Here is a 57,471-nt window from a genome sequence, read left to right on the forward strand (position 1 = left end):
CAAGACGAGGCGGTGGTTTCTTCTGATGGAAGTGGCTCGGCGGCATAGGCATGAGTGACGGGAGCGCGTTAGCTGGCAATTGGTTTGTCCACCAGCGTTTCGACTATTCGCCTGAGTTCCGACGGGGTCGTATGGCCGGCCACCACCTCGTGGTAGCCTATACCGGCGCGTCGCAGCGCCTCCTTCTTTACCGCATCGCGTGCGGCCGCGGTGCCTTGATGGTGTGCTCCGCCCTGATATTCGATTGCGTGCCGCGGTTGGCAATTGCTGTCTACGAGCAGTAAGTCGACCCGCTTGGAGTTGATGCACCTGTAGGCGTCCGCATCGGTGCTTCGGAGGATTTCGCCCAACGACACCTGCGCCATTACCTGCCAGGAAGAATTGCAGCCGATCACGATGCTGTCCAGCTCCCGAAATACCCGGGCTTCGCTTTTGTTCAGCAATGGTTGAACGGTGAAAGACGAGCGCATCACGATACGCAGTTGATCCGTGGCGTCCAATGGTCGCAATGGTTCCGCAGCTGGCGTCTGAAGCGGAGGTCCCGGGACGATGCGCTCGGTGCTGCGCTTTTCCTCCCAGCGCGACCTGTTTCTCTCCCGCCACGCCTGCTTTCTCGTCGTGCCTAAGATCTGCTCAATGGCCATACCGATGATGAGACCGACAAACAGGACGGCAATCAGCAGTTCTGGCTCATCGAAATCTGCAATCGTTAAAGCGCCCGAAGCGCCTAGTGCGGCAGCCCCGATAATAAGTCCAGGTGCTGCAAACAGCACCGACCTTTGGCGATAGTGCATGCCCCTCTCCAGATTTCCCGCTCAGATAGTAGAACGCGTGGAGCATGTGCGAAAGCCACTCAAAAGAATTAGGTCCCTCAGGACAGACGCATCATTTGCCTTATCCTCCCCACTCACACCGCCGCACTAAAATCCGCCGCCAGCACCGCGTCCTTGAGCGCCCGCGAATAGGGATGCTGCGGATCATCCAACACCGCCCGCGCCCGTCCTCGCTCGACGATTTCGCCTTTGCGCATGATGATGATGTTGTCGCTGATGTAATAGGCGGTGGCGAGGTCGTGGGTGATGTAGACGATCGAAAGCCCGAGCTCAGCTTTCAGCCGGCCGAAGAGGTTGACGATGGCCATGCGCAACGATGCGTCGACCATTGAGACCGGTTCATCGGCCACCAGCAGGCGGGGTTGCGGGATCAGCGCGCGGGCGATGGCGACGCGCTGCAGCTGGCCACCGGACAATTCGTGGGGAAACCGGCCTTTCACTTCTTCAAGAGTCAGGCCGACATGGACGAGTGCTGCATCCGCCATCTTCTCCGCCTGCTGGCGGTCCGGCCGGTTTCCCGAGAAGGAAAAATTGCGGGCGGTCTCGAAGAGATAACGATCGACACGTTTCAGCGGATTGAAGGCTTCGAAGGGGTTCTGCAGAACCGGCTGCACCTCTTTCATGAAAGCCTTGCGTTCGGATCGGCTATGGATGGCGACGGTCTTGCCGCTGAATTGAAGCTCGCCTTCCGTTGGTTCGGTCTGGCCGAGGATCATCGCCGCGATCGTCGATTTTCCCGATCCGGATTCGCCGACGATCGAGAGGATCTCCGGCTCCGCTCCGAGTTCAAAGCTGACGTCCTTGACCGCCGTGATCAGCCGCCGGCCGAGCATGCCGCCCTGTCGGTAGACTTTGGTGACATGCGAGAGGCTAAGAAGGGCGCTCAAACCTGATCTCCCGTAACGGCAAAACACGCCACCCGCCGCCCCGGCTCGACGGTGACGAGCGGCGGAACCTTCTGCGAGCAGATGTCCATGCGCTTCGGACAGCGCGGGTGAAACCGGCAGCCTTCCGGCGGCATGGCGAGGTTCGGCGGACGTCCCTCTAGCGAAGGGCGGGCCGTCGCATCGCCGATGCGCGGCAGGCTGCCGACGAGATGCTGCGTATAGGGGTGGAGCGGTTTGCTGAAGAGCTTGGGGGTCGGCGCTTCCTCGACAAGACGCCCGGCATAGACGATGCCGATGCGGTCGGAGACGGTCGCATGCACCCCCATGTCATGGGTGACGAACAGGAAGGACGAGCCCATCTCGCGCTGGATTTCGCGGATCATCGACAGCACGTCGCGCTGAACGATGACGTCAAGCGCGGTCGTCGGTTCGTCGGCGATGATGAATTCCGGCGTCAGGATCGTCGCCAGCGCAATGGTCATGCGCTGCCGCATGCCGCCGGAGAGTTCGTGGGGATAGGCGTCGAGCAGCTGCGGATCGAGCTTCAGCCGCTGCAGGTGGGTGGCGACCTTCTCGAAAAAAATCGCCCTGCTGACGTTCATGTGGCGAAAGGCGAAATCGGTGAAGGAATGCCGGATCCGGCGCACCGGATTGAGCACATTCATCGAGCCCTGCATGATATAGGAAAGGTGGCGCCAGCGCAGCGCCATGCGCTCTTCCGGGCTCATCGCATAGATGTCCTGGGTGCCGCCGGCGAAATGGAATGTTACTTTTCCCGACACCACCCGTAGCGGCGGCCGGATCGCGCCGGCGATGGTCTTGATCAGGGTCGTCTTGCCGCTGCTCGATTCGCCGGCGACGCCATAGACCTCGCCGCGGGCGATGGTCAGGCTGATATCGTCGACGGCGCGCACCTCGCGATCGACGCCAAAGAGAAAGGCACGGTAATAGGCTTTCAGATTCTGGATTTCGACCAAAGGGTCCATACTAACTTCCCATCCGGTTCAGCCGGCTGCGCGGATCATTGTATTCGTTCATCGACATGGACAGCAGGAACAGCGCCAGGAAGAGGACGACGATGACGGCGACGGGTGCGGCCACCCACCACCATATGCCCGATATCAGTGCCGAATGCGCATTGGCCCAATAGATCATCATGCCCATGGTCGGCGTCTCGATATCGGTGAAGCCGAGCACCGACAGGGTGATCTCCATGCCGATCGACCAGATCATGTTGTTCATCGTGGTGGCGAAGACGATCGGCAGAACATAGGGCAGGTGCTCCTCGACGAGGATCTTGCGCATGCTCATGCCGGAATAGACGCTCTGGGTGGTGAAGGATCTCGTCTTTAGGCTGATTGCGACCGAACGGATGAGGCGTGCATCGTAGGACCAGCCGAGCGAGGCCATGATGAGGATCAGCGCCGTCCAAGTCATGCTGTCCTTCAGCACGAAGTAGAAAAGGATCAGCAGCGGAAATTGCGGGATGACCATGACGCTGTCGTTGATGGCCATCAGCACCCGGTCGACCGCGCCGCCGGCATAGCCGGCGACGAGGCCGACGACCAACGAGATGATGCGTGAAATGAAGGCGACGCCGATGCCGAAAAACAAGGTGTTGCGAAGCGCGGTCGTCAGTTGCCAGAAAACGTCCTGGCCGCGTGAGGTCGTGCCGAGCCAGTATTCGCCGTCGGGCGGCATGTCCGGCGGCAGCAGATAGATGTCGGTCGCGCCGTAGGGCGAGAAATAGGACAAGATGACGAAGCCGACGATAACGGCAAAGAGCAGCAGGCCGCAGAGGAATTCCATATTCTGGCGCGCGAGGTCGCGGACGATCGTAAACATGCTCTATTCCACCTTGATGCGCGGATCGATCAGCGGGCTCAGAATGTCGATGATGAACACGGCGGCGGCGACGCCGACGATCGACAATGCGCTGAGGCCGAGCACCAGGCTGTAATCGCCGGCATGCACCGCTTCGATCAGCAGGTTGCCGATGCCCGGATAGCCGAAGACGATTTCGGTGATGACCGTGCCGTTGAAGATCGCGCCGAGCGACATGGCAAGTCCGGTGAACTGCGGCACCATGGCATTGCGGGCGATATAGGAGCGCAGGATCTTTCGCTTCGGAACGCCGCCAAGCTCGGCGAAGACGACGTAATCCTCGGTGATGATGTTGGAAACGAGCGCGCGCATCCCGATCAGCCAGCTGCCGGCTCCAACCATGATCAGCGACAAGGCCGGCAGGATCGAGTGTTTCAGGATATCGAAGACCAGGGCAAAGGAGAGGTCCAGATTGGCGTTCATCTCGTAGCCACCGTTGATCGGCAGCACCGGCCAGAGATAACCGAAGACAATCAGCAGCACGAAGGCCAGAATATAATAGGGAATGGGAAGCAGGGCGATGAAGACGAGGCTGACGGCCTTCAGTACCATGTCCTTGCGGTAATAGCCGGCGAGCGCGCCGATGGCATTGCCGAGCACGAAGGTGATGAGGGTCGACACGGTCATCAGCCCGATGGTCCAGGGCAGGGATCGCAGGATGATGGTGGAAACGGGTGTGGGAAAAGCCGACAGCGAGGGACCGAGATCACCGGTCGCAAGCCGAAGCCAGAAATGCAGGTATTGCTGCCAGATCGAGCCCTCCATGCCGTAAAGCTCGCGAAGCGACTGGCGCATCAGCTCGATCGCGTTGGGATCGGACTGACCCATCTGCGTTATCGCGCCTATGCTTTCTTCGACCGGATCGATCGGGGTCAGGTGGGTGACGAAGAATGTGATGGTCACGCCAAGAAATACGACAAGCAGAAACTGACCGAACCGCTTCAGCACAAAGATCAGATAGGACGTCATAGGGCAGTGGTTCCTCTCTGGTTCCCTTCATCGAGTGGAAAGGATCGACGGACATGCCACATGCCCGCCGATTAGGGGGCCGGCGCGCAACACTCGCGCCGGCGTTGGGAGGATTATTTCGGTTGTGCCGGCTTCAGCTTGACCATCATCAGCCTGGAGTTGGCCCAATTCGGCACCGGATCGGTATAGGGATCGGATATCGTCGGATAACCGGTCCAATAGGTCGTATCCATCGAGGTGAAGACGTTATACGACATCAGCGGGATCGTCGGCATTTCGCGGGCAACCAGCTTCAGATAATCCTTGCCGAGCTCGACGCCCTTGGGATCGTCGGCGCTGATGCCGCGGATGCTTTCGATGATCTTGTCGAGCTCCGGATTGCTCCAGCGCTGCCAGTTGCGCGGCGGCTGATTGTCACCCTTCTTGGCCACGAACTGCGAATGCCAGCTGTCGAGGAAGAACGACAGATCGGGATCGCCGCCCCAGGTTTCGACGCTCCAGGCGATCGCCACCTGGAAATCGCCGGGCTGTAGCGCCGTCTGCCAAAGTTTCGCGGCCGGCACGGCTTTGGCGTCGATGCCGAATGCCGCCCATTGCTGTGCGATCAGCGTCCCGGCGCGAGTGAAGACCGAGCGTGTGTCGCCTTCCACCGTCATCCGAATCTTGAAGGGCTGTCCATCAGGGGTCAGCCATTTGCCGCCGGATTTCTTGAAGCCTGCCTTCTCCAGCAGTTCGCCGGCCGCTTTCGGGTTCGGTTTCCACCAGCCATAGCCGAAGGCACCGCTGATTGCCTCAGGATCGGTCGGGATCTGGTCCTTGAACTTCGGCTGTTTGCGCAGGATATCGGCGATCTGTTGCCCGACTGTCGGATCATAGGGCTTGATCTTGCTCTTGCCGGTATCGACCTCGAAATTCTTCAGCCAATCCTGCATCGGCGCCTGATAGTCCTTCATCGTCGCCGCCGTCGGCGGCACGCCGAGCGCCGACAGCGTCGCAGCGCCGCGGTAGCTCGCCATGTCAACCGCCTTGACGTCGATCAGCAGGGCAAGCGCCCAGCGTACATCGGCGTTGTCGAAGGGCGGATTCTGGGTGTTGAAGATCACGGCCGGAAGCGTCGGGTCCGGATGGGCGAAGGGGAAGCCCGGGAACCAGGTTTCGATCGACTTGGATTTCTCCTTGAGGGTGAACATGCCCTCCGGCGTGTTGTCGTGGATGATATCGAGATTGTGCTCGAGCTGGGCGATCGTCCGCTTATCCGGCGGGCCGGGATCGGTATAGGTCACGTATTTCGGGGCCGGCTCGCCGAAGCGGGCAAGCGATGTCCGCTGCCAGTCGTCACGCTTCTCCCAGGTATACCACTTGCCCTGGGGGTCGAATGCCTTCAGCTTATAGGCGCCGAGCGAAACGGGATTGGCGAAATCATAGCGAAGCGGATCTTCGACTTTCTCGAAGACATGCTTGGGCATGATCCAGGCGCCGTTCCAGCGAACGGTGAAAATGGCGTGGAAGCGCGAATTGGGCTTCTTCAGCTTGAACACCACAGTCGAAGGGTCGGTCGCCTCGACGCTTGCCACCTGCACCGAGAAGGCAGCACTCCAGACCATGCCGGGATGATCCATCTGCGTCTTGACGGTATAGACCACGTCGTCTGCCGTGAACTCCACGCCGTCGCTCCAGAAGAGCCCCTTGCGCAGTTTCACGGTCATCTCGGTGAAGTCGGCATTATATTGCGGCTTGTCGGCAGCCAGCGAATTATCCCAGGTCGCGCCGCCAAGTCCTTGTTCGGGGTCGATATACCAGAGCGTATCCATGGTCAGTTGCTGCAGGCCGGTCGATACGCCGCCGCCGCCATTGACCCAGATGTTGAACCAGCCGGGATTTTTGATCGTCCCTTCCGGGTTTTCGACGATGAGCGTCTCCTTGCGCGGCAAGGAGGTGTAGTCATCGGCCTTGGCCGTCGCTGTCAGGCCGAGTGCGGCCAGTGCGACGCCAAATGCGAGCCTCTTCCACTGTTGCATGAACTCCTCCCTAGAAAGCGACGATACGGCGGCCGTAAAGGCACGCATGGGCACGTCGCGGTTGTCGGTTCGCAGAAGCCTCAGGACTTGAACAGTCAGGTCCAGGACCTCGGTGAACCATCTCTCCGGCTCCCTGCCTCCTCGCAGTGAGCCGAAATCTCAGCCGGGGCGGCCCAATGGGCTACCCGGCGGTGACTGTCACACCGACAGCCGAATGACGTTGTAGGAGAACGGTTTCAGCGCCGCGCGCAGCCGTCCATCCTCGATCTTTCCACTCTCGACATTGACGGGGGCGACCGTCTTCGGCCGCGCAGCCGTGTTGACGGCCTCGAGGTCCCCGTGGGTCATCTCCACCTGCTCGACCACCCGCGCATTTCCGAAACCTTCCAGCCGCACATCGAGATCGAGCGACGTGCTCGGATGGCGGTTGACGGCAAAGAAGGTCAGGGTCTTGCCGTCCTCTGAATGCACGGCCGATACGTCGAGATAGGGGACGTCGTTCTCCTCGTCGCTGTCATAGGTCGGGCCATCTAGGACCAGCTGCAGCGCCGTTCCACGGCCATACCTGGAGGCGTAATAGAAGGGGTAATAGATAGTCTGGCGCCACGCCGCGCCGCCGTCTTCGGTCATGATCGGGGCGATGACGTTGACGAGCTGTGCGATGCAGGCGATGCGCACCCGGTCGGAGCGACGGATGAAGGTGTTCAAGATGCCGCCGACCTGCAGCACGTCTTCGAAATTGTAGATGTCTTCCAAGAGATGCGGCGCATCCGGCCATTCATCGCGCGCCAGGATCTCCTTGTCCTGCTGGTTGGAATGATACCAGACATTCCATTCATCGAAGGAAATGCCGATCGTCTTCTTCGAGCGTTTTTTCTCCTTGATGTAGTCGATCACGCCGCCGATCGTGGTGATGTAGCGGTCGAGCTTCGTCGCGCGGGCAAGATAGTTGAGGGTATTTTTCTCGCGGTTGGCAAAATACATATGCAGCGAAATATGATCGGCGCTGTCATAGCACTGCTCGAGAACCTGCGCCTCCCACTCGGGATAGGTCTTCATGTCGGAATTGGACGAGCCGCAGACCACGAGTTCAAGCGACTTGTCAAAGCCGCGCATGGCCTTCGCCGTCTCGTCCGCCAGCCGGCCATATTCATAGGCCGATTTGTGGCCGACCTGCCAGGGACCATCCATCTCGTTGCCGAGGCACCACAGTTTCACATCGTGCGGATTGGACCAGCCGTGCTTGCGACGCAGATCCGACCAGTAGGTGCCGCCGGGATGATTGCAATATTCGAGGAAATTGCGGGCGGCATCCAGGCCGCGTGATCCAAGATTGACGGCAAGCATCGGCTTGGTATTCGCCTTCTTGCACCAGTCGACGAATTCATTCACGCCGATCTGGTTGGCTTCACGGGTGCGCCAGGCAAGGTCGAGGCGCACCGGGCGCTCCGAACGGGGGCCGACGCCGTCTTCCCAATTATAGGCCGAGACGAAGTTGCCGCCGGGATAACGGCAATATGGCGTGTCGAGCTCACGGACCAGATCGAGGACATCCTGGCGGAATCCGTCCTCATCGGCCGTGGGGTGTCCGGGCTCATAAATGCCGCCGTAGATCGCCCTGCCGAGGTGCTCGAGAAATGAGCTGTAGAGCCTGGAGTCAATGGTCGCGATGCGGAAATCGCGGTGGACAACGATGTTCGTCTTCAACGGATCCTCCCGTTTATATATCAGATTTTTTGTTTTCTTGCCCCTAACTTGATATCAGGAATGTTGTTCTGTCAACCGAGTTGCGTTTTTAATCATACTAATGTGGATTTCCGAGAAAATTGTTTTATTCCAGCCTGTTGTTGTAATTGATCGCTCATCAAAACCGGAAAAAAGCGCGATATTTAAATCAAGATTTCCGATTTTTAATTTTCAGACATGCAGCCGCATGATGATATCGCGTCCGTGGTTTCCGAAGCCGCGGCCGAAAATGTTGACGCCGCCGGTATGGCCGGCATTCTCCGCGATGCCGACCCGGAGCCGGATGGAAGAGTGCTGGGCAAGCGCGAGATCGCTGAGCGTGACATTCGATGCGGCGATACCGTCGATGAAGGTTCCGCGCGTCGAGATCCGCCAAGTCTTCATCATACCATATTGCGACCCCTCGAGCTTCCACCATGCCGGCGTGAAGGCGCCCCGCTTGTCGCCGTAGTCGCCGGGCGACGTCCAGGTGCCGATCGCCATGCCATTGACCCAGAGCGTTATATCAGAGGGCCAGTCCGGGTTGGTGCCGGGCACCTCAGACGACAGCTCCATCGAAAACTCGATGGCGCGGATATCCTTGTTCAACACCTTGGCGTTGTTGGGGAATTTATATTCCACATATCCCCTGCCGAACCAGACGAGTCCGGCCTGCATGCGCTGCGGATCGAGGAAATAGTCGGGAACATCGAGAGGGCCGATGACGCTCTCGGTGGAGCAAAGACCACATGGCGCATGGACGTCACAGCTGGTGTAGAGCCCGACCGGCATCTCGACTTCGATGATATTGTTGGCCCTTTGCGCGGCACTTTCCTCAAAGCTGATCAAAATTTCGCTGTAGATCGCAGAGCAGATCTTCTGGTTTCCCTTGCGCGCCTTCGTCAGCTGGGAATCGACAAGCCGGGCGTCTTCCAAAATCTGGATCCCGGTGGCGACAGTCGATTGAGGAAGAGAAAGAGCACGCGCGATGTCGTTGATATTCATCGGCCCCCTGGCGCAGAGCAGCCTGAGCATCTCAAGCCGCGCCGGCGCCGAAAGCGCGCGTATCGCATCATTATTCTCGCCGGCGGCAATCGTCAAAAACGAGCGTTCCATCATTCCCCCACTATTTCCGATGGAATGATGTATATCGTAAATTATGATACAGCAAGTGGGAATGCTTCGACGAGTGGCTACGGTAGCGGCACGGGTCAATGCCCGGTCGCCTCGGCCTGCAGATCGGCATCGGTCAGGGTTCTGAGGAAAGCGACGATGTCGTCGATCTCGGGATCGGTGAGGGCAGGCGCGTCGCCCGGCTTCCTGCCGAAGGGCGGATCCTGGTTGAGATTGTCCCAATAGGCCTGCGGCAGGTCGTCATAGCGGCGAACCGTGCCGTCGGAATTTTTCGGATACCAGCGGCCGGGTTCGCTGTCGCGCGTCGCATAGAAGGAGACGACGTCTCGCAACGAGTGGAAATAGCCGTTGTGGAAGAAGCTCTGCTTCAGCGCGACATTGCGCAGCGTCGGGGTGCGGAACAGGCCGCAATATTCGCTGCGTCCGGCAAAATCGGTGCGCTGAGGGCCGCAAAGACCGAGATCGTGATAGTTCGGATCACTGTTGGCGGGGATCGCCATGTTGCGCGGTACGGCAAGCCCGAGGAAGCCGAAATCGGAAAATTGCGGCGGCTCGCCGTCATTGGCGGGTTCGCTCAAGTGACAGCTCGAACAGTTGCCCTTGGCCGGATCCTCGAACAGTTGGCGCCCATGCAGTTCCTGCGCCGTCAGCGTCGCCTTGCCGGCGAGGAAGGCATCGTAGCGGCTGGAATAGGGATAGAAATCCGGGCCGCTCTGTTCGAAGGTGGCGAGCGCCTCGGCCGCGGCATCGAAGGCATCCTTAGGATGGTCGAACACGGCCTCGCCGAATGCCGCCTTGATGTCGTCAGCATAGGCTGCCGTCTGCAGCTTCGCCACCACCTCGGCCACATCCCTGTCGCCCATCTCGAAGGGTGAGAGCAGCGGGATCTTTGCCTGATCGGCGCCGTGATCGACCCGGCCGTCCCAGGTCAAACCGCCCGTCGGGCCGTTGTCGACGCTCTCGTCGCCTTCGTCCTCTGAATCGTAATAATGCTCGGTGAAAGCAGGCACCGATTGCAGATAGCGCAGGGTCGGAACGGCGCGCAGCCCCGGCTGGTCCCGATGCTCGCCGCCCATTTCAACCGGCATGGCCGATGCCGGGCCGAAGGCGTGAGCCGGATCATGGCAGGACGCGCAGGCTTGAAGCTCCGAGGCCGACAGCGAGGTATCTGAGAATATCTTGCGGCCGAGCGCTGTGAGCGTTTCGGCCCGGGCGAAGGCTTCCGTGCGCGACATCGGCCCCGGATGCACGCCGGCGGCAGCTGCCGCGCTGCTTTGCCGCAGGGGAAGAAGGGCAAGACCAAGCGCCACGGCACCCATGCTGACGGCCAGGCCGGACCGCACAAGCCAGATGATCTTCGTCGTCATCATAAGGATTCCAATAAGTTCGGGCCGGTTTCCGCTATGATCGAACCCCGCTGCAACAAATTGATGACGGCCATCCTCGTGCGGCATCACGGCAAGTCCTGATGTCACAAAGTTGATAGACGGCGGGAATAGCCTCAGCGCGCCCCCGAGCGTTCTCCGCTCCCTCTAGCCAACGCCCCCTAGCCATGAGGTACTTCCCGTGAAAAGACTGAAACTCCTCCATTCCATCCGTCTCGCCGGATCGGCCATGGTGCCGTTTGCCATGGCGACGGCAGCCCATGCGGCGCCCGCCGGCTACGACAAGATCGACAATGTCGTCGTCATCTATGCCGAAAACCGCAGCTTCGATAATCTCTACGGCAGCTTTCCCGGCGCCGACGGGCTCTCGAACGCGACAGCCGATCGCGCCCGCCAGCTCGACCGCGACGGCCAGCCGCTGCCCGAACTGCCGCCGGCCTGGGGCGGCCTGACTGCCAAGGGTGTCTCGCCTGCTGTCACTGAGGCGCAGTCGGCCCATCTTGCCAACGCCTCCTTCGCGATCGACGATCCGAAGGGCTTCGCGCAGGCGCCTTCGGTCATCACCCGCGACCTCTGGCATCGCTTCTATCAGGAGCAGATGCAGATCGACGGCGGCAAGAACGACAAGTTCGTCGCCTGGGCCGATTCCGGCAATCTGGTCATGGGTCACTACGACGGCTCCATCCTGCCGATGTGGCAGGTCGCCAAGAAATACGTCATTGCCGACAATTTCTTCCAGACCGCCTTCGGCGGTTCGTTCCTCAACCACTTCGCGTTGGTCTGCGCCTGCGCGCCCTATTATCCGGATGCCGACAAGAGCCCGGCCAAGCCGACCATCGCCAAGGTGGATGCGGATGGGACATCGCTGACGGTCGCGGAGAATGCCCCGAAGTCGGCGCTGGAGGGCGCACCGAAATTCGTCTCCGACGGCACGCTGACGCCCGACTTCTACGCCGTCAACACCATGCAGCCACCCTACCAGCCGAGCGCCAATCCGCCGGCCAAGGACGGCGATCCGGCCTTTGCCGATCCGGCGGCCGCAACGACGCTGCCGCCGCAGCATGAAATCACCATCGGCGACCTCATGTCGCTGAAGGGTGTCAGCTGGAGCTGGTATAGCGGCGCCTGGCAGGCAGCCCTGGACGGCAAGAACGCCACGCCGGTGCCGAACTTCCAGTTTCATCACCAGCCGTTCAACTATTTCGCCAATTTTGCGCCCGGTACGCCGGCGCGCGCCGAACACCTGAAAGACGGCGGCCTTGGCGGCGAAGCCTTCTTGAAGGATATCGACGATGGCAAGCTGCCGGCAGTTTCCTTCTACAAGCCGCAGGGCAACCTCAACGAACATGGCGGTTACGCCGATGTTTCGAGCGGCGACCAGCATCTTGCCGATATCGTTTCCCATCTCGAGAACAGCCCGCAATGGGCCCATATGCTCGTTATCGTCACCTATGACGAGAATGGCGGCTTCTGGGATCACGTCGCACCGCCGAAGGCTGACCGCTGGGGTCCGGGCAACCGTATTCCCGCCTTCATCATCTCGCCCTTCGCCAAGGGCGGCATGGTCGATCATACCCAGTACGACACGACCTCGATCATCCGCTTCATCACCGCGCGCTACGATCTGCCGGTTTTGCCCGGCATCCTCGCCCGCGACAAGGCGCTTGGCAATAACGACCGGCCGCCGATGGGCGACCTGACTGCCGCGCTCGACCTGACGCATTGACCGATCATGAGCGGCCCCGGCGCTGACCGGGGTCGCTCTGCAACGAAGTCTATCGTCATCGACGCAGCAGCGGCCGCAACGCGGCCTGTGTTTCCTTCAGCAGCGGCAGATAGCGTTCCTTCATCTCGGCGGCGGGGACGAGGGCGGCCGGCGCGCCGATGTTGATTGCTGCGACCGTTTCACCGCGGTCGTTGTCGATGGGCACGGCAATGGAGCAGAGGCCGATCTCCAGCTCCTGATCGATGATGGCGTAACCCTCGGCGCGGACCCGACGGAATTCGGCGATGAGCTCGTCCGGATCGGTCTTCGTATTCGCCGTGTTTTGCTTCAGCTCGCTGCGGGCGAGGATGGCACGTGCCTCGCTTTCGGCCAGGGCAGCAAGCAGCACGCGGCCCATCGAGGCGCAGTAGGCGGGCAGGCGGCTGCCGGGGGTCAAGTTGATCGACATGACGCGGCGCTGCGAGGCGCGGGCGATATAGACGATGTCGGTGCCGTCGAGCACCGAGGCCGAGGCGCTCTGGCCGGCTTTCTGCGAGAGTTGATCGAGATGCGGCTGCAGCAGCGCCGGCAGCGGCGTCGCTGCGAGATAGGCATGGCCAAGGCGCAGGATCTTCGGCGTCAGCGTGAAGAACTTGCCGTCGTAATCGGCATAGCCGAGCTCGGCGAGCGTCAGCAGCGAGCGGCGCACGGTGGCGCGGTCAAGCTCCGTCAGCTTGGCGGCCTCGGCGATGGAAAGCCGCTGCCGCGTTTCACCGAAAGCTTCGATGACTTTGAGGCCGCGGGCAAAGCCGCTGACAAAATCCGTTTCGCGCATGTAAGGCTCCTGTGTTGGGGCTGCCTGTCTACACATTCCATGACGCTTCGCCCTTCGCTTGCGCTTCGGGCATTGGTCGCTGCAATCGATTCACTGGATCGATTGCTCGGGCTGCGCCCGACCGCTCCTTATTGTGCGATATATGAACAAATATCAAATATCGCACAAATTCGTTGCCGGCTGGCTTGCCGCGCTTTATGTCTACGCCAGCGGACGGGATGGAGAGTTCCCGACCGCATCAGCCAAGGAGAGATCCCGCATGGACAAGACAGTCGGGAGCACGGCGGAAGCTGTCTCTGAGATCGGTGATGGCGCGACCGTCATGATCGGTGGTTTTGGTGGCTCAGGCGCACCGATCGAGCTCATTCATGCGTTGATCGACAAGGGCTCCAAAGGCCTCACCGTGATCAACAACAATGCCGGCAACGGGCGCATCGGTATCGCTGCGATGATCGATGCCGGCATGGTCAGAAAGATGATCTGTTCTTTCCCGCGTTCGTCGGATCCCCGCGCCTTTACCGATAAATATCTGGCCGGCGAAATCGAGCTCGAGCTGGTGCCGCAGGGAACGCTTGCCGAGCGCATCCGCGCCGGCGGGGCCGGCATCCCGGCTTTCTACACGCCGACGGCCTACGGCACCGAACTGGCCAACGGCAAGGTCATCGCCGAATTCGACGGCCGCCATTACGTGCAGGAGCGCTGGCTGAAGGCCGACTTCGCAATCGTCAAGGCTGCGATCGGCGACATCCAGGGCAATCTCACCTACAACAAGGCCGGCCGCAACTTCAATCCGCTGATGTGCATGGCGGCGGCGAAGACCATCGTCCAGGTCTCATCCATCGTGCCGGCCGGCGGCATCGATCCCGAGCAGGTGGTGACACCAGGCATCTTCGTCGACCGCGTCGTTGCCGTTCCCCATCCCCAGCAGGAAGAAGAGCTCATTCGAGCCGGAGTGGCCTACGTATGACGATCGATATCAGCCGCATCAACACCCGCGAAGACATCAAGCTTTCCAATGCGCAGATCGCCTGGCGCGCCGCGCAGGACATCGCCGACGGCGCCTATGTGAACCTCGGCATCGGCTTTCCGGAAATGGTCGCCCGTTATCAGCCGCCTGGCCGTCAGGCGATTTTCCACACCGAAAACGGCATCCTGAACTTTGGCGAGCCGCCGGCGGCAGGCGAAGAAGACTGGGATCTGATCAATGCCGGCAAGAAGGCGGTGACGCTGAAGCCGGGTGCTGCCTTCTTCCATCACGCCGACAGCTTCGCCATGGTGCGCGGCGGTCATCTCGACGTCGCGATCCTCGGCGCCTATCAGGTTGCCCAAAGCGGCGACCTTGCGAACTGGCGGGTGGGCAGCAAGGGCGTGCCGGCCGTCGGCGGTGCCATGGACCTGGTGCACGGCGCCAAGCAGGTCTGCGTCATCACCGAACACGTCACCAAGACAGGCGAGCCGAAGCTGGTGGAGAAATGCACCTTCCCGCTGACCGGCGTCGCCTGCATCACCAGGATCTATACCAGCCATGCCGTCATCGACATCGTCAAGGGACGCTTCGTCCTGCGCGAGAAGCTGGCCGCGATGTCGCAAGAGGAATTGCAGGCGATGACCGGCGCGCCGCTGCATGTCGACGGGCCGGTTGCGGACCTCGTCGTCCCCCAACTCTGAGGAAAAGCCATGACCGAAGCCTTTATCTGCGACTATGTCAGAACGCCGATCGGCCGCTTCGCCGGCTCGCTATCCCAGGTGCGGGCCGACGATCTCGGCGCAATCCCGCTGAAGGCGCTGATGCAACGAAATGCCGCCGTCGATTGGGAAGCCGTTGACGATGTGATCTTCGGCTGCGCCAACCAGGCGGGCGAGGACAACCGCAATGTCGCGCGCATGTCGGCCCTGCTGGCCGGCCTGCCGATCACGGTTCCCGGCACGACGATCAACCGGCTCTGCGGCTCCGGCATGGATGCGGTGATCACGGCGGCGCGCGCCATCCGCTCCGGCGAGGCCGAGCTGATGGTCGCCGGCGGCGTCGAGAGCATGTCACGCGCGCCCTTCGTCATGCCGAAGGCCGAGACGGCCTTTTCGCGCGCGGCCGAAATCCATGACACGACGATCGGCTGGCGCTTCGTCAACCCGTTGATGAAGAAGCAGTACGGCGTCGATTCCATGCCGGAGACCGGCGAGAACGTCGCCGAAGACTATCATGTCAGCCGCCAAGACCAGGATGCGTTTGCGGTGCGAAGCCAGGCGAAGGCGGCCGCTGCCCAGGCAAACGGACGGCTGGCGAAGGAGATCACCCCGGTGACGATCCCGCAGCGCAAAGGTGATGCTGTTGTCGTCGACAAGGACGAGAATCCGCGCGCGACGACGATCGAAACGCTGGCGAAACTCGCGACACCTTTCAAAAAGGAAGGCGGTACGGTGACGGCCGGCAATGCCTCCGGCGTCAATGACGGGGCGGCGGCACTGATCGTCGCGTCGGAAGCGGCGGCGCGAAAATACGGCCTGACGCCGATCGCCCGCATCCTCGGCGGCGCGGCTGCCGCCGTTCCGCCAAGGGTGATGGGTGTCGGGCCGATCCCGGCCTCGCGCAAGCTGATGGCACGGCTCGGCATGACCGCTGAGCAGTTCGACGTGATCGAACTCAACGAGGCCTTTGCCAGCCAGGGGCTGGCGGTGCTGCGCGCGCTGGGCATTGCCGATGATGACGCACGCGTGAACCGCAATGGCGGCGCGATCGCACTCGGCCATCCGCTTGGCATGTCGGGCGCACGAATCACCGGCACGGCGGCCCTCGAGCTTCTGGAGACCGGCGGAAAATACTCGCTATCGACCATGTGCATCGGCGTCGGGCAGGGGATCGCGATAGCACTTGAAAGGGTTTGAGGCCGGGACGCTTCCAGCTTTTGCCGGAGGCTGCCGACCGTTGCGCGGTGTGTCCGGTTTGGTTAGAGATCGGGCATGCTGATCCGACCCGCAGACAAGAAGGATCGAAGCGCGATCTGGAGGATCATCGGTCCGACGATCCGCGCCGGCGAAACCTATGCGCTCGATCGCGATCTCAGCGAAGCCGATGCGGTGGCCTACTGGATGGGACCGGACCGCGAGACCTTCGTCGCCGAAGAAAATGGCGTGATCCTCGGCACATATTACATCAAGGCCAATCAGGCAGGTGGCGGCCGGCATGTCTGCAATTGCGGCTACATGACCGATGCTGCCGCAAGCGGCCGCGGCGTCGCACGGCTGATGCATGAGCATTCCCTGGGCCATGCCCGCTTGCTTGGCTTTCGGGCGATGCAGTTCAATTTCGTCGTCAGCAGCAATGAACGCGCGGTTGGGCTGTGGCAATCTCTCGGCTTCGATATCGTCGGCCGGCTTCCTGGTGTCTTCCTTCATCCCAAGCAGGGCTATGTCGACGCATTGTGTGATGTTTCGCACGCTTTAGCGGCCAGATCGCTCGGCGAAAAAAGATGTGAATGCGCTGTCGAAATCGCGGCGGTTCAAACGTCTTGAGATCGCAGGCGCGAAATGCGGTAGGCTTGCCGCATGCCTCGCGATCACTCTGTCCGGCATGGAGGTTATGAAGCCATGAGTGTTTCTTATCGTTGGGTCATCGTCGCCGTCGGCGCTCTGATGTCATGCGTGGCAATCGGCGCGATGTTCTCGCTGGCGATTTTTCAGGAGCCGATCGCATCCGCGACCGGCTGGTCGCATGTCGGGATCGCCAGCGCGATGACGCTGAATTTCATCGTCATGGGCTTCGGCGGTTTCTTCTGGGGGGCGGCAAGCGACCGCTTCGGCCCGCGCGCGGTCGTGCTGATAGGCTCCGTGCTGCTCGGCCTGGCGCTGGTGCTGGCGAGCCGCGCCGAGACACTGCTGCAGTTCCAACTGACTTACGGCATCCTTGTCGGATTGGCCGCCAGCACGTTCTTCGCGCCGATGATCGCGGCGACGACCGCCTGGTTCGACGAAAATCGCGGACTTGCGGTGTCGCTCGTCTCCGCCGGCATGGGCGTCGCGCCGATGACCATCTCACCCTTCGCGCGCTGGCTGATCTCGGCCTATGAATGGCGCCCGGCCATGCTGATCATCGGCATTGCTGCCTGGATGCTGCTCGTGCCGGCCGCGCTTCTCGTCAGGCGCCGACCTGCCGAGACCACCGACACCGGAACCGCGTTCGCGGCCGACGGCGCCCGGCCGCAACTGTCGAAAGTATTTCGATCGCCGCAATTCATCGTGCTTGGCCTGACCTTCTTTGCCTGCTGCGCGGCGCATTCCGGGCCGATCTTCCACATGGTGAACTATGCGACGATCTGCGGCGTAGCACCTATGGCGGCCGTCAGCATCTACAGCGTTGAGGGTCTGGCGGGACTGGGCGGCCGGCTGCTCTATGGCAGCCTTGCCGACAGGATCGGGGTGAAGCCTGTGCTGGTCGCCGGCCTGCTGGTGCAGGCGGCAGCGCTGGCGACCTATCTCTTGGTCAGCCAGCTCGGCGAATTCTACGCGCTCGCCATCGTCTTCGGCAGCGCCTATGGCGGCGTAATGCCGCTCTATGCCGTGCTGGCGCGGGAATATTTCGGGCCGCGGATCATCGGCACCGTCTTCGGTGCGGCAACGATGCTCTCCAGTCTCGGCATGGCGTTTGGCCCTCTGATCGGCGGCTGGGTATTCGACACATTCGCCAATTATTCCTGGTTGTTCATCGGCTCCGCAATGGTCGGGCTGGGAGCTGCGGCGATAGCGCTCGCATTCCCGCCTCTTACCCGCCGGGAGCCGCAGCCGGTCTTTGGCGTAACTTCTTGATGAGATGGCGCTTGGCGCGGTCAGCCTTTCATTCTGCCGCTTACCCCTCCCCAACCTCTCCCCACAAGGGGGAGGGGCTAACGTGCAGCACCGCCTCACGCAGCCATCAATCGTATCAGTCTGCCGAACGGTAGCAGCGGGCAAGAGCTACCTTTTGGTCACCGTCGGTCATCGCAGCTTAGCCCCTCCCCCTTGTCTAGGGCATATACATATCTCGCAAAGCCCATCCATCGGCGACGGCTCGAAAGTATTTGAGGCCGTTGAAGAAGGTGATTGGGCCCGGCGGCTTGGCCGAGGCGTAGCCGTTCCAGCCGCCGAGCTTGGCGATGATCCAGGCGGCCCAAGCCAGCGAGGCCTTAGAGTGGGGATTGGACTGCAGCTTGGTTGTGCCCTTGAAACGGCTTTCGAGGGCGGCGAGGGTATCGATCTCGGCTGCCGTGAAGGTCAGGCTTGCCGGCTGGTGATCGCCGCCGCTGCGGGCTTGGACGAGCTGGAGGACGATTGCTGCGGCCTTGGCGGCGATGGCGACGAGCTTTTCCAGCCGTGCCGCCAGATGCAACTGGCTGTCCTCGATCTTGAAGCCTTGGTTCTTCATCACCCGAAAGAACTGCTCGATCATCCAGCGCTGCTTGTACCAGGCGACGATCTGCCAGGCATCGGCCGGGCTGCTGAGCCAATGGGTGGTCAGGAGCAGCCAGTGCAAGGGCTCGACACCGTCGGGGGCGGCCGGTTCAACGATCTCGACCCAGCTCAGCCTGACGCCATCGGGCAGGCCGGCCTCGCGCAGGTTTTGCGGCCGCCGGATCGTCGCTTCGCCGAAGCGCAGGCACACCGTCGCCTGCCGCGCCGGACGGTCGGCGCGCTCGCGCAGATCAATCGTCTGAGTATCGCAAAACGCCACCGTTTCGACCGCGCGGCGCAGTTTGGAACCGTCGATGAGCGCATGGTCATGCATGACGCGCGACAAAAGATCGAAGCGCCGATCGGGCAGGCGCGCCCACATGATGAAGAAGTCACCCTCCCGGTCGGCGATCGCCGTGACCCGGGCCGCACGCGAAAGCACCAGTTTGGCCGCCTCTGCCGTCTCCACCCAGCGCCGCGATTCCTTTTCGTTCAACGGCCGCTCGGCATGCGGCGTAAGCTCTTCGCTACCCCGCGTCCAGACCCGGCCGCCCACCAGGCCAAGGCAGCTGCCGGGTGTCGGCATCGAGCGCCAGCATCGGATGCAGCAAAAGGCCAAAGCAATTGCCTTTTTTGATCTTGCCCAATTCCCGCCGGCTGTCCGGCGTCGTCGCAAACTTGATCTCGCTGGTGTCCTGCAGCGCCAGCACGTGGCGACCCTCAACCGCAGACCGGGTCTCCTGGCTCCAGCCGGCAATGATCTCTTCCACGCTCACCGCACTGTTGTTGAGAAAACGCCCGAACCGGATCTCCTGCGAATGGTTGCCCTCGGCCAACTGGCGAAGGCAAACCGTCTCGCGCAGCACAATGCGACGGAGCAGCACCGCCCCCTTTATCGAGACGACGATCTCCAAACCGGCCCAACGAAAAATCATGCCCTACATCCATCGGCGACGCTCCCAAATCAAAACGTCGCCAAAACAATCATACGGCCCGCAGTAAAGGAATCCGACCCCCGCAAACCGAGTCAATCCGTCGCACCGACTTATGTATATGCCCTAGCACAGGTGGGGAGGGGTTGGGGAGGGGACTTTTCGATCCCTTGCATTCGCCCACAATGAAATCTCCCGCTTTCGTGGATTGCCCAACGTCGATTTCCACTGATAGACTTCCCCTATTCGTTTCATCACCTATGTCCTTGGTTTTTCGGGAGGCAATCGTCGCCATGGTCGAACTTGCGCAGTCGCTCGCATCCATCAAGCTGCCGGACCTGTCCGGCAAGGCCGTGCTGATCACCGGTGCCTCGACCGGCATCGGCGCGGCACTCGCCCGCGCCTTCGCGGCCCAAGGGGCCAAGGTCGGCGTCCATTATAATGCCAGCCGCGAACCGGCGGAGAAGCTTGCCGACGAGATCCGGGCTACCGGCGGCACGGTGCATCTGGTCCAGGGCGACGTGTCGAGGGAAGGCGAGACCGAGCGTGTCGTCGAGGAGACGGCGAAGACCTTCGGTCATCTCGACGGGCTCATCAACAATGCCGGCGGCATGCTGGGGCGCAAGCCGACCGCAGAATATACCGATGCGCATTATGCCGCGGTCATGGATCTCAACGCACGCTCTGTACTGGCGGCAACGCGTGCGGCCCATCCCTGGCTGAAGAAGCAGGGCGGCTTCATCATCAACACCACTTCGATCGCTGCGCGCAATGGCGGCGGCAATGGTGCGATCCTTTATGCGGCGTCCAAAGGCTTCGTCTCGACGATCACCCGCGGTCATGCCAAGGAATTCGTCGCCGACAGGATCCGCGTCAACGCGGTGGCGCCGGGTGTTATCGCCACGCCCTTCCACGAGCGTTATACCAATGACGAGCAGATGGAGCTGCAGCGCAAGTCGATCCCGATGGGTTTCGTCGGCACGTCGGAAGATTGCGTCGGCGCCTATCTCTTCCTCGCCTCGCCGACGCTGTCGGGCTACATCACCGGCCAGATCATCGAGGTCAATGGCGGCCAGCTGATGCCGTAGACGCTTCGATCGGCGAGCAAGATCCTTCGCTTTCCCTTTTAAAAGGGAACTTTCGAACCGCCGTGACGTTTCCTGCTTGGTCTTTTCAGCAAGCGGGGCACCATGAGCTTTTCATTTTCGGAACTCGACTTCCTCAAGCCGGAGCTGGGGGCGGAGTATACGGGTTCTGGCACCCATTTCGCGGTATTCTCCGCGCATGCGGAACAGATGGAGCTCTGTCTCTTCTCGCCTGATGGAAAGAATGAGATCGCCCGGCTGCCGTTGCCGAAACGCGAAGGCGATATCTGGTCGGGCTATATTGCCGGCATCGGCCCCGGCACCGTCTACGGTTATCGCGCTCATGGTCCCTACGAGCCTGCCGCCGGCCATCGCTTCAATCCGAACAAGCTGCTGCTCGATCCCTATGCCAAACAGGTGACGGGCGAGTTGACGTGGGACGATGCGCTGTTCGGCTACCAGATCGGCGAGGATGACCTTTCCTTCGACGAGCGCGACAGCGCGCCCTTCACGGTTAAGGGCGTGGTGCAGGATCCGGACTTCGACTGGGCGGGTGAAGAGGCGATCCGCCGCCCTTGGCCCGACACGATCATCTATGAGGCGCATGTGCGCGGCCTGACGATGACGCATCCGAAAGTGCCTGACCGGCTGCGCGGCACATTTCTCGGCATGTGCAGCGATCCGATCATCGACCATCTCGTCAAGCTCGGCATCTCAGCGATCGAGCTTCTGCCGATCCAATATTTCCTCGACGACCGTTATCTCCTGGAAAAGAACTTACGCAATTACTGGGGCTACCAGACGCTCGGCTTCTTTGCGCCGCAATCCCGCTACATGTCCGGCGACAAGATCACCGAGATCAAGACCATGGTGAAAAGGTTCCATGCCGCCGGCATCGAAGTCATCATGGACGTGGTCTATAACCACACCGCCGAAGGCAGCGAAAAAGGCCCGACACTGTCCTTCCGCGGGCTCGACAATGCGAGCTATTACATTCTCTCCCCCGATGATCCGCGCCATACCTTCGATACGACGGGTACCGGCAATACGCTGAACGTCGCCAACCCCATGGTGATGCGCATGGTGCTCGACAGCCTGCGTTACTGGGTGGGCGTCATGCATATCGACGGCTTCCGCTTCGATCTTGCCAGTACGCTCGGCCGGCAGGATCTGGAGTTCGACCGCCAGGGCGGCTTCTTCGGCGCCATCCGGCAGGATCCGATGCTATCGGGGGTCAAGCTGATCGCCGAACCCTGGGATATCGGTGAGGGCGGATATCAGGTCGGCGGCTTCCCGCATCCCTTCCGCGAATGGAACGACAAATTCCGCGACGACGTTCGCCGTTTCTGGAAGGGCGATGGCGGCATGGTGTCGGAGGTGGCGGCGCGTGTCACCGGCTCGGCGCCGCAGTTCAACCATTCGGACCGGGGAGCGACCTCCTCGATCAATCTTCTGTCGGCCCATGACGGCTTCACGCTGATGGACACGGTCTCCTTCAACGACAAGCACAACGAGGCGAACGGCGAGGATAACCGGGACGGCCATTCGGATAATCATTCCGACAATATGGGTGCCGAGGGTGCGACGGATAATGCCGATATCAACGCCGCGCGGTCACGGCGGCGGCGCAACATGATGGCGACGCTGATGCTCTCCCAGGGCGTGCCGATGATCCTTGCCGGCGACGAACTCGGCAACAGTCAGGGCGGCAACAACAACGCCTATTGCCAGGACAACGAAATCGGCTGGACGGATTGGACAGGGCTCGACGACCCCTTCCTCGATTTCTGCCGGCAGGCAGTCGCCTTCCGCAAGGCCCACCCCGTCCTGCGGCAGGAGCGGTTCCTGACCGGAGAGACAGCCGAGGACGGGCGCATCGAGATCGCCTGGTACAAGCCCGACGGCAGTTTCATGGATGACGGCGCCTGGAATGACGACGGATTGCAGGTCATTGGCGTCTATCTCTCGAGGAGCGTGCATGCTCCGGATACCGAGAGGATGGACGACCTCTTCCTCGTCTTCAATGCAGGCGGCGATTGCGAGGTCCATCTGCCTGTCGTGAACGGGCTGAAACAGTGGTCGAGGGTTCTCGACACGGGATCAGAGACGGAGGCTTTCGAGGTGCACGATGAGGACAATCCGGTGATGGTCTATGCCCAGAGCGTCGCAGTCTTCGCACCGAAGGGACAAACCGAACCGCCGCAAGGCGCGACAAAGGCCGAGCGTCGTCGCTGGTTCCAGTTCGGCCGCTGGAGCAAGTAGGTCTCAGAAAGCATGAATGCCGAAGCCATCACCGAACTTGGTCTCGTTTATGTCAGCGACACCGAACCTGGCATCCGAAGACGAAGGAAGGGCAAGGGCTTCAGCTACGTCATGCCCGACGGCACGACGCTCACTGATGAATCGCAGCGGGCGCGCATCAGGGCACTTGGATTGCCGCCGGCCTACGAGAATGTCTGGATCTGTCTCTACGAAAACGGTCATCTGCAGGCGACGGGCTTCGATGCGCGCGGCCGCAAGCAATACCGCTATCACAAGGACTGGCAATCCTTTCGAAGTGCGGGAAAATTCCATCAGTTGATCGAGTTCGGCCGGGCGCTGCCTCGGATCCGCCGGACCGTGCTGCGCCATCTCGACACCGGTGCGGAGGATGTCAATGGCGTACTTGCGGCTTTGACGACGCTGCTCGACGAGGCGCACTTACGCGTCGGCAACCAGGCCTATGTCAGGGAGAACGGCACCTATGGCGCAACGACGCTGCTGAAGCGCCACTTGAAGATCGTCGCCGGTCAGATAGAGCTGAAATTTCGCGCCAAGGGTGGCAAGCGCGTCCAGCGCAGCCTCAAGCATCCCAGGCTCCAGAAGATCCTGGAGGAGATAGCCGACCTGCCCGGCCGCCAGCTCTTCGTCTGGAAGGACGAAAGCGGGACGCTGAAGCCGATCGATTCCGGCCGGCTGAACGCCTATCTGGCCGAGATATCGGGGGTTCCGATTTCGGCGAAAACCTTCCGCACCTGGGCGGGCTCGCTGGCGGCCTTCGGTGTGGCGCGCGAGACAATTGCCGGCGGCGGCCGGCCGACGGTAAAGCAAATGTCGGAGGCCGCGGCCGAGACGCTGCACAACACACCGGCGATTTCGCGCTCGAGCTATATCCATCCCGCGATCATCGCGCTCGCCGGCAACGATCATCCGCTGACGGAGAGCGGCAACGAACCGCTGCGGGGCTTGCGGGCCGAGGAAAACAGGCTACTTGATTTCCTCACAAGCGAGATCGAAGAATGAGCCCCAGACATCCGCCGGCATCGGACGTATCTTTGACACATCCCGACCGGCTCTACTGGCCGGACGAGGGCGTGACCAAGCAGCAGCTCGCGGATTATTACGCGGCGGTCTGGCCGTTCATGGCGCCTTATGTCGTCAATCGGCCGTTGGCGCTGCTGCGTTTGCCGGACGGGATAAAAAGCCACCAACGGTTTTTCCAGAAACATGCCTGGAAGGGCATGAACCCGCATATCGAAGAGATTGCCGATCCGCAGGATGCGGACGGCGAAAAGCTGCTGCGCATCGTCGATTTCAACGGTCTCGTGGCGCTGGTGCAGTCGGCCGTGCTCGAAATCCATCCCTGGGGTGCGACGACCGACGATTGGGAACGACCCGATATGATCACCATGGACCTCGATCCCGGCGAGGACGTTGCCTGGGGCGCGGCGATAACGGCAGCGCTTGAGTTGAAGTCGCGGCTGGAAGCACGTGGGCTGGCCGCCTTCGTCAAGACGTCGGGCGGCAAGGGGCTGCATGTGGTGACGCCGCTTGCGCCGAAGGCCGGCTGGGCGGAGGTGAAGGATTTCGCCCATTCATTGGCCGAAAGCATGTCGGCCGACGCGCCGGACAAATATCTGGCAACCGCGACAAAGGCAAAACGCGGTGGACATATCTACATCGATTATCTCCGCAACGGCCGCGGCAACACGGCGGTCGCGGCCTATTCCACGCGGGCACGACTGGGTGCACCGGTTTCGATGCCGCTGGATTGGTCAGAATTGAACGAGGTGAGCGGTCCCGCCGCTTTCACGCTCGGCAACGTGCCGCGGCGATTGGAGACCCGGCCGAAGGACCCATGGGGAAACTTCTTCGATGCGGCCGTGCCACTGGAATGAACGGCTCTTAACTCAGCCCGCACTGTCGAGCTCAGGATAGTGCCTGAAAATCCCTTCCTCGTTGAAGGCGAGGCGGCGGGGGGAGGCGAGATAGCGGACGATGTTTGGACGCTTAGCCGCCGCATCATGCAGAGCTAGCAGAGCGGGATATTCCGCCTTGCAGTTTGTCATGGCTCTCGGGAAGGCGTAGCTCAGGCCCTCGATCACCTGGAAGAGCGAGAGGTCGACATAGGTGAGCGCTTCGCCGACCAGATGGTTGGGGCCTTTCGGATTTTGCCGCAGCACACGCTCGAAATAGCCGAGGAATTTCGGAATGCGTTCGCGGATGAAGGCAGCTGAGCGGGCTTTTGCCTCTGGCTTCTGGTCCTCGTAATAAAGCGACATGTCGATCGGATGGTGCGTATCGTGCACTTCGGCGACAAAATCGGTGACGGTCAGCTGCAGGCCATTGACGACATGGCGAAGGCCTTCATCCTCGGGCGCAAGGCCGAGCTTCGGACCGAGATAAAGCAGGATGTTGGCGACATGCGGGATAATGAGGTCACCGTCCTTCAGGAAGGGCGGGGCGAAAGGAATGTGCGGTTCGCTTTCGCTCTCCATGATGTCGAACATGGCGCCGGTGCCACGCCCGGGCTGGCGGGTGATGTCGATATAGTCGGCGCCGGCCTCTTCCAGCGCCAATCGCACGAATTCGCCGCGGCCTTGAATGCCGTCCCAATAATAAAGCTCATATGCCATGGCTGCTCAATCCTTCGGTTGGCGACCGAAGTCTTTTCGCAGTTCGTCCTTGGCTTTTTCAAGGGTACCGCGCCGCTTTTTCGTCAGCTGGTTGCCGGCGCGGTTGATGTAGAAGGTCAGCATCGACATGGCGGCACGAAAGGGACTCGACTTGCGGCGGTCGCTCTCTTCGGCTGAGTGCTTGACGGAGCGGGCAATCTTCTTCGGATCGTCCGATTTGAACACGCCTTCTTTTAGGTCCAACGCATCGCTGTGTTCGGTGACGTCCTGCGACCATTTCTTCCTCGATTTGGCCATGGGTCAAACTCCCTGTGCGGCTGGCGGAAAGCCTCCGCTTGCCGCATCCTCTTCAATGGTGGCTGTGGTGTTCGTTGCGCTTGCGCGTTGCAGCGGCCTTCTTCGCGGAAGCGGAACGTTCCTCCTTCGAGCGTGCGGCGGAGGCCGCGCCGCCGATGCGGCCGCCCTTTTCAGAAGATTCATGCGTATCCTTCTTGCCGCGGCCGGAACCGGATTTGTTGCCGCCTCCGCTTTCCTTGTTGACGGTCGCCCAGGCACGCCGTTCGGCTTCCTTCTCGGAGACGCCGCGATCCTCGTAGCCCTCCTCGATATGCTCGGCCTTGCGTTTCTGCTTGTCGGTATAGTCGGATTTGTCACCTCTCGGCATTTTTGCCTCCTCTGGCTTTCAAAGGGAGTGAACCGATACGGAGGCCAAAAGTTCCGGTCATACGATCATGGTCCGCAGGCCCAGGATTCGGAACAAAAGCCGATTTTATCAGGTATCCGATGGGAAAAGTCTGCATGAGCTGCACATAGGAAGGAGCCGAGAACATGGAAAAACACATCGTCAAAGCCGATGGAACGGCGCGATCGACGTGAACGGTCAGGCATGCCGGTCACCTATACCCCGATCCTGCCGACACGATCTCGATCGAACTGATGGCGCGTGACGACAGCTGCATCAGTGAGGTGGATCTGATGCGCAAATATCCCGAGTTCCACGGCGCCGACGCATAAAGCAGAAGTTACAGCATTTCCACGACTGGCAGAGAACAGAAATGCCTTAGCCGACAGGTCGCTGCTGGACGGCGTTCCTGACCGCCTGGTCGAGCGCCGAGCTGCTGAAAGGTTTTGACAGCAGTACCGAGCCGGGGAAACGGTTTGCATCCGGCAGGCTGCTGTTGCCGGTGGCAAAGACCAGGCCGACCGACGGAAAGGCCTCCCGCGCCTTGGCGGCAAAGGCCGGACCCGACATGCCGGGCAAGCCGACATCGGCGACGATGATGTCGATGATGGTGTGTCGGAGGATTTCCACGCCCCGCTCACCGCTATCAGCCTCGATGACGTCATAGCCGAGATCCTGCAGAATCTCGGCAGTATCCATGCGGATGAAGGCGTCATCTTCCACGAGCAGCAGCTTCAGCTTTTCACCGGCGATATCGGGCTGGGCAACCGGTGCTGCGGCATTGCTCGCCCCTTGGCGGCGTTGGCTCCGGTTGGCAAGCACGTGGCTGATCTTGCGGGCGAGTTCCTCGCGTGTATAGGGCTTGGAGAGCAGTTCGAGGCCGGGATCGAGCCTGCCGCCATGGACGATCGAATTTTCGGTATAGCCCGATGTGTAGAGCACGGCGATATCGGGCAGGCGCTCTCGCGCCATGCGCGCAAGCTCCGGGCTCCTCAACGGGCCGGGCATGATGACATCGGTAAAGAGCAGATCGATATGGGCGCCGCTTTCGATAACGGTGAGCGCGCTTTGCGCATCCTTGGACTTCAGCACGTAATAGCCGAGATCCGTCAGCATCTCAACGACAGTCGTGCGCACACCCTCGTCATCCTCGGCGACAAGGATGGTTTCCGTGCCCCCGGTTGCCGGCACGTTGTCGACTTTGGTGATGCCATCCTCGCTCTGGAACGAGCGGGGCAGGTAGAGCTTGACGGTCGTGCCTTCGCCGATCTCACTGTAGATCTTCACATGACCGCCGGACTGCTTGACGAAGCCATAGACCATCGACAGGCCAAGCCCGGTACCCTTGCCTTCCGGCTTGGTCGAGAAAAAGGGCTCGAATGCCTGTTCTATTACCTCCTGTATCATGCCGGAGCCGGTATCGGTGACCGCCAGCACGACATATTGGCCGGCGGTGACTTCAGGATGGGCGCGGCTGTAGGAATCGTCGAGGAAGGCGTTGCCGACCTCGATTGTCAACTTGCCGGCGCCATCCATCGCGTCCCGGGAGTTGATCGCAAGATTGAGCAGGGCGTTCTCGATCTGGGTCGGATCGGCAAAGCTGTTCCAGAGGCCACCGGAGACCATGGTCTCGACTTCGATCTCTTCGCCAAGCGCGCGGCGCAGCATGTCGTCCATGCCGGTGACGAGGCGGCCGATATTGACGACCTTCGGTTCCAGCGGTTGGCGGCGGCCGAAGGCGAGCAACTGGCTTGCCAGTCGCGAGCCGCGTCCGACGGCGGCAAGCGCGTTGGAAATGCGTTCCTTGCCCCGGCCGTTATCAGCCACGTCCTTGCCGAGAAGCTGCAGGTTACCGGAGATCACTTGCAGCAGATTGTTGAAATCATGGGCGACGCCGCCGGTAAGCTTGCCGATCGATTCCATCTTCTGCGATTGCTGGAGTGCTGCTTCGGCTTGCTGGCGCTCGGCAATCTCTGCCGCGACGCGGACCTCGAGCATTTCATTGAGTTTCCGCAGCTGATCTTCCATATCGCGGCGCTGGTCGATTTCGACTTTGGCGGCACGGAAGAGCCGGATATTGTCGATCGCGACGGCCGATTGGCCGGCGAGGCTGACGAGGCTCGCCTCGGCTGCTTGGGAAAAACGGCCGGGCTGGCCGTGGCCAAAGAACAAACCGCCGATGACACTGCCGTCGCGTGATTTCACCGGCACGGCAAGATAGCTCCTGACCGGCAGATGCCCCTTCGGCATGCCTGCATGCGGCGCATTCTGCCCGTAGCGCGGGTCGAGCAGGATGTCGTCGGAGCGCACGATGCCTTCGCCGTTGAAAGTCGGCGCGAAGACCTTGGTATTGCGTGGCATCGGGAATTTCTCGAAGTTCTTCCGATCGACGCCTGAGAGCGCGTAGAGCATGTAGCTGCCGCGCTCACCGTCATCGACATTGTAGAAGAAGGCGCCGAATTCCGCGCCGGTCAGCGTCACGCCGGCATCGACGACAATCTGGGTGAGGCGTTCGACATTGGGCTCAGCGGTGATCGCGGCGCCCGCCTGGTTGACGACTGCAAGCGCGTCCGATTTTGCACGCAGCTCTTCCAGCGCAATCTGTTCGCCGCGCTTGGCCGACACCTGGTCTGTGACATCAAGGGCCGCACAGAGGATGCCGGCGACCATGCCGTCATCGTCGCGCAGCGGGGTGTAGGAGAAGGTGAACCAGGTGTCCTCGGTGCGGCCGTCGCGGCGCATCGGGATGAGCAGTTCCTTGAAGAGCTGCGAACCGCCTTCCAGAGTGCTGGCGATGATTGGCGAGAACTGTTCCCAGATGTCTGCCCAGACCTCGCGGAAGGGTCTTCCGAGGGCATCGGGATGTCGCTCCGGGAAAACAGGCACATAGGCGTCATTGTAGAGAAAAGCGAGATCCGGACCCCAGGCGACGAATTTGGGCTGGCGGGAATTCAACACCATTTCGGCGATATGCTTGAGAGACGCAGGCCAGCTTTCGACCGGACCGAGACCGACGGCATGGAAAGCCGGATGCCGTAACAATTCGCCGATTTCGCCGCCGCCTGTCGGCCAGCCGTTCGCGACGCTTCCCATTCAAAATCGCTTTCTTGTCGTCAGCCACGCCGGGTGATTGGCCACCTCGGGATCAGCCCTTCCAAACCGTCAACATAGAGGCTTCCGATAGGAGGGAAAGGGCCCGGTCGAAATATCCTTAACCGCCGGGCGTTCAACACTTTTAGCAGTCTGCGGACGGCGCCTGCGGGCTGTTATTTTCGATAGAGTTTTTGCGATGCGGCGAAGGCGCGGCCGATGTCGAAGGAGGGCCGCTGCACCGGCGCGCGCGGATCGCGGAAAACCAGCCCGACGAGATTGTCGACGACAAGGATGAACCCAAGCGCGAGACCGAGATAGAGCAGCGCGGCGATGATGAGGAGCGACATCTCCATCCCTCACACGATCGTGGTCGAAGCGCAGCCGCTGGCTGCGAAGAGCGGGATGGAAAGGATTTCGATACGGCCGTCGTTCATGGCAACCTCCCCGGTTTCGCCATTAACAGCCATTGGATGTTCTTGTTCCCGGTTGTCGGGCGGGGGAACAGCTTTATTTTGAAGCCTCAAAGCTTGCAGCGTCATCCGGCCTCTGTTCACCCCCGCATGGAAGCCCACCTCTCAAATTCCATAAAGCACAACTAATTCAGGCATATGACAAAGAGGGATCAAAGGGCGTCGCGACGACGCCCTTTTAATCGACATGCTCGGTATTTCAGTGTTCAGGACGCCGTCTTGCGGCTCGCAGTCCGTTTCGCTGCCGGTGTCACGACGCCGTTCGTCTTGCTGCCCGTCACGCTGCGTTTCGCCTTGGACTTGACTTCCTTGCGGTTGGAAGACGCGGCAGAGCCATCGAGCGTGTCGCGCTCGTGTCGTGCCTGTTCCCAATGAATGGAATCTCGCCCTATCGGATATCCCTCTTCTTCCCAGAGAGTGTATGCACGTTTTTTGATCCACTCTTCCCGAGTTTCTGCCATCGCTGATCTCCAGTCACATGATGCCGTCGTTCGAACGCGATACTGCTGAGATGGTTCCAGAGGTGGGGAACTGTTTCAAGCGAAATCGCGCCGCAACCCGAAATAATTCGCATCGCAGCATATTAGGGTTGAGAATCGGCACTCAAGCGGGCCGAAACGCTGCCGCCTTGTGCAGATCTGACACGAACTCCCGGCGCTGCCGCTGTTGCTCTTCTTCGTCGCGAATGCGCAAGAGATAGGAGGGGTGGATGGTGACCAGAACAGGCGGACGATTTGTCGGATGCAGGATATGGCCGCGCTCTGGCGTCAGCTTTGCTTTCGGGCCGAGCAGCGCATAAAGAGCGGTTGCGCCGAGCGTCACGACGAGTTTCGGCTGCAGGATATTGATCTCTGCGCCGAGCCACCAGGCGCACCGCCTGATCTCGCCGGCATTCGGTTTCGAATGCAGCCGCCGTTTGCCGCGTGGCGTGAACTTGAAATGCTTGACCGCATTGGTGACATAACAGCGTTGACGATCGAGACCGGCCTCTTCGAGGCAGCGATCGAGCAGCCGGCCGGCGGGGCCGACAAAGGGCCTGCCGGTCAGATCCTCCTGATCGCCCGGCTGCTCGCCGACCAGGACGATCTCGGCTTTCCCCAGACCTTCGCCGAAGACGATCTGCGTGGCATTTTTGTAGAGATCACAGCGGGTGCAGTCTTCGGCCTGATGCCGGAGTTCGGCAATGCTGTCAGCATCCGCGACTTCGAGCGCCAAGGCGGGACCGACGTTTGCGGCTATGTTCATGATGGCGATCCTCATTTCCTTGGGGTCAATCGATCTGTGCCGGGATTGTTCCCGTTCGGGAATGAGCCGCGCGCTTTGCAATCTGCAGGCCCATTCCGGAACCTTTCACGATCGGTCCCCGGGCTGGCACAATGGTCACGGTGAAAAATTTCGCCTCATGGGAGAGCGGCAGTGTGATTGAACGTCGCGGTTTCGCGGCTATATTCGCCAGCGATGTTCTATCTCCTATCAACCTACTGGCCGCATATCCTCTTTGTCGTTTCGATCGCCATGGGGGCCGCGGCGGCGATCCATGCCGCCATGACCAAGGAGGAGGTGCGTGCCGCGATCGGCTGGGTCGGCGTCATCATTCTGTCTCCGATCATCGGCGCGGTGCTTTACGCGATTGCCGGCATCAACCGCATCCGCCGCAAATCGTTGAGCGTCCGCCGCGACGCGCTGCTGCTTGCGGCCGAATTCGACGAACTGGAGACATTCGATGCCGAGGCCGAGACGGTGATCAGCCAGTTCGGCCGCCGTTTTGCCGCGCTGCAGACGCTGGGCGACCGGGTGACTCGCAATCCGTTGACGACAGGCAATACGATCGACGTGCTGGAGACCGGCGACGAGGCCTATGCCGCGATGAAATCAGCCATCGACGAGGCGACGCGCAGCATCCTGCTCGAAACCTATATTTTCGACCGAGATGCGGTTGGCCTTCGCATCGCCGATGCGCTGATTGCCGCGGTCAGGCGTGGTGTGGAGGTCCGGGTCCTGATCGACGCGGTCGGGGCGCGTTATTCGGTGCCGAGCATTCTCGGCCATCTCAGGGAGAGCGGCGTCACTGTTGCCGTCTTCAACGGCAACGTCATCATGGGCTTGCGGCTGCCTTATGCCAATCTGCGCACCCACCGCAAGATCCTGATCGTCGACGGGAAAATTGCGCTGACAGGCGGGATGAACATCAGGGCGGGCTTCAGCGAGGAGGCGACAGGCGAAAACTTTGCCCACGACACGCATTTTAGCGTCACGGGCCCTGTCGTGGCCGACCTCTTCGACCTCGCCGCCGAAGACTGGCGCTTCTCGACGCAGGAGTTGTTGAACGACGAGCCGTGGCGCATCGAACCGCCAGAGCGCAGCGCCGGTGATCCCATACTGATGCGTGTCGTCGCCTCCGGCCCGGACCGCAGCGTCGAGACCAACCATAAGATGCTGATGGGCGCTTTTTCCGTGGCGCGCCAATCGATCCGCATCATGTCGCCCTATTTCCTGCCGGACCGCGAACTCATCAGCGCGCTGGTGACGGCGGCGCGGCGCGGCGTCGAAGTCGATATCGTCGTGCCTGCGGTCAACAACCTCGTCCTGGTCGACCGGGCGATGACGGCGCAATTCGACCAGATCCTCAAGAATTATTGCCGCATCTGGCGCTCCACCGGCAACTTCAGCCATTCGAAGCTGCTGACGATCGACGGCACCTGGGCCTATGTCGGCTCTTCCAATCTCGACCCGCGTTCGCTGCGGCTGAATTTCGAGGTCGATCTCGAAGTACTGAACGAGGGCTTCGCCGCCGAGATCGACGAGCACATCGAGGAAACCTTGAAAACGGCAGCGCCGGTGACGCTTAAGGGCCTGCAGGCGCGACCCTTCGCGGTGCGGCTGATCGAAAAGGTGCTATGGCTGGGGTCGCCCTATCTCTGACGGATTTTTTGTGATCGGACGTGGTAAGTTCGGCTTGCCTGCCTATACTGCTGAGACAAGCATTTTCGATCAACGGGACGAGTGCGCCTGCCGATGCACGCCAGAAAAGACAGCCTTCCCGCCAGCATTCTCGCCTCGATCAGGAGCAGGAAAAAGCGGCTCGACCCAGCCTATACCGAGGCAAGGCCGCGCAGTTCGGGAACGCTGATCGCCTCCTACAACGTACACAAGTGCATCGGCACCGACCGCCGCTTCGATCCGGAGCGCACCAGCCGGGTGATCCATGAAATCGGCGCCGACGTGATCGCGCTGCAGGAGGCCGATACGCGCTTTGGCGAACGCACGGGCATTCTCGATCTCGGCCGGCTGGAACGGGAGACGGGACTGATCCCGGTGCCGATTGCCGGCATGGCGAAGGCGCATGGCTGGCACGGTAATGTCGTGCTCTTCAAGAAGGGGCTGGTGCATGACGTGCATCAGGTCAAGCTGCCGGGGCTGGAGCCGCGCGGGGCGCTGGTTGCCGAAATCGAACTCGAGCAGGGCGGGGTGCTGCGCATCATCGCCGCGCATTTCGGATTGCTGCGCCATAGCAGAGCCCAGCAGGCCCGCACGTTGGTCGAACTGATCAACGACAGGCACGAGATGCCGACCATCCTGCTCGGCGACCTCAACGAATGGCGGCTCGGCGACCGGTCTTCGCTCAACACCTTCCAATCCGCCTTCGGCGAGCTGCCGGCCGCCGTACCGAGTTTCCCTGCCGGCCTGCCGCTTCTGGCCCTCGACCGGATCATCGCCAACCGCAAGGGGATTATTTCGGAGGTGGAAGCGCATGATACGCCACTGGCGCGCATCGCCTCCGACCACCTGCCGATCAAGGCACTTGTCGATCTGGAGCCGGTGCCGGTCTGATGTCATGGCGACAGTGGGTGCTGTCGCCATTCTCACTTCGCCCGGCGCTTTCACTCAGGCATGGCTGAAACGTCACCAGTCGGATGACGTTCAATATGATCTCGAATATCCGCCTGCGCATTGAAATCTCTCCTTCGCGATCATATGCCGCCTCTTGCCTGGCGCCTTTAAACGAGCTTATCGTCGCCCTCGAATGACTTGAGGTTATGGATGAAGCGTGGACGCCTGCCATTGACGGCTTTGCGGAGTTTCGAGGTCGCCGGCCGCCTCGAAAGCTTCACGCTGGCGGCGCAGGAGCTGTTCATCTCGCAGGCAGCGGTCAGCCGGCAGATCCGCGAGCTTGAGACGTCGCTGGGCGAAGCGCTCTTCGAGCGCCGCCATCGCAGGGTCCATCTCACCGCTTCCGGGGCCAGGCTGCTGGCGATCCTGACGTTATCCTTCGACCGGATCGATGAATGCTTGGAGGAGATTCGTGGCCGGTCGACGGCTGCCGCGATCACGATCAGCGCGGAACCTTCCTTCGCGGCATGCTGGCTCGTTCCCCGCCTGCCGGAGTTTCGCGAGCGGCATCCCGAGATCGAGGTGACGATCGACTCCGATCCTCACCTCGTCGAATTCCGCAGTGGCCAGGCCGACATCGCCATCCGCCATAGCGCGGTCGCCACCGCCTGGCCGAGAACCGAGAGCAGGCATCTCGCCGATGTCAGAATGACAGCGGTCGCAGCGCCTGCCTTTCTCAAGATGGGGCCGGCGATCAAACGGCCGGAGGACATTCTGCGCCACACGCTGCTGCATGAGGAAAACCGGGACGTGTGGTCGCGCTGGTTCGAAGCTGCTGGCATCGCCATGCCGGAGACGGCGCGGGGGCCGATCTATGCCGATGGTGGCCTGGTGATGCAGGCTGTCCTGCGCGGGCAGGGCGTAGCGCTGATGGACGAGATCTTCGCCGAGGAGGAGATCAAAGCAGGCCGGCTGCTTCGCCTCTTCGATCTTGCCATTCCTCACGGCGGCTACTGGCTCGTTGCGCGCAGTTTCGAACGGCTCAGCCCATTTGCCTCGCTCTTCGTGCGCTGGATCGGGTCCCGGATTGGGGGGGTCTGAACTGGGGGCGAGGGCGATCTATTGTCTGTGCCGCACGACCTCGGTCGGCACCGTGATGAAGGCCCCCAAACCCTGCGGCACGTGACTGTGACCGGGACACTCGAGACACAGGCCCGGAATGGCGGAACACCAGTCCAGCCGGGTGACGAGCCCGCCACTTTCGAGAAAGGGCCGGACCGTGCGATCCGAGGCATAGGCGATGCCGAGCCCTTTGCCACTCCGCGTGCTTCAAAACGAACACGATCTACGCTTCCAAAACCTCGGGGCTTCATGGAGTGGAAAATTCCAGTTCAAAATGGCCTAAGGTAAGGTGGGCACGTCACCTTCTTTTCGAAAAGGCCTCTGGCCTTCTTGAACGCTTCTCTCGCACCATCCTTGATCGCGTCCGCGTCGTCCTCGTTGGCGTTGTCGTTATACGCGTCATGGACGCAGGCGAGCATACGCGACAGAAGATCAAAGGTCGGCATGCCGTGCCATCCCGATCTCCGCACCGAGCCCGATGATCCGAAGTTTGTTGGCCCTTTGGGAAAGCCTGAGTGCTTTGTCCTTGAAGGTTTCGGGTGCCACCGCCAGTAGCCCAGAGGCGATGATGGCCATGTTCCGGTGACTGGCTCGAGGAATACTCAACTCGGGTCAATCGGCTGCGCATAATCGGTCCAGCTTTGCTGGCCGAATGGCCTTCGGCAGATTGCTAGACACGCGCATTAATACCGCCTTTTGGCGAGTGCCAAAGTCAAGCACACTAACTGCGGGTTTGACGTTTAATTAAACAGAAATCCCTAAAATTCATACAATACTTACCAAGAGCCAAGTTTGTGACCTGGCCTGACATCGTTCCAAGGAGTGAATACATGCGCAGGCCTACCGTCCGAACCTCCCTGATCGTCATCAATCTGACGTTTGCGTCCATTTTTCTCGGCTTCGCAATGTTCTCGCTGAGTAGCGTGCGAGCGGTAAATGAGGACACTACTGCCATTGCCAGGAATTGGCTGCCAAGCGTTTCCGTCGTCAGGAACATTCAACTCCAACTTCAGAAGATGAAGTTCGCATATGCCAATCACATCATGTCCCTCAGTGACGAAGCGATCGCGGCGGCTGAAAAGCAGGTTACCGCACAGAGGGAAGAACTGGCAAAAGCGATCGAAGCCTATAACGCGTTGATATCATCGCCTCACGAGAAAGAATTACTGGGACAGATCGCAAAAGGCGCAACCGACTACGCGAATGCAGCCGAGCCGATGCTCGAGAAATCTCGTAAGAACGACAACGATGCGGCGAAGGTCATTTTCTACAATGATATGGAGCCCATTATCCAAGAAGCCGACAAGGACGCTGGCGAGCTGCTTTACATCAACGTGAAGGGTTCGGATGCCTCATACGAGAGCAGCGAGCTAACCTATAGTGCGATCCTCTGGAGCACCTGGGGCCTTATTGCCTTAGTCTTGGCGATTGTCGCTGGCGCGATTGTCTACGTTGCCGCGCAGATCGCCCGTCCAATCAATGCGATTACGGGTTCGATGACCGGGCTTGCTGCAGGCAACACGGCGGCAATCATTCCTTATGCCAGCCGAACCGACGAAATCGGCTCGATGGCTGGGGCGGTCGAAGTTTTCAGGCAGACGGCATTGGCCAAGATCAAAGCCGATCAGGAAATTGAGGTAAGTCGCGCCCTTTCAGAAGGTGAACGCCAGAGACGTGAGGAGATTGACCGTGCGCGAGCGGCGGCGATGGCTCAGGCGACGAACGGATTGGCCGGAAACTTGAAGAAGCTGGCTGACGGCGATCTCACAATCCAGATCAGCGAGCCATTCGATGCTGATTTTGAGGCGCTAAGGAGCGACTTCAACAGTGCAGTGGCCCAGCTCTGTCGCACGCTGACCAAAGTGGCCGGCTCGACAGTGGGTATCGACAGCGGATCGAACGAGATCGCCAACAGTGCGAACGACCTCGCAAGACGCACCGAGCAGCAGGCGGCGGCTTTGGAACAAACGGCGGCCGCGCTGGACGAAATCACAGCAAACGTCGCCTCATCTTCCAAACGCGCCGAGGAAGCCCGGAAGGTTGCCGCTGAGGCCAACGCCAGCGCAATGACGTCCGGCCAGATTGTCACACAAGCAGTCGAAGCAATGAGCCGCATCGAGCAATCTTCCAACGAGATATCGACCATTATCGGTGTCATTGACGAAATCGCCTTTCAGACGAATCTCCTCGCGTTGAACGCAGGTGTTGAAGCTGCACGCGCGGGCGAAGCTGGCAAGGGCTTCGCGGTCGTTGCCCAGGAGGTACGCGAGCTGGCGCAGCGCTCGGCAAAGGCGGCAAAGGAAATCAAATCGCTCATTCAAACATCGAGTGGGGAGGTGGCAACAGGTGTCGAGCTGGTCTCGAAAACCGGCAGTGCCTTGAAGCAGATCGGTGAGCTCGTGGTAGCAATGAATCAACACGTCGAAGCGATCGCAGTATCGTCGCGCGAGCAGTCGACAGGTCTCGCTGAGATAAACACGGCAGTTAACAGCCTCGATCAGACGACCCAACAGAATGCTGCGATGGTCGAGGAGGCGAGTGCCGCCTCCACGTCGCTGGCGAACGAGACCGTTACGCTACGCGAGCTGATTGGACAATTCAAAGTGGGTGACGGAACGGGACACCAAGCCTATGCTTTCCGCAAGACTGCATAATTCACCTGTTATCGATCGGACTAAAAGTTCACGCGATGATTACGTCGCCGTGAACGCACCGTTGCGTCCGCCAAATCTCGGATTCGGACGCCGATTCTCGGTCAGCGGGCGTACAAATTGGCAATTGACAGGATGGTAGCGCTCTCCGCGTGATGTCCAGCTAAGCCGCTTTTTGGCCCGGCGCCCAACCCGCACATTGGCACGAATGCACTATGACACCCGCAACCTCCCAATAAGAACGGAGAACGGGCTTGCCACCATGCATGTTGGCTGAACCAACGCGAGTTCGTTCCCAACAAACACCCTTGACGCCTTCCCCTCTTTGAGAAATGCTAAGATGTCAGACCAATTTCAAGGCCTGACTGCCTGATAAGAAAATGGGGAACCATGAAGGCAAATCGTAGCGACAGGCCGGTCATCCGGCCGCTTCCGGTCATGGACCGCGCGCGTCAGGTGACCGATGCGCTGGCGGATTATGTCGAGGAAGCCAGGTTGAAGGCGGGCGATCGGCTGCCGGCCGAGCGCGAGTTGATGGCAGCCCTTGCCGTCGGCCGCTCGACCATTCGCGAAGCGATCCGCCACTTCCAGGCGCTCGGCGTCATCGAGACGCGCAAGGGCAGCGGCACTTATCTGCTGAAGCCGGTTTCCAGGGCGACGATCCACATGCCGCTGTCGTTTGATGCGGTGCATCTGCGCGACGCGCTGCTGCAGACGCTGGAGGTTCGCCGCGGCATCGAATGCGAGGCAGGCATGGTCGCGGCGCGGCGGCGCACGAACACGGATCTCGGCGTCATCGAGGAAAAGCTCAATGCGATGGAGCGGGTGCACTTGGAGAAAGGCACTTCCGGACCGGAGGACCTCGCCTTCCATCTCGCCGTCTACGACGCCACCCACAATCAGCTGTTTCGCCAGCTTCTCGAGCAGATGCGCGAGACCTTCGAGCGCTTCTGGGAACATCCGTTCGACCGGCAGGATTTCGCCCGCCGATCCTTTCCCTTTCACCGCACCCTTTTCAACGCGATCGCTGCCGGGGATCCCGAGGCGGCGCGCGCCGAAACACTGAAAATTCTCGATATCGTCGAGGAAGACATCAAGGAAATGTCCAAATGAGCAACGGCGCAGAACCGTTCGATCTTGCTTCCCTCATCACCGCGCACGACGAGAGCAACGTCGCTGACGCCGTCGTGCCGCCGATTTTCCAGACCTCGCTTTTCACCTTTTCCGATTACGAGGACATGATCGCCTCCTATCGCGGCGAGAAGGTGCGGCCGATCTATACGCGCGGCCTGAACCCGACGGTACGCGCCTTCGAGGAAATGCTCGCCAAGCTCGAAGGTGCCGAGGATGCGCTGGGTTTTGCCAGCGGCATGGCGGCAATCTCGTCCTCGGTGCTGAGCTTTGTCGAGCCGGGCGATCGCATCGTCGCCGTCAATCATGTCTATCCCGACGCCTTCCGCCTGTTCGGCACCATCCTGAAACGGATGAAGATCGAGGTGACCTATGTCGACGGGCGCGACGAGGAAGCGGTCGCCAGGGCGCTGCCCGGCGCCAAGCTTCTGTACCTGGAAAGCCCGACGAGCTGGGTGATGGAGGCCCATGACGTCGGTGCGCTCGCAGCCCTCGCCAAGCGGCACGGTGTTGTCTCGATGATCGACAACAGCTGGGCAAGCCCGTTCTTCCAGCGGCCGCTGACGCTCGGCGTCGATCTCGTCATCCATTCGGCCTCGAAATATCTCGGCGGCCACAGCGATGTGGTGGCGGGCGTCATCGCCGGCTCGAAGGCGATGATCGCACGCATCAAGGCGGAGGCCTATCCCTATCTCGGCGGCAAGCTTTCGCCGTTCGACGCCTGGCTGCTGATCCGCGGCCTGCGCACGCTGCCGCTGCGCATGAAAGCCCACGAGACATCGGCGCTTGAAATCGCCAGGCGCCTGCAGAAGCTCGACGTGGTGGAGACGGTCTGCCATCCGGGGCTCGCCAACCGCCTGCCCGCCGGCCTCATCGGCACCTCGGGCCTGTTTTCCTTCATCTTCCGCGAAGACGTCGATATCCGCACCTTCGCCGATCACCTCAAGCTCTTCAAACTGGGCGTAAGCTGGGGTGGACATGAAAGCCTGATCGTACCGGGCGAGGTGGTGCTTCAGCAGAAGGCACAGCCGAATTCCGCACATGCCTTCGGCATCCATGCGCGATCCGTACGTCTCCATGTCGGCCTCGAAGGAACCGAGGCTCTGTGGAGAGACATCGAGGAGGCGCTCGCCGCCGCCTCACAATCCTGAAACCCGAGAGAAACCTAATAAGGGGGAACTGAGCCATGAAAAAACTAATAGTCTCGACGCTCTTTGCTTCGATGATGGCGGGTACGGCCTTTGCCGATACGACGCTCAAGCTTGTCGAAGTCATCACCAGCCCGGAGCGCACCGAAACGCTGAAATCGATCGTCGGCAAATTCGAAGCCGCCAATCCCGGCACCAAGGTCGACATCATCTCGCTGCCCTGGAACGAAGCCTTCCAGAAGTTCGCGACCATGGTGTCGGCCGGCGACGTGCCCGATGTGATGGAAATGCCCGATACCTGGCTGTCGCTCTATGCCAATAACGGTATGCTCGAGAGCCTGGAGCCCTACCTCGAAAAGTGGGAACATACCAAGGAGCTGACGCCGCGCGCGCTCGAACTCGGCCGCGACATCAAGAACACAGCCTATATGCTGCCCTACGGCTTCTATCTGAGGGCGATGTTCTACAACAAGAAACTGCTTGCCGAAGCCGGCGTCGCCGCGCCGCCGAAGACGATGGAGGAATTCACCGCCGCTTCGGAGAAAGTTTCCAAACTGTCCGGCAAATACGGCTACTGCATGCGCGGCGGACCAGGCGGCCTCAACGGCTGGATGATCTTTGCCGCCTCGATGGCCGGCTCGAACAAGTACTTCAACGACGACGGCACCTCGACGATGAACAGCCCCGGCTGGGCCAAGGGCATCGAATGGATGGTCGATCTCTACAAGAAGGGCTATGCGCCGAAGGATAGCGTCAACTGGGGCTTCAACGAAGTCGTCGCCGGCTTCTACTCCGGCACCTGCGCTTTCCTCGACCAGGATCCGGATGCGCTGATCGCCATCGCCGAACGCATGAATAAGGATGATTTCGGCGTGATGCCGTTGCCGAAGGGTCCTGACGGAAAGTCCTTCCCGACGATCGGCTATGGCGGTTGGTCGATGTTCACGACCAGCGGCAACAAGGATCTCTCCTGGAAGCTGATCGCCACCCTCGAAGGGCCGGAAGGCAATATCGAGTGGAACAAGCGCATCGGCGCCCTCCCGGCCTATACGGCGGCCGAGAAGGATCCCTTCTATGCCGGTGACCAGTTCAAGGGCTGGTTCGAGGAACTGGCGGACCCGAACACGGTACCAACCGTGATGCCGACGTACCTCGAGGAATTCGCCTTCTTCAAGGATTCGCTGGCGATCAAGACCTCGCAGCAGGCATTGCTCGGCGATATCTCGGCAAAGGATCTGGCCGACCAGTGGGCTGACTACCTCACCAAGGCGCAGCAGAAGTTCCTTGCCAAGAAATAGCGGATAGCGGGCTTTGAGCCAAAAGCCCCCTCATCCGACCCTACGGGCCACCTTCTCCCCGAGGGAGGAGGGAACGGAAACGTTGCGGCATATTCCCTTCTCCCCAGCGGGGAGAAGGTGCCGGCAGGCGGATGAGGGGGCTCCGGTCTCTCCATTCAAAAGCACCACAAATTCCCAACCGGGTAAGACAATGGAAATTGCAGACCGATGACCATTTCCGCCGATACGCTCGACATGCGTCGCGACCGCAGGCCATGGCTGCGTCGGGTTGCCGATGCTTCGGAGCCCTATCTCTACAGCGCGCCGTCGCTGATCCTGATCATTGCGGTGATGCTGGTGCCGCTGACGGTCGGCATTTCCTATGCGTTCCGCGATATCCAGCTGCTCAATCCGTTTTCCGGCGGCTTCATCGGGCTCGATCATTTCCGCGAGCTTGCCGGCGATGCCGCCTTCTATGGCGCGCTGCGGAATACGCTCTGGTGGACCGGCGCTTCCGTCGTCCTGCAGTTCGTCTTCGGGCTGATCCTGGCGCTGCTGCTCGACAAGCCCTTTAAGGGCAGGGCGATCGCCCAGGCGCTGGTGTTCCTGCCCTGGGCCGTGCCGTCCTTTCTCGCCGGCCTCAACTGGGCCTGGCTGTTCAATCCCGTCATCGGGCCGATCCCGCACTGGCTCTTCGCCCTCGGGCTGATGCATGAGCCGGGCAACATCCTCTCCGATCCCAATTATGCGATGTGGGGGCCGATCGTCGCCAATGTCTGGTGGGGCATTCCGTTCTTCGCCATCACCCTGCTTGCGGCGCTGCAGGCGATCCCGCGCGATCTCTATGAGGCGGCATCGATCGACGGCGCCGGCTGGTTCCAGCGCTTCCGCTCGATCACCCTGCCGTTTCTGGCGCCGACGATCGCCATCACGGTGCTGCTGCGCACCGTATGGATTTCCAATTTCGCCGATCTCATCGTCGTCATGACCAGTGGCGGGCCGGCCGACCGGACGCAGATCGTCGCCAGCTACATCTTCACGACGGCCTTCAGGCGGCTCGATTTCGGCTATGCCTCGGCGATCGCGCTGGTGCTGCTCGTGCTGCTGCTTGCCTATTCGATGCTGATCATCCTGCTCCGGCAGACGCTGCTGAACAAGGATTGAGATCATGAGACGATCCGTCATTCCCACCATCGCACACCGTCTGGCGATCCTCTGCTACATCGCCTTCGCACTTTTTCCGCTGTTCTGGCTGCTCAAGGTCTCGGTGACGCCGAATGACCTGCTCTATAGCGAGGGCGTGCGCATGTGGCCATCGCGCATGACATGGGATCACTATGCCTTCGTGCTGCGCCACAGCGCCTTTCCGACCTTCTTCAAGAACAGCCTGATCGTCTCGGCCTCGACGGCGGTCACCGTGACCATCTGCGCCTCGCTCTCGGGATATGCGCTGTCGCGCTTCAATTTCCGGGCAAAATACTGGATCGTCGCCCTGATGCTGCTGACCCAGATGTTCCCGCTGGTCATGCTGGTGGCGCCGATCTTCAAGATCCTGTCGCCGCTGCACCTGACCAACAGCCTGACCGGGCTCGTCGTCGTCTACACCGCCTTCAACGTGCCTTTCGCCACCTTCCTGATGCAGTCCTTCTTCGACGGCATCCCGAGGGATCTCGAAGAGGCGGCGAAGATCGACGGGGCGACGCAGTTCACGGCGTTTCGCCAGATCATCCTGCCGCTGACGCTGCCGGGGATCGCCGCCACCCTCGGTTTCGTCTTCACCGCCGCCTGGAGCGAACTGCTCTTCGCGCTGATGCTGATCAACGGCAATGATGCGGCGACCTTCCCGGTCGGCCTTCTCACCTTCGTTTCGAAATTCTCGGTGGATTTCGGGCAGATGATGGCGGCGGGCGTCATGGCGCTCATTCCGGCCGGCCTCTTCTTCCTGCTTATCCAGCGCTATCTCGTCCAGGGGCTGACGGCCGGCGCGGTCAAGGGTTAAACAAAATGGCATCGATCGATATCCGGAATATTCACAAAGCCTATGGCCATGTGCGGGTGCTGCACGGCGTCGACCTCGAAATCCGGGACGGCGAGTTCGTCGTGCTCGTCGGCCCGTCCGGCTGTGGCAAGTCCACGCTGCTGCGGATGATCGCCGGGCTGGAGGAGGTCACATCAGGCGAGATCAGCATCGCCGGCAATAGGGTCAACGAGCTGCATCCCAAGGATCGCGACATCGCCATGGTGTTCCAGTCCTACGCGCTTTACCCGCATATGAACGTCGCCGGCAATATGAGCTACAGCCTCAGGCTCCGGAAGGTGGCGAAGGAGAAGATTGCAGGCGCGGTGGCCGCAGCCGCTGCCAAGCTCGGCCTCGACCCTTTGCTCGAACGAAGGCCGAAGGCGCTTTCCGGCGGCCAGCGCCAGCGCGTCGCCATGGGCCGCGCCATCGTGCGCCAGCCGAAGGCCTTTCTGTTCGACGAACCGCTGTCGAACCTCGATGCGCGCCTGCGCGAACAGATGCGCGCCGAAATCAAGAAACTGCATGGCGACCTGAAGGCGACCTCAATCTACGTGACCCACGACCAGATCGAGGCAATGACGCTGGCGGACCGGATCGTCGCCATGCATGGCGGGGTGGTCCAGCAGGTCGGCAGTCCCCTGGAACTCTACGACCGCCCCGCCAATCTCTTTGTCGCCGGCTTCATCGGCTCGCCGGGGATGAATTTCCTCGAGGCCACCTATGATGCCGGCGGCGTGAAGTTGAAGGACGGCACGATCGTGCCGCTTGCAAAGCCGCTGCCGCTTGTCGACGGCGCAAAGGTGACGCTCGGCATCCGGCCGGAGCATGTGCTGGTGAGCGACGGCGGGGCAGGGCTCGCCACCGATGTGGAACTCGTCGAGCCCACAGGCTTCGGCATCATCCTGCACCTTGCCCTGCATGGTCTGCCGTTCAAGATCTTCACGCTGAACCGCGAAGCGCTGAAGGCAGGTCCGAAAATCAATGTGGCCTTCCCGGCCCAGTATCTGCATGTGTTCGACGCCGAGGGAAAACGCGTCGACTGAGAGGGTTGAGGTGGGTTGCTTGCTGCCGCGGTGGTGGCTGAGAGACGTATTGGATGGTGGAACCCTCACGCGCTGCGAGCGGAAAAATCTTTTGCCGCATCGCCCATGAGGGCTATATCGTCCGTGTGATCTTGCTGGACTGGATGCTATGACCGACACTGTTCTCGACCGCTTTCTCCGTTATGTCGTTATCGACACGCAATCCGATCCTGCCTCGTCGATGCAGCCGACCACGGGAAAGCAGAAGGATCTCGGACGGGTTCTGGTCGATGAACTGCTGAAGATCGGTCTCGCCGACGCGCATCTCGATGAACACGGCTATGTCTACGCGACCATTCCGGCCAACAGCGACAAGACGGTGCCGGTCATCTGTTTCTGCTCGCATATGGATACCGCACCCGATTTCAGCGGCACCGATGTCAAGCCGCAGATCGTCAGGAACTATGCCGGCGGTGATATCAAGCTTGCCAATGATACGAGCCGGGTGATCCGCGCCAGCGATCATCCCGAACTGAAGAACCAGATCGGCAACGATATCGTCACGACCGACGGCACGACATTGCTCGGTGCCGACGACAAGGCCGGACTGGCCGAAATCACGACCGCGGCTGAGATGCTCGTCGGCAGTCCCGATATCAGGCACGGGACGATCAAGATCCTATTCACGCCCGACGAGGAAGTCGGGCGCGGCGTCAACAAAGTCGACCTGAAGAAACTCGGTGCCGACTTCGCCTATACGATGGACGGCGAGACGGCCGGCCATATCGAGGATGAGACCTTCTCGGCCGATGGCGTCGAGATTAGTATATCAGGTGTTGCAATCCATCCCGGCTTTGCCAAGGACCGCATGGAAAACGCCATCAAGATCGCAGGCGCCATCATCGACCGGCTGCCGAGGCATCTTGCCCCCGAGACCACCGAAGGAAAGCAGGGCTTCATCCATCCGACAGGCGTGACCGGCTCGATGGAGAAGGCGTCGCTGAGCCTCATCATCCGTGACTTCACCGACAAGGGGCTGACGGAAAAGGAAACGATGCTCGAAGCCATCGTTGAGGAGGTGTTGGCTGGCTATCCCGGCTCGACCTATCGTTTTGAGGTGAAGGAGCAATATCGCAACATGAAGGTGGTGCTCGATCGTCACCCGGAGATCGTCGAGAACGCCATCGAGGCGGTGCGCCGGGCCGGCATGACGCCGGTGCGCGGCAGCATCCGCGGCGGCACGGATGGCTCTCGCCTTTCCTTCATGGGACTGCCGTGCCCGAACATCTTCGCCGGCGGCCATGCTTTCCACTCGCCGCTAGAATGGGTGAGCCGTCAGGACATGGAAAAGGCCGTCAAAACGATCGTGGAATTGGCGAGGGTCTGGGAAGAGCGCGCCTAAAGCATGTCGCGCAAAAGTGTGCAGCGGTTTTGAGATCGCGACATGCGGAAATCAAAGACCTGAAGTGCGGTCAGCGGATCTGAAAGATTGCGACGCGCTTTAGGCGCGCTTCCATCTAACTCATACCGGAAGGACGGTTTAACCACCGTTCGTCGGAAGGCTTTCACGCAGCATCACGCTGTCATAGGCGGGCCGGGGAATAGGGATCGCGATGGGCATTCCCGGCTCCGGCTCGACCGATGTTACCGGTGATGTTTCCGGCGAAGTCACCGGCGCCGTTATCCGCATCTGCCCCGTGCTCGCCGTCGCCATGGGGTCCGGAGCCGGCAGAGGAACGGGAACTGCCGAGGGTATCAATGCCTCGAATTGCGGCGGCAGCATGCTTTCGCCGGGCACATAGTTCATCGCCACCTCGTAGGAGGGCAGCGGCGGCGGCGTTTCAAGCATGCCGTTGGAATCGCGCTTCTCGTAGAAGGCGTTACCGCCGGCAACCGTCACATAGTGCATGTTGTCGTAAGGGAATTTCAGGCCATCGGTGTGGAAGAACATCGCATCCTTCACCGCAGGATGGCGTGCGCCCTTGATAAGAATCGCATCGGCCGCGCTCGCAAGCTCAGTTTCCGCCTGCGGTTTGACTTCGCGCGTCATCACGCCGGGCGCGAACTGCCTTTTCTGGGCCACGACGCCGCAGATCGATGTGGAATAGGCGCCAGAGGTGAGCCTGTTCATGACGACGGTCCCGACAGCCATGTAGCCGTCCTCGTCCGAATGCTGCGATTCGAAATACATCGCGCGTTGCAGGCACTCGCGGTCTTTGGCCGTATAATTGAACGTGACTTTCGCCGCTTGGCCCTGCTTCGTCTTGGTGTTCGCCGCCGTTGCCGCCGGTTTCGATGTCGTCGTGCAGCTTGCCGCTGCCAGTCCTACAAACAAAATCCCGATCAGGGATTTTCCAAAGGAAATCTCCGCCCTCAACGCCAGGTGCCTCCTACGGAATTAGTTCAGCCCTTCATGATTAAGCGAAAACGTTTTACTCGTCATATGACTGAAATACAAACAACCTTAGATAACAAAAACCTTAAGGGCCTCTCGCCAAATACGATTCCGGCGATGAGCCATTCCATGATTCCCGAGATCGGAATCGATCCAAGGATAAAATTATGCAGCAATTCAAAGTGTTACAGCGTCTTTTGCAGCTCCCGAAAAGACGCGCGGCGCTGCCCCAATCTCCATCAACTGCGGAACAGTTTCCAGCGGGTTGGCTTGAAAGCTACCCGGTTGCGGTCAAGCCTGTCGGCCTCGCTCGGCGGCAATTCGATCTCGATATGCGGGCGGTCGTTGCCGATATCCAATTCGATATGGCGGGTGCCTGCCACGCGGCGGCTGGAGACCGGCTGGCCGGCTATGCAGTTTTCGGCTGATTCGCAGAGCCTGACGTCATGCGGGCGGAAATAGAGTTGCGCGGGTCCCTCGGGCTCACCATCGGCATTAAGACCGAGCGAACGGCCTTCGAAGAGGATGTCACCGCCTGATATCTCGACCTGCAGGCAGTTCGATTGGCCGATGAAGCCGAAGACGAAGGGCGAGTTCGGATAATCGTAGACCTGATCGGGCGTGCCGACCTGCTCGATCGCCCCCTGGCTCATAACGACGACACGGTCGGCGAGTTCTAGGGCCTCGTCTTGGTCGTGCGTGACGAAAACGGTGGTGTGGCCGGTGCGGTCGTGGATCTCGCGCAGCCATTTGCGCAGGTCCTTGCGAACCTGGGCGTCGAGCGCCCCGAAGGGTTCGTCGAGCAGCAGCACGTTCGGCTCGACGGCCATAGCGCGGGCGAGGGCCACGCGCTGGCGCTGACCGCCGGAAAGCTGGGCGGGATAGCGTTTTTCAAGACCGGAAAGCTGGACAAGGTCGAGCAGTTCCAGCGCCCGCCGGCGGATGTCGGCCTTCGCAGGCCGCCGCGCACCCTTTCTGACTCTCAGGCCGAAGGTGACGTTATCGAGCACCGTCATGTAGCGGAAGAGGGCATAATGCTGGAAGACGAAGCCGATATTGCGCTGCTGCACTGATTTCTTCGAGGCATCCTCGTCGCCGAAGAAGATCAGCCCCTCCGTCGGGCTTTCCAGCCCGGCGATCAGGCGCAGCAATGTCGTCTTGCCGGAACCCGAAGGGCCGAGCAGTGCGATCAGCTCGCCGGAGCGGATGTCGAGCGAGACATCGTGCAGCGCCGGAAAACGATCGAATTCCTTGCGAATGTTTTGAACGCGTACTTCCATTCCAATTCCTTCAGTGCCGCCGGCTGGCGGCGATTTCGGCGCTATAGCGCATTTCCAGCAGCGTCTTCAAAACAAGAGTCAGGAGCGCGAGCAAGGCCAAAAGCGTGGCGACGGCAAAAGCGCCGGTGAAATTATACTCGTTATAGAGGATTTCCACCTGCAGCGGCATGGTATTGGTCTGGCCGCGGATGTGGCCTGATACCACTGAGACGGCGCCGAATTCACCCATGGCGCGGGCGTTGCAGAGAAGCACGCCGTAGAGCAGGCCCCATTTGATATTCGGCAAGGTCACGTGCCAGAAGGTCTGCCAGCCGCTGGCGCCGAGCGAAAGGGCCGCCTCCTCGTCGGCCGTTCCCTGTTCCTGCATCAGCGGAATCAGTTCGCGGGCGACGAAGGGGAAGGTTACGAACATGGTGGCGAGGATCAGCCCCGGCACCGCAAACAGGATCTTGATGTCGTGAGCGCTGAACCACTGGCCGAGCCAGGTATTGGCGCCGAACAGCAGAACGAAGACCAGGCCCGATATCACGGGTGAGACCGAGAAGGGCAGGTCGATCAGCGTCGTCAGGAAGGCTTTGCCTTTGAACTCGAATTTGGCGATTGCCCAGGCGGCGGTGACCCCGAAGGCGAGGTTGAGCGGCACGCTGATCCCCGCGACGATCAATGTGAGGCGGATTGCCGAAAATGTCTCCGCATCGCCGAGCGCCTCGAGGAAGGGGCCGGTGCCCTTGCGGAAGGCCTCTACGAAAACGGCCGCGAGGGGCAGCAGCAGGATCAGCAGCAGGAAGACGAGTGAAAGGACAATCAGGCTGTAGCGTGCGATCCGATGTTCAGTCGTCACCGAACGCAGCTTTGCCGGTCGAACGGTCGCATCAAGCGCCATAGCCATACCTCCGCCTGCTCCAGCTCTGGATGAGGTTGATGACCAGCAGCAGGGCGAACGAGAGGACCAGCATGATCGCCGCTATGCCGGTGGCTGCCGCGTAATTATACTCTTCGAGTTTGATGATGATCAGCAGCGGCGCAATCTCCGATTTGAACGGCAGGTTGCCGGCGATGAAGATGACCGAGCCGTATTCGCCGACGCCGCGGGCAAAGGCGAGCGCGAAGCCGGTGAGCACGGCCGGCGCCAGCCCCGGCAGCAGCACGCGGAAAATCGTCTGGAAGCGGTTGGCGCCGAGCGTTGCCGCAGCCTCCTCCACTTCCTTGTCGATCTCCTCCATGACGGGCTGCACGGTGCGCACCACGAAGGGCAGGCCGACGAAGATCAGCGCCACGACGATGCCGGCTGGCGTAAAGGCGATCTTGATGCCGAGCGGCGTCAGGAACTGACCGATCCAGCCGTTCGGCGCATAGAGTGTCGCCAGTGCGATGCCGGCAACGGCGGTCGGCAGCGCGAAGGGCAGGTCGACCATGGCATCGATGATGCGTTTGCCGGGGAAGCGGTAACGCACCAGCACCCAGGCGAGGATGATGCCGAAGACGGCGTTGACGATCGCGGCGATGAAGGCGCTGCCGAAGCTGATACGCAGTGCGTTCAACGTGCGGGGATCGACCGCGATCGACCAGAATTTCTCCCAGCCGAGCGCGCTCGACCGGACGGCAAGGCCCGAAAGCGGGATGAGGATCAGAAGGGTGAGCCAGGTCAAGGTAAGGCCGAGCGCCATTCCGAAACCCGGAATGACGCTCGGCCGTTTGAACCGCCACCGCGTGGGGCTATGTGCTTTCATGAAGTCTATTATTGGGCCGGCTTGTAGATTTGGTCAAATACGCCGCCGTCGCCAAAGAATTTCGGCTGTGCGCTCTTCCAGCCGCCGAAGTCGTCGATGGTCGCCAGCGTCAGCTTCGGGAAGCGGGCGATGTCAGCCGGATCGGCGGCTTCCGGCTTGAACGGCCGGTAGTAATGCTTGGCAGCGATCTTCTGGCCTTCGTCCGAATAGAGGTAGTTGAGATAGGCTTCGGCGACCTTGCGTGTTCCCTTCTTGTCGACATTGCCGTCGACGATGGCGACCGGCGGGTCGGCGCGGATGGAGAAGGTCGGTGTCACGATCTCGAACTGGTCGGGACCGAGTTCCTCGAGCGAAAGATAGGCTTCGTTTTCCCAGGCAAGCAGCACATCGCCGAGGCCGCGCTGGACGAAGGTGGTCGTGGCGCCGCGGGCGCCGGTGTCGAGAACCGGAACGTGCTGCAGCAGTTTCGCAACGTAATCCTGCGCCTTGGCTTCGTCGCCGCCGTTGGCCTGCTTGGCCCATGCCCAGGCGGCAAGGAAGTTCCAGCGCGCGCCGCCCGATGTCTTTGGGTTCGGGGTGATGACCTGCACGTCGTCCTTGACCAGATCGCCCCAATCCTTGATGCCCTTCGGGTTGCCCTTGCGGACGAGGAAGACGATCGTCGACGTATAAGGCGTCGAATTGTTGGGGAACTTGGTCTTCCAGTCGGCCGGGATCTTGCCGGTCGCCTTGGCGATGGCGTCGATATCGCCTTCGAGGGCAAGTGTCACGACATCGGCGTCGAGGCCGTCGATGACGGAGCGGGCCTGGGCGCCGGAGCCGCCATGCGATGCCTGGATCGTCACGGTTTCACCGCTGTCCTTTTGCCACTTGGCGGCAAAGGCGGCATTGAAATCCTTGTACAATTCGCGAGTCGGATCGTAGGAAACGTTAAGAAGCGTCTGATCCGCGAATGCCGGAGCGATGCCCCCGATTGCGAAGCTGCCTGCCATGACCGCCGCCGCGAGGAGCCGGGTGAACCGTTGTGTCTGCATGGGAACCCTCCTGTTTTGTGTCTTAACTCTATCAATTCAGTCGTATAATGAAACGAAGTTTCTTCCCGTTCCAGTCGGACTGTTAGAACGTCATTCCATTTAAGAGGCGGTTTTGAAATGGACGTGCCGAAGTTGGCCGCGGCCAATCGATCGTCGCCCGCCGTCGTGTCGCGGGAGCGTGTTTTTTTGGCCACAGTTCCTCCACGAAAGCGACATGATGGTGCTGATTTTTGCCAAGATTTTGCCGCGATGGCACTTGCGGATTCCTATATGGCCTCCGTTGCGGTCGTATTCGCCGACCGCAACGCGGGGGCAACCCTTGAAGTGCGCCTCGCATTCCAAACCTGTTAAGGGCCATTCAAAATGAATATCAGGACGATCCTTTTTGCCTCCGTTGCCGCCCTTGCCGCGGCCTCCGGAGCCCGTGCAGCCGACGCCATCGTGGCGGCGGAACCCGAGCCCGTGGAATATGTTCGCGTTTGCGACGCCTACGGTACCGGCTATTTTTATATTCCGGGGACGGAAACATGCCTTTCGATCGGCGGTTACATCCGTACTGAAGTGCGTTTCGGTGACCATATTTCCGGCGACTCCGACGTAGACTTCTGGACTCGCGGTCAGGTCACCTTCCAGGCCAAGAACGACACCGAGTACGGCACGCTCACCGGCGTCATCACGCTGCGTTACAATGTCGACAATGCCACCGACCAGGAAGCATTGCTCGATGAAGGCTATATCGACATTGCCGGTTTCCGCGTCGGTAAGCTGTACAGCTGGTGGGATGACGACATGAGCGGGGAGACCGATACGCTCGCCAGCAACGAGACGACCCACAACTCGATCCGTTATCAGTACGAGGCCGGCGCTTTCGCGGCCGGCATCTCGGTCGACGAACTGGAAGACGACTACGCCACCAAGCCGGGCGACGGCCCGAACAACTTTGGTGTCGCAGGCCAGGTCTCCTACAAGGCCGGCGCCATCAGCGCTTACCTGCTTGCCGGTTATGACACCGACACCAGCGAAGTCGCTGTCCGCGGCATCGTCTATGCCGATATCGGCCCGGGCACGCTCGGCATCGCCGGCGTATGGGCAAGCGGCGCCAACTACTACTACGAAGAGTCCGAATGGACGATCGCAGCTGAGTATGCCTTGAAGATCAACGACAAGTGGAAGGTCACTCCCGGCTTCCAGTACTTCGAAAACATCGCTCTCGAGGCTGACGGCAACGGCTTCACCGGCGGCAGCGCCTATACCACAGGTGTCACCATCGACTACCAGATCGTCGAAGACCTGCGTACGAAGCTCAGCGTGCAATATCACGATGAGGACGAAGGCGACGACGAAGTGTTCGGCTTCCTGCGCTTCCAGCGCGATTTCTAAGATAGTCTGATTGCAGATGAGCGGGCGCGACCTTCGGGCCGCGCCTTTTTATGATGCCGACAAGTGTGAGCGATCTTCGGACGACATCATGCTCTCGCTATTGAATTTGGACGTCACACCCGTGAATCGGCGATGAAATCGGAATAGAATTCGTCGACCGTTCTTGCCTTGCGCATGGCGGCAAGCACGCCGTCCGATTGCAGCCGCCTGGCGATGGCAGACAGCACGTTCAGATATTCGCCGCGATTGTTTTCTCCGAAGAGCAGCACGAAGGCGATGTCGGTCGGGATATCGTCGATCGCTTCGAAATTCAGTGGTTGGGCGAAGCGGATGAGAAGGCCGCGCGGGCTGGTCATGCCGTCGATCGCCGCATGTGGAATGGCGATACCGTTGCCGATGCCGGTGGAACCGAGCTTCTCACGCGCTTCGAGCGCCTTCAGGATGGTCTGGCCATCGACGGAGAATGCCTTGGCCGCCTTGTCCGCGATGGTCTGCAGCGCGCGCCATTTGGTCGGCGCCGACACGCCGATGAAGGTGTGTTCCGGCCGGATGATGTTCAGAAGGTTCATGTCATTCTCAATACTGTTCGGCTCAATACTGCTCGGGCAGCGGGAGGGAGGGGATGTCAATCCGGTTCCCTGAGCCGGTAGCCGACGCCGGTCTCGGTGGTGATATAGTGCGGCTGGTCCGGAAGCTGCTCGACCTTTTGCCGCAGCTGCCGGATATAGACGCGCAGATACTGCACATCCGCCGCCGGCCCCCATACCTGCTTTAAAAGAAACTGGTGTGTCAGCACCTTACCGGCGTGCTGGGCGAGCACGCGCAGGATGTCGTATTCCTTCGGCGACAGCTTTATTTCCTGGCCGTCGACCTTGACGATGCGCTTGACGAGATCGATCGACAGCCCGCCGGTCTGGAAGATTGCCTTTTCGCCCTGCTGCTGCAGGCGGTGGCGCAGCGCCACGCGGATGCGGGCGCCGAGCTCGTTGATGCCGAAGGGCTTGGTGACGTAATCGTCGGCGCCGCTTTCCAGCGCCTTGACGATACCGGCCTCGTCAGTGCGGCTGGAGAGAATGACGACCGGCATGGAAAGCCCTTCGTCGCGCCACGCCTGCAGCAAGTCGTGGCCTGATGTATCGGGCAGGCCGAGGTCGAGCACGATGAGGTCGGGCATGTCGGCGGCGACCGACTGACGGGCGGCGCTGGCGTTCGGCGCCTCCTGCACCTCGTAGCCTTGCGCGGTCAGGCCGACGCGGAGCAGCTTGCGGATCGGAGGCTCGTCGTCGACGACGAGGATTTTGACGGCTGAACCGGTCATTTGAGTTCATCCAGTTTTGGAATGTCGGTGGGTTTCGGCAGGCGGATGGTGAAGACAGCGCCCGGACGGCCCGTGCGGTTGCCGGCGGTGATCGTGCCCCCCATCGCTTCGATGAAGCCGCGACAGATGGAAAGGCCAAGCCCGGTGCCGGCGCGCACCTGATCGCCCTTGCGCACGCGGTAGAAGGTGTCGAAGACGCGGGTAAGATCCGCCGGCGGAATGCCTGGGCCTTCGTCCGAAATCTGCACGACGACGTTGTCGGCATCGGCCCAGCCGCCGATATGGATCACCGATCCCTCGGGCGCGTATTTCGCGGCATTGTCGAGCAGGTTGAAGATCACCTGCTCGAACAGGACAGGATCGACGCGCACCATCGGCAGCTCGGCAGGAATGCTCATCTCGGTCTTATGGCCGTCGAGGATCTTTGCCGCGCGGCGCAGCGCGCTGCCGACGATATCGCCGGCATAATGCAGCGCATGGTTCGGCTCCATCGCGCCGGATTCGATCTTGGTCATGTCGAGCAGGTTGGCGATGAAGCGGTTGAGGCGTTCGGATTCGTCGACGACGGTCGACAGCAGGTCGCTGCGGTCCTCCTCCGGCATCGAGGCGAAATAGTCGCGCAGCGTGCCGGCGGCGCCGAGGATGGCGGCCAGCGGTGTCTTCAGGTCGTGCGAGATCGACGTCAGCAGGGCCGAGCGCAGCCGGTCCGCTTCGGCCGCAAGCCGTGCCCGGTCGACATCGGCAACAAGCTGGATGCGTTCGATGGCAAGGGCCGCCTGATCGGCCAGCGCATCCAGCAGCCGCTGTTGCTCCGGCGTCAGCAGCGGCCCGTCGCGGCGGTCGCTGTCGAGGCCGATGACGCCGACGGCGGTGCGCCCGGTTCGGAGCGGCACATAGAGGCGCTTGGCGCCGGGCAGGGTGTCGGCGCCGCGGCCGGCGGCATGATTGTGCTCCCAGGCCCAGCGGGCCGCGGCGATATCGGCATCGTCGAGCGTGTCATCGGGGGGATAACCGGCCTTGACGGCGATACCGCCCTCTTCCGGCAGCAGCAGCACGACGCGGACCTTCAGCATCGAGGCGAGCTGGAAGGCCGTCGCCCAGAGCACGTCGTCGAGCGTGCCGGTGCCGGCGAGTTTTTTAGAGAAGAGATAGAGGTCCTCGGTCGTGCGCGCCCGCTGGCGGGCGGCGGCCGCCTGGCGCTGCACGGTCGCGGTCAGGTTGCTGGCGATGATGGCGACGCCCAGGAAGAAGAAGAGCGCAAGTACGCTTTCCGGATCGCTTATCGTCAACGTGTAGCGCGGCGGCAGGAAGAAGAAATTGAAGGAAAGCGCGCTGAGGATGCAGCTGTAAAGGGCCGGCCGCAGGCCGTGGAGGACGGCGGAGGTCAGCACCGCCATCAGGAAGACGAGGGCGAGGTTGCGCACGTCGAGCACCTGGTCGAGCACGATGCTGACGCCGAGCGCGATGGCGACATAGCTGGTCGCCAGCAGGTAAGCTCTGAAATCCAGTGGCGGCGGGGTGGCGGCCGCCCTGACGCCGCGCGCGGTGGTGCCGTCCTTCTCATTGCCTGAAATGACATGGACGCTGATCTCGCCGGTCTTGCGGATCAGCTCGTCGGTGATCGAGCGGCTCCACCAGTCGCGCCATGTCGGCTTCTTCGGGGCGCCGATGACGATATGGGTGACGTTATTGGCGGTGGCGTGGCGGACGAGCTCTTCGGCTACCTCGCGGCCGGGAATGGTGATCGCTTCGCCGCCGAGCTGCTCGGCAAGGCGCAGCGTGGCGGCGACGATATCGCGCTCGGCTTCCGTCAGATTGATCGAGCGGTTGGTCTCGATATAGACGGCCGCCCAGGGTGCGCGCAGCCGCGAGGCCATGCGGGCGGCATAACGCACCAGCGAGGCGGAGCGCGGATGGTGGTCGACCGAGACGAGAACGCGTTCGCCCGCCGCCCAGGGGCCCGATATGGCATGGGCCTGCATATGCGTGAGCAGCTGGTCGTCGACGCGCTGGGCAGTCTTGCGGAGCGCAAGCTCTCGCAGTGCCGTCAGGTTGCCGGGGGTGAAATAATTGCTCAGCGCACGTTCGGCGGTGCGCGGCATGTAGACCTTGCCGTCATGCAGACGCTTGATCAGATCATCCGGCGTCAGGTCGATGATCTCGACGTCGTCGGCAAGGTCGATAATCGAGTCCGGCACCGTCTCGCGCACGCGGATGCGGGTGATCTGCGAGACGACGTCGTTCAGGCTTTCGACATGCTGGATATTCAGCGTCGTATAAACGTCGATGCCGCGATCGAGCAATTCCTTGACATCGAGATAGCGCTTCGGATGGCGGCTGCCCTCGGCATTGGTGTGGGCGAGTTCGTCGACCAGCACAAGATCCGGCCGGCGGGCGAGGATGCCGTCGAGGTCCATTTCCTCGAGCGGCCGGCCCTTGTAGCTGATTTCAACGCGGGGGATGATCTCGAAGCCGGCGACGAGCGCCTCGGTCTCCTTCCGGCCATGAGTTTCGACAACGCCGATGACGACATCGAGACCGTCGGCCATCTTGGCGCGGCCGGAGACGAGCATCTCGTAGGTCTTGCCGACACCGGGGGCGGCACCGAGGAAGATCTTCAGACGGCCGCGCGACTCCGCCCGGGCTTTTTCAAGAAGCGCATCGGGCGAGGGCCTGCCGGCCTGGTCGCGATTGTCGTCTGGCATGCGTGTGGTCTTTCTGCAGATGGCTGCCGAGGAGGGGCGCTATGTCTTCCTATCCTTCGTCCCTGCGACGCGCGCAGCGATGGGAAGAAAAAGGGCGCCCAGCCTGCCAGGGTTACCGAGTCATAGAAGCATCAAGGCTCTGGTTCAACGCCAGAACATTGACTGTGGGTTCGCCGAGAATGCCGATTTCGCGGGCATAAACCACACCGTCGACCAGCGCCTTGACCTTGGCCTCATCAACACCACGTGCCTTGGCGACGCGCGCCACTTGAAAGTAGGCAGCCTCCGGCGAGATATCGGGATCAAGGCCACTGCCCGAAGCGGTGACGAGGTCGGCGGGCACCTCCGCGTTCGGGTTCGTCGCCTTGGCGGTCTCGTAGTCGCCCTTGACGCGGTCGATCAGCTTCTGGCTGGTCGGGCCGAGATTCGAACCGCTGGAGGCAGCCGCATTGTAGCCGTCGCCGGCGGCCGAAGGGCGGCCGTGGAAATACTTGTCGCTGGTGAAGGCCTGGCCGATCAGCGTCGAGCCGATCACCTGGCCGTTCTTCTCGATCAGGCTGCCGTTCGCCTGGGTCGGGAAGAGGGCCTGGGCAGCACCCGTCATGGCGAGGGGATAGAGAAGACCGGTGATGGCGGTGGTGGCGACGATCATGACGATTGCCGGACGAAGTTCTTTGAACATTGTCTTACTCCTTGGAGTGTTCAGGCGAGTCCGAGGGCTGCGACGGCCATGTCGATCGCCTTGATGCCGATGAAGGGGACGATGATGCCGCCGGCACCGTAGATCAGCAGGTTGCGCGACAGTAGCGCGCCGGCGCCGATCGGACGGTAGCGGACACCTTTCAGCGACAGCGGGATCAGCGCGATGATGATCAGGGCATTGAAGATGATCGCCGAGAGGATGGCGCTTTGCGGCGTCGACAATCCCATGACGTTGAGCACGCCGAGCTGCGGGTAGAAGGTCAGGAACATCGCCGGGATGATGGCGAAATACTTGGCAATGTCGTTGGCGATCGAAAACGTCGTCAGCGCGCCGCGCGTCATCAGGAGCTGCTTGCCGATCTCGACGATCTCGATGAGCTTCGTCGGATCGCTATCGAGATCGACCATGTTGCCGGCCTCGCGGGCGGCGACCGTGCCGGTGTTCATGGCGACGCCGACATCGGCCTGGGCGAGCGCCGGCGCATCGTTGGTGCCGTCGCCGCACATGGCGACGAGCTTGCCCTTCGACTGTTCCTCGCGCATCAGCGCCAGCTTCATTTCCGGCGTTGCCTGGGCGAGGAAGTCGTCGACGCCGGCCTCGGCGGCAATGGCGGCTGCCGTCAGCGGGTTATCGCCTGTGATCATCACGGTGCGAATGCCCATGCGGCGCAGCTCGGTGAAGCGCTCGCGGATACCGCCCTTGACGATATCCTTCAGCTGGATGACGCCGAGCAGCCTGCCGTCGCGGGCAACTGCCAGCGGTGTGCCGCCT

The 57,471-nt window shown here is 61.2% G+C and carries 53 protein-coding genes and 1 pseudogene (1 of these 54 cut by a window edge); 23 read left to right on the forward strand and 31 right to left on the reverse strand.

Annotated features, from left to right (window positions below):
• Positions 1–68: 68 nt before the first annotated feature.
• The 9 genes from N2A41_RS30480 to N2A41_RS30520 form a co-directional block, all read right to left on the reverse strand.
• A complete protein-coding gene (locus N2A41_RS30480) occupies positions 69–794 on the reverse strand; it encodes a DUF2726 domain-containing protein (protein ID WP_260111979.1) in 726 nt (241 codons plus the stop codon).
• Between the two features lie 113 nt (positions 795–907).
• Positions 908–1,720: an ABC transporter ATP-binding protein gene (locus N2A41_RS30485; protein WP_260111980.1), complete on the reverse strand. Its 813-nt coding sequence runs from the start codon at positions 1,718–1,720 to the stop codon at positions 908–910.
• Positions 1,717–2,706 (reverse strand): ABC transporter ATP-binding protein, encoded by a 990-nt coding sequence (locus tag N2A41_RS30490; protein ID WP_260111981.1) that lies wholly within the window; start codon positions 2,704–2,706, stop codon positions 1,717–1,719. The genes N2A41_RS30485 and N2A41_RS30490 overlap by 4 nt, the downstream gene beginning before the upstream one ends.
• A 1-nt stretch (position 2,707) precedes the next feature.
• Positions 2,708–3,565: an ABC transporter permease gene (locus N2A41_RS30495; RefSeq protein ID WP_017968309.1), complete on the reverse strand. Its 858-nt coding sequence runs from the start codon at positions 3,563–3,565 to the stop codon at positions 2,708–2,710.
• 3 nt (positions 3,566–3,568) lie between these two features.
• Positions 3,569–4,573 (reverse strand): ABC transporter permease, encoded by a 1,005-nt coding sequence (locus tag N2A41_RS30500; RefSeq protein WP_003554064.1) that lies wholly within the window; start codon positions 4,571–4,573, stop codon positions 3,569–3,571.
• A 113-nt stretch (positions 4,574–4,686) separates the two neighbouring features.
• Positions 4,687–6,591: an ABC transporter substrate-binding protein gene (locus tag N2A41_RS30505; protein WP_260111982.1), complete on the reverse strand. Its 1,905-nt coding sequence runs from the start codon at positions 6,589–6,591 to the stop codon at positions 4,687–4,689.
• Between the two features lie 198 nt (positions 6,592–6,789).
• Positions 6,790–8,298 carry an arabinosylfuranosidase ArfA gene (arfA, locus tag N2A41_RS30510; protein ID WP_260111983.1) on the reverse strand — a complete coding sequence of 503 codons (1,509 nt, stop codon included), beginning with the start codon at positions 8,296–8,298 and terminating at the stop codon, positions 6,790–6,792.
• Between the two features lie 210 nt (positions 8,299–8,508).
• Positions 8,509–9,435 carry an ArsR/SmtB family transcription factor gene (locus N2A41_RS30515; protein WP_170256523.1) on the reverse strand — a complete coding sequence of 309 codons (927 nt, stop codon included), beginning with the start codon at positions 9,433–9,435 and terminating at the stop codon, positions 8,509–8,511.
• A 92-nt stretch (positions 9,436–9,527) separates the two neighbouring features.
• Positions 9,528–10,817, reverse strand: coding sequence for a cytochrome-c peroxidase (locus N2A41_RS30520; RefSeq protein WP_260112009.1), 1,290 nt, complete (start codon positions 10,815–10,817; stop codon positions 9,528–9,530).
• A 199-nt stretch (positions 10,818–11,016) separates the two neighbouring features.
• Between N2A41_RS30520 and N2A41_RS30525 the strand changes: the two genes are divergently transcribed.
• Complete coding sequence (locus N2A41_RS30525; RefSeq protein WP_260111984.1) at positions 11,017–12,561, forward strand: acid phosphatase; 1,545 nt, start codon at positions 11,017–11,019, stop codon at positions 12,559–12,561.
• 55 nt (positions 12,562–12,616) lie between these two features.
• Here the strand turns inward: N2A41_RS30525 and N2A41_RS30530 are convergent, their stop codons facing one another.
• Positions 12,617–13,375: an IclR family transcriptional regulator gene (locus N2A41_RS30530; RefSeq protein WP_260111985.1), complete on the reverse strand. Its 759-nt coding sequence runs from the start codon at positions 13,373–13,375 to the stop codon at positions 12,617–12,619.
• A gap of 259 nt (positions 13,376–13,634) precedes the next feature.
• Here N2A41_RS30530 and N2A41_RS30535 point away from each other — a divergent pair, with 259 nt between their 5' ends.
• The 5 genes and pseudogenes from N2A41_RS30535 (at position 13,635) to N2A41_RS30555 (ending at position 18,175) form a co-directional block, all read left to right on the forward strand.
• A complete protein-coding gene (locus N2A41_RS30535) occupies positions 13,635–14,342 on the forward strand; it encodes a 3-oxoacid CoA-transferase subunit A (RefSeq protein WP_017968319.1) in 708 nt (235 codons plus the stop codon).
• Complete coding sequence (locus N2A41_RS30540; RefSeq protein ID WP_170256527.1) at positions 14,339–15,043, forward strand: CoA transferase subunit B; 705 nt, start codon at positions 14,339–14,341, stop codon at positions 15,041–15,043. Before N2A41_RS30535 ends, N2A41_RS30540 begins: the two co-directional genes overlap by 4 nt.
• A 9-nt stretch (positions 15,044–15,052) precedes the next feature.
• Positions 15,053–16,258 carry a 3-oxoadipyl-CoA thiolase gene (pcaF, locus tag N2A41_RS30545; RefSeq protein WP_260111986.1) on the forward strand — a complete coding sequence of 402 codons (1,206 nt, stop codon included), beginning with the start codon at positions 15,053–15,055 and terminating at the stop codon, positions 16,256–16,258.
• Between the two features lie 75 nt (positions 16,259–16,333).
• Positions 16,334–16,817, forward strand: a pseudogene (locus N2A41_RS30550) (N-acetyltransferase family protein).
• Positions 16,818–16,960: 143 nt separating this feature from the next.
• Positions 16,961–18,175 carry an MFS transporter gene (locus N2A41_RS30555; protein ID WP_260111987.1) on the forward strand — a complete coding sequence of 405 codons (1,215 nt, stop codon included), beginning with the start codon at positions 16,961–16,963 and terminating at the stop codon, positions 18,173–18,175.
• A 196-nt stretch (positions 18,176–18,371) separates the two neighbouring features.
• Here the strand turns inward: N2A41_RS30555 and N2A41_RS30560 are convergent, their stop codons facing one another.
• The gene (locus N2A41_RS30560; RefSeq protein ID WP_260111988.1) at positions 18,372–19,382 is read right to left on the reverse strand and encodes an IS4 family transposase; all 1,011 of its coding nucleotides are present in this window, start codon (positions 19,380–19,382) and stop codon (positions 18,372–18,374) included.
• Complete coding sequence (locus N2A41_RS30565; RefSeq protein WP_260111989.1) at positions 19,324–19,710, reverse strand: hypothetical protein; 387 nt, start codon at positions 19,708–19,710, stop codon at positions 19,324–19,326. Before N2A41_RS30565 ends, N2A41_RS30560 begins: the two co-directional genes overlap by 59 nt.
• Before the next feature lie 311 nt (positions 19,711–20,021).
• Here N2A41_RS30565 and N2A41_RS30570 point away from each other — a divergent pair, with 311 nt between their 5' ends.
• The 4 genes from N2A41_RS30570 to ligD all read left to right on the forward strand — a co-directional run bounded on the left by N2A41_RS30570 (position 20,022) and on the right by ligD (position 24,970).
• Positions 20,022–20,816: an SDR family NAD(P)-dependent oxidoreductase gene (locus tag N2A41_RS30570; RefSeq protein WP_170281970.1), complete on the forward strand. Its 795-nt coding sequence runs from the start codon at positions 20,022–20,024 to the stop codon at positions 20,814–20,816.
• A 102-nt stretch (positions 20,817–20,918) separates the two neighbouring features.
• Entirely contained in the window at positions 20,919–23,075 is a 2,157-nt protein-coding gene (gene glgX, locus N2A41_RS30575) for a glycogen debranching protein GlgX (RefSeq protein WP_260111990.1), read from the forward strand.
• 12 nt (positions 23,076–23,087) lie between these two features.
• Entirely contained in the window at positions 23,088–24,095 is a 1,008-nt protein-coding gene (locus tag N2A41_RS30580; RefSeq protein WP_170281968.1) for a DNA topoisomerase IB, read from the forward strand.
• Positions 24,092–24,970 (forward strand): non-homologous end-joining DNA ligase, encoded by an 879-nt coding sequence (gene ligD / locus N2A41_RS30585; protein ID WP_222295277.1) that lies wholly within the window; start codon positions 24,092–24,094, stop codon positions 24,968–24,970. Before N2A41_RS30580 ends, ligD begins: the two co-directional genes overlap by 4 nt.
• 12 nt (positions 24,971–24,982) lie before the next feature.
• Here the strand turns inward: ligD and N2A41_RS30590 are convergent, their stop codons facing one another.
• From N2A41_RS30590 to N2A41_RS30625, 8 genes are all read right to left on the reverse strand, one after another.
• Positions 24,983–25,708 carry a glutathione S-transferase gene (locus N2A41_RS30590; RefSeq protein WP_170281966.1) on the reverse strand — a complete coding sequence of 242 codons (726 nt, stop codon included), beginning with the start codon at positions 25,706–25,708 and terminating at the stop codon, positions 24,983–24,985.
• Positions 25,709–25,714: 6 nt separating this feature from the next.
• Positions 25,715–26,005: a DUF3175 domain-containing protein gene (locus tag N2A41_RS30595; protein WP_017968329.1), complete on the reverse strand. Its 291-nt coding sequence runs from the start codon at positions 26,003–26,005 to the stop codon at positions 25,715–25,717.
• A gap of 52 nt (positions 26,006–26,057) precedes the next feature.
• Positions 26,058–26,372: a hypothetical protein gene (locus tag N2A41_RS30600; RefSeq protein WP_011655053.1), complete on the reverse strand. Its 315-nt coding sequence runs from the start codon at positions 26,370–26,372 to the stop codon at positions 26,058–26,060.
• 396 nt (positions 26,373–26,768) lie between these two features.
• Positions 26,769–29,483: a hybrid sensor histidine kinase/response regulator gene (locus N2A41_RS30605; RefSeq protein ID WP_260111991.1), complete on the reverse strand. Its 2,715-nt coding sequence runs from the start codon at positions 29,481–29,483 to the stop codon at positions 26,769–26,771.
• Positions 29,484–29,656: 173 nt separating this feature from the next.
• A complete protein-coding gene (locus tag N2A41_RS30610; RefSeq protein ID WP_017968332.1) occupies positions 29,657–29,830 on the reverse strand; it encodes a hypothetical protein in 174 nt (57 codons plus the stop codon).
• A 9-nt stretch (positions 29,831–29,839) separates the two neighbouring features.
• Positions 29,840–30,022, reverse strand: a complete 183-nt coding sequence (locus tag N2A41_RS30615; RefSeq protein WP_260111992.1) for a hypothetical protein — start codon at positions 30,020–30,022, stop codon at positions 29,840–29,842.
• Between the two features lie 137 nt (positions 30,023–30,159).
• Complete coding sequence (locus tag N2A41_RS30620; protein WP_260111993.1) at positions 30,160–30,414, reverse strand: DUF2934 domain-containing protein; 255 nt, start codon at positions 30,412–30,414, stop codon at positions 30,160–30,162.
• A 142-nt stretch (positions 30,415–30,556) separates the two neighbouring features.
• Positions 30,557–31,198, reverse strand: a complete 642-nt coding sequence (locus tag N2A41_RS30625) for a UdgX family uracil-DNA binding protein (RefSeq protein ID WP_170260495.1) — start codon at positions 31,196–31,198, stop codon at positions 30,557–30,559.
• A 213-nt stretch (positions 31,199–31,411) separates the two neighbouring features.
• Here N2A41_RS30625 and N2A41_RS30630 point away from each other — a divergent pair, with 213 nt between their 5' ends.
• From N2A41_RS30630 to N2A41_RS30640, 3 genes are all read left to right on the forward strand, one after another.
• Complete coding sequence (locus N2A41_RS30630; RefSeq protein ID WP_260112010.1) at positions 31,412–32,875, forward strand: phospholipase D-like domain-containing protein; 1,464 nt, start codon at positions 31,412–31,414, stop codon at positions 32,873–32,875.
• Positions 32,876–32,968: 93 nt separating this feature from the next.
• Entirely contained in the window at positions 32,969–33,784 is an 816-nt protein-coding gene (locus N2A41_RS30635) for an endonuclease/exonuclease/phosphatase family protein (RefSeq protein WP_260111994.1), read from the forward strand.
• Between the two features lie 210 nt (positions 33,785–33,994).
• Positions 33,995–34,885: a LysR substrate-binding domain-containing protein gene (locus N2A41_RS30640; RefSeq protein ID WP_260111995.1), complete on the forward strand. Its 891-nt coding sequence runs from the start codon at positions 33,995–33,997 to the stop codon at positions 34,883–34,885.
• A gap of 453 nt (positions 34,886–35,338) precedes the next feature.
• Here N2A41_RS30640 and N2A41_RS30645 read toward each other — a convergent pair whose 3' ends face one another.
• Complete coding sequence (locus N2A41_RS30645) at positions 35,339–35,482, reverse strand: hypothetical protein (protein ID WP_222314014.1); 144 nt, start codon at positions 35,480–35,482, stop codon at positions 35,339–35,341.
• Positions 35,483–35,736: 254 nt separating this feature from the next.
• On the opposite strand from N2A41_RS30645, the gene N2A41_RS30650 reads away from it, so the two are divergent.
• From N2A41_RS30650 to pepT, 8 genes are all read left to right on the forward strand, one after another.
• On the forward strand, positions 35,737–37,560 hold the full coding sequence (locus N2A41_RS30650) for a HAMP domain-containing methyl-accepting chemotaxis protein (protein ID WP_260111996.1): 1,824 nt from the start codon (positions 35,737–35,739) through the stop codon (positions 37,558–37,560).
• Positions 37,561–37,947: 387 nt separating this feature from the next.
• A complete protein-coding gene (locus N2A41_RS30655) occupies positions 37,948–38,670 on the forward strand; it encodes a FadR/GntR family transcriptional regulator (RefSeq protein WP_260111997.1) in 723 nt (240 codons plus the stop codon).
• Positions 38,667–39,839, forward strand: coding sequence for a PLP-dependent transferase (locus N2A41_RS30660; protein WP_260111998.1), 1,173 nt, complete (start codon positions 38,667–38,669; stop codon positions 39,837–39,839). Before N2A41_RS30655 ends, N2A41_RS30660 begins: the two co-directional genes overlap by 4 nt.
• Positions 39,840–39,874: 35 nt before the next feature.
• Positions 39,875–41,134, forward strand: coding sequence for an ABC transporter substrate-binding protein (locus N2A41_RS30665; RefSeq protein ID WP_222295270.1), 1,260 nt, complete (start codon positions 39,875–39,877; stop codon positions 41,132–41,134).
• A 207-nt stretch (positions 41,135–41,341) separates the two neighbouring features.
• Entirely contained in the window at positions 41,342–42,277 is a 936-nt protein-coding gene (locus tag N2A41_RS30670) for a carbohydrate ABC transporter permease (protein WP_024319982.1), read from the forward strand.
• A gap of 4 nt (positions 42,278–42,281) precedes the next feature.
• Positions 42,282–43,112 carry a carbohydrate ABC transporter permease gene (locus N2A41_RS30675; protein ID WP_162115282.1) on the forward strand — a complete coding sequence of 277 codons (831 nt, stop codon included), beginning with the start codon at positions 42,282–42,284 and terminating at the stop codon, positions 43,110–43,112.
• A 5-nt stretch (positions 43,113–43,117) separates the two neighbouring features.
• Positions 43,118–44,176 carry an ABC transporter ATP-binding protein gene (locus tag N2A41_RS30680; protein ID WP_260111826.1) on the forward strand — a complete coding sequence of 353 codons (1,059 nt, stop codon included), beginning with the start codon at positions 43,118–43,120 and terminating at the stop codon, positions 44,174–44,176.
• 148 nt (positions 44,177–44,324) lie between these two features.
• Positions 44,325–45,557 carry a peptidase T gene (gene pepT / locus N2A41_RS30685; protein ID WP_260111827.1) on the forward strand — a complete coding sequence of 411 codons (1,233 nt, stop codon included), beginning with the start codon at positions 44,325–44,327 and terminating at the stop codon, positions 45,555–45,557.
• A gap of 138 nt (positions 45,558–45,695) precedes the next feature.
• Here pepT and N2A41_RS30690 read toward each other — a convergent pair whose 3' ends face one another.
• The 5 genes from N2A41_RS30690 to N2A41_RS30710 all read right to left on the reverse strand — a co-directional run bounded on the left by N2A41_RS30690 (position 45,696) and on the right by N2A41_RS30710 (position 50,594).
• Positions 45,696–46,532, reverse strand: a complete 837-nt coding sequence (locus tag N2A41_RS30690) for a cell wall hydrolase (RefSeq protein WP_162115286.1) — start codon at positions 46,530–46,532, stop codon at positions 45,696–45,698.
• Positions 46,533–46,789: 257 nt separating this feature from the next.
• A complete protein-coding gene (locus tag N2A41_RS30695; protein WP_170258371.1) occupies positions 46,790–47,830 on the reverse strand; it encodes a sulfate/molybdate ABC transporter ATP-binding protein in 1,041 nt (346 codons plus the stop codon).
• Positions 47,831–47,840: 10 nt separating this feature from the next.
• A complete protein-coding gene (cysW, locus tag N2A41_RS30700) occupies positions 47,841–48,713 on the reverse strand; it encodes a sulfate ABC transporter permease subunit CysW (protein WP_017968349.1) in 873 nt (290 codons plus the stop codon).
• Positions 48,703–49,560, reverse strand: a complete 858-nt coding sequence (cysT, locus tag N2A41_RS30705) for a sulfate ABC transporter permease subunit CysT (RefSeq protein WP_162115288.1) — start codon at positions 49,558–49,560, stop codon at positions 48,703–48,705. Before cysT ends, cysW begins: the two co-directional genes overlap by 11 nt.
• Positions 49,561–49,568: 8 nt before the next feature.
• Positions 49,569–50,594 (reverse strand): sulfate ABC transporter substrate-binding protein, encoded by a 1,026-nt coding sequence (locus N2A41_RS30710; RefSeq protein ID WP_017968351.1) that lies wholly within the window; start codon positions 50,592–50,594, stop codon positions 49,569–49,571.
• Positions 50,595–50,711: 117 nt separating this feature from the next.
• Here N2A41_RS30710 and N2A41_RS30715 point away from each other — a divergent pair, with 117 nt between their 5' ends.
• Together N2A41_RS30715 and N2A41_RS30720 are read left to right on the forward strand one after the other, a co-directional pair.
• Positions 50,712–50,945 (forward strand): hypothetical protein, encoded by a 234-nt coding sequence (locus N2A41_RS30715; protein WP_170258370.1) that lies wholly within the window; start codon positions 50,712–50,714, stop codon positions 50,943–50,945.
• Positions 50,946–50,957: 12 nt separating this feature from the next.
• Positions 50,958–51,974 carry a porin gene (locus N2A41_RS30720; protein WP_017968352.1) on the forward strand — a complete coding sequence of 339 codons (1,017 nt, stop codon included), beginning with the start codon at positions 50,958–50,960 and terminating at the stop codon, positions 51,972–51,974.
• Positions 51,975–52,087: 113 nt separating this feature from the next.
• On the opposite strand, the gene N2A41_RS30725 is transcribed toward N2A41_RS30720, so the two are convergent.
• The 5 genes from N2A41_RS30725 to kdpB all read right to left on the reverse strand — a co-directional run.
• On the reverse strand, positions 52,088–52,543 hold the full coding sequence (locus tag N2A41_RS30725) for a PTS sugar transporter subunit IIA (RefSeq protein ID WP_222280264.1): 456 nt from the start codon (positions 52,541–52,543) through the stop codon (positions 52,088–52,090).
• A gap of 56 nt (positions 52,544–52,599) precedes the next feature.
• Entirely contained in the window at positions 52,600–53,292 is a 693-nt protein-coding gene (locus N2A41_RS30730) for a response regulator transcription factor (RefSeq protein WP_162115290.1), read from the reverse strand.
• The gene (locus N2A41_RS30735; RefSeq protein ID WP_260111828.1) at positions 53,289–55,997 is read right to left on the reverse strand and encodes a sensor histidine kinase; all 2,709 of its coding nucleotides are present in this window, start codon (positions 55,995–55,997) and stop codon (positions 53,289–53,291) included. The genes N2A41_RS30730 and N2A41_RS30735 overlap by 4 nt, the downstream gene beginning before the upstream one ends.
• 112 nt (positions 55,998–56,109) lie before the next feature.
• The gene (gene kdpC, locus N2A41_RS30740; RefSeq protein ID WP_260111829.1) at positions 56,110–56,679 is read right to left on the reverse strand and encodes a potassium-transporting ATPase subunit KdpC; all 570 of its coding nucleotides are present in this window, start codon (positions 56,677–56,679) and stop codon (positions 56,110–56,112) included.
• Positions 56,680–56,699: 20 nt separating this feature from the next.
• Positions 56,700–57,471, reverse strand: the end of a protein-coding gene (gene kdpB, locus N2A41_RS30745) for a potassium-transporting ATPase subunit KdpB (protein WP_260111830.1). Its footprint extends 1,289 nt past the window's final position; the window shows 772 of its 2,061 coding nt (coding positions 1,290–2,061); its start codon lies beyond the right edge, outside the window — the gene reads right to left on this strand; the stop codon is at positions 56,700–56,702.

Source organism: Rhizobium sp. SRDI969, from assembly GCF_025152725.1.
Lineage (GTDB): Bacteria > Pseudomonadota > Alphaproteobacteria > Rhizobiales > Rhizobiaceae > Rhizobium > Rhizobium leguminosarum_I.

Coding starts and splice junctions, on each gene's coding strand:
- N2A41_RS30535 (WP_017968319.1), top strand. CDS start 13,635: ATGGACAAGACAGTCGGGAGCACGGCGGAAGCTGTCTCTGAGATCGGT.
- N2A41_RS30505 (WP_260111982.1), bottom strand. CDS start 6,591: ATGCAACAGTGGAAGAGGCTCGCATTTGGCGTCGCACTGGCCGCACTC.
- N2A41_RS30730 (WP_162115290.1), bottom strand. CDS start 53,292: ATGACCGGTTCAGCCGTCAAAATCCTCGTCGTCGACGACGAGCCTCCG.
- N2A41_RS30600 (WP_011655053.1), bottom strand. CDS start 26,372: ATGCCGAGAGGTGACAAATCCGACTATACCGACAAGCAGAAACGCAAG.
- N2A41_RS30615 (WP_260111992.1), bottom strand. CDS start 30,022: ATGACGCTGCAAGCTTTGAGGCTTCAAAATAAAGCTGTTCCCCCGCCC.
- N2A41_RS30520 (WP_260112009.1), bottom strand. CDS start 10,817: ATGACGACGAAGATCATCTGGCTTGTGCGGTCCGGCCTGGCCGTCAGC.
- cysT (WP_162115288.1), bottom strand. CDS start 49,560: ATGAAAGCACATAGCCCCACGCGGTGGCGGTTCAAACGGCCGAGCGTC.
- N2A41_RS30645 (WP_222314014.1), bottom strand. CDS start 35,482: ATGGCCATCATCGCCTCTGGGCTACTGGCGGTGGCACCCGAAACCTTC.
- N2A41_RS30495 (WP_017968309.1), bottom strand. CDS start 3,565: ATGTTTACGATCGTCCGCGACCTCGCGCGCCAGAATATGGAATTCCTC.
- N2A41_RS30500 (WP_003554064.1), bottom strand. CDS start 4,573: ATGACGTCCTATCTGATCTTTGTGCTGAAGCGGTTCGGTCAGTTTCTG.
- N2A41_RS30530 (WP_260111985.1), bottom strand. CDS start 13,375: ATGCGCGAAACGGATTTTGTCAGCGGCTTTGCCCGCGGCCTCAAAGTC.
- N2A41_RS30620 (WP_260111993.1), bottom strand. CDS start 30,414: ATGGCAGAAACTCGGGAAGAGTGGATCAAAAAACGTGCATACACTCTC.
- N2A41_RS30570 (WP_170281970.1), top strand. CDS start 20,022: ATGGTCGAACTTGCGCAGTCGCTCGCATCCATCAAGCTGCCGGACCTG.
- N2A41_RS30665 (WP_222295270.1), top strand. CDS start 39,875: ATGAAAAAACTAATAGTCTCGACGCTCTTTGCTTCGATGATGGCGGGT.
- cysW (WP_017968349.1), bottom strand. CDS start 48,713: ATGGCGCTTGATGCGACCGTTCGACCGGCAAAGCTGCGTTCGGTGACG.
- N2A41_RS30625 (WP_170260495.1), bottom strand. CDS start 31,198: ATGAACATAGCCGCAAACGTCGGTCCCGCCTTGGCGCTCGAAGTCGCG.
- N2A41_RS30560 (WP_260111988.1), bottom strand. CDS start 19,382: ATGCCGACACCCGGCAGCTGCCTTGGCCTGGTGGGCGGCCGGGTCTGG.
- N2A41_RS30635 (WP_260111994.1), top strand. CDS start 32,969: ATGCACGCCAGAAAAGACAGCCTTCCCGCCAGCATTCTCGCCTCGATC.
- N2A41_RS30480 (WP_260111979.1), bottom strand. CDS start 794: ATGCACTATCGCCAAAGGTCGGTGCTGTTTGCAGCACCTGGACTTATT.
- N2A41_RS30735 (WP_260111828.1), bottom strand. CDS start 55,997: ATGCCAGACGACAATCGCGACCAGGCCGGCAGGCCCTCGCCCGATGCG.
- N2A41_RS30605 (WP_260111991.1), bottom strand. CDS start 29,483: ATGGGAAGCGTCGCGAACGGCTGGCCGACAGGCGGCGGCGAAATCGGC.
- N2A41_RS30580 (WP_170281968.1), top strand. CDS start 23,088: ATGAATGCCGAAGCCATCACCGAACTTGGTCTCGTTTATGTCAGCGAC.
- N2A41_RS30725 (WP_222280264.1), bottom strand. CDS start 52,543: ATGAACCTTCTGAACATCATCCGGCCGGAACACACCTTCATCGGCGTG.
- N2A41_RS30490 (WP_260111981.1), bottom strand. CDS start 2,706: ATGGACCCTTTGGTCGAAATCCAGAATCTGAAAGCCTATTACCGTGCC.
- N2A41_RS30590 (WP_170281966.1), bottom strand. CDS start 25,708: ATGGCATATGAGCTTTATTATTGGGACGGCATTCAAGGCCGCGGCGAA.
- N2A41_RS30710 (WP_017968351.1), bottom strand. CDS start 50,594: ATGCAGACACAACGGTTCACCCGGCTCCTCGCGGCGGCGGTCATGGCA.
- N2A41_RS30540 (WP_170256527.1), top strand. CDS start 14,339: ATGACGATCGATATCAGCCGCATCAACACCCGCGAAGACATCAAGCTT.
- N2A41_RS30670 (WP_024319982.1), top strand. CDS start 41,342: ATGACCATTTCCGCCGATACGCTCGACATGCGTCGCGACCGCAGGCCA.
- N2A41_RS30655 (WP_260111997.1), top strand. CDS start 37,948: ATGAAGGCAAATCGTAGCGACAGGCCGGTCATCCGGCCGCTTCCGGTC.
- pepT (WP_260111827.1), top strand. CDS start 44,325: ATGACCGACACTGTTCTCGACCGCTTTCTCCGTTATGTCGTTATCGAC.
- N2A41_RS30660 (WP_260111998.1), top strand. CDS start 38,667: ATGAGCAACGGCGCAGAACCGTTCGATCTTGCTTCCCTCATCACCGCG.
- N2A41_RS30515 (WP_170256523.1), bottom strand. CDS start 9,435: ATGATGGAACGCTCGTTTTTGACGATTGCCGCCGGCGAGAATAATGAT.
- N2A41_RS30595 (WP_017968329.1), bottom strand. CDS start 26,005: ATGGCCAAATCGAGGAAGAAATGGTCGCAGGACGTCACCGAACACAGC.
- ligD (WP_222295277.1), top strand. CDS start 24,092: ATGAGCCCCAGACATCCGCCGGCATCGGACGTATCTTTGACACATCCC.
- N2A41_RS30695 (WP_170258371.1), bottom strand. CDS start 47,830: ATGGAAGTACGCGTTCAAAACATTCGCAAGGAATTCGATCGTTTTCCG.
- N2A41_RS30650 (WP_260111996.1), top strand. CDS start 35,737: ATGCGCAGGCCTACCGTCCGAACCTCCCTGATCGTCATCAATCTGACG.
- pcaF (WP_260111986.1), top strand. CDS start 15,053: ATGACCGAAGCCTTTATCTGCGACTATGTCAGAACGCCGATCGGCCGC.
- N2A41_RS30720 (WP_017968352.1), top strand. CDS start 50,958: ATGAATATCAGGACGATCCTTTTTGCCTCCGTTGCCGCCCTTGCCGCG.
- N2A41_RS30640 (WP_260111995.1), top strand. CDS start 33,995: ATGAAGCGTGGACGCCTGCCATTGACGGCTTTGCGGAGTTTCGAGGTC.
- N2A41_RS30555 (WP_260111987.1), top strand. CDS start 16,961: ATGAGTGTTTCTTATCGTTGGGTCATCGTCGCCGTCGGCGCTCTGATG.
- N2A41_RS30630 (WP_260112010.1), top strand. CDS start 31,412: ATGTTCTATCTCCTATCAACCTACTGGCCGCATATCCTCTTTGTCGTT.
- N2A41_RS30715 (WP_170258370.1), top strand. CDS start 50,712: ATGGACGTGCCGAAGTTGGCCGCGGCCAATCGATCGTCGCCCGCCGTC.
- N2A41_RS30675 (WP_162115282.1), top strand. CDS start 42,282: ATGAGACGATCCGTCATTCCCACCATCGCACACCGTCTGGCGATCCTC.
- N2A41_RS30680 (WP_260111826.1), top strand. CDS start 43,118: ATGGCATCGATCGATATCCGGAATATTCACAAAGCCTATGGCCATGTG.
- kdpC (WP_260111829.1), bottom strand. CDS start 56,679: ATGTTCAAAGAACTTCGTCCGGCAATCGTCATGATCGTCGCCACCACC.
- glgX (WP_260111990.1), top strand. CDS start 20,919: ATGAGCTTTTCATTTTCGGAACTCGACTTCCTCAAGCCGGAGCTGGGG.
- N2A41_RS30610 (WP_017968332.1), bottom strand. CDS start 29,830: ATGTCGCTCCTCATCATCGCCGCGCTGCTCTATCTCGGTCTCGCGCTT.